Raw genomic sequence first — 57,671 nt, forward strand, 5'->3', positions numbered from 1 at the left:
TTATTACTACAAAATATGTTATCATGTATAAATAATTGATTAACAATGTTTTATTGGGTTTAACTGTATAGAAATATAAATTACCATAGTACACTTTTATTTAGGTAGCTTTGAATTGTTATGCGGTAATATTATTCCGGGAGTAGCTGTCCCTCATTACCTTAGTTTCAAAACAACAAAATCACACAAATAATATAAGATCAGGAGATAGTGTTCCCCGGTTCTTAAAGATCCTTTAAAGCCCCTGTAAACGAATACCTACAGGGGCTTTTATTTTTTATATAGATAAGAATATCATGGAAGAAAGAAAGTATTTAACTACCTGGAAAAGGTACATGCCCGTTATCCGTTTGCATTTGAAGAAAAGCCTAAATGAAGATCAGCAATTTAAACTGAACATCACAGATTTTGAATCTGCGGGAGATCGCGGAAAATCAGGTTACACCTTCAATATCAATATGGAGAATGGCAAAGTTACCAATAACATCAGCGGTTCGGCAGTAGCGCGTGATCTTTTTGAAGCCATTAAAGGTGATGACGCGGTTAAAGCCATGTTACTGGATAAAAATGTTAAAATAAGCGTAGGAAAATCATTTGTATTGAGCATTAAAACCACCCACCTTTCAACTTACAGGTAGGCAGATAATACTTTATCTAAAAAGGAAATAACCCACAGGCTATTTCCTTTTTTTATGCGCTTTACTTTTTGTTGCCTTTGACGAAGTTTTATGAGTTTTAGTTGAACTTGTATGTTTCTTAGCAGCTTTTGAATGCAATTTTTTTGAACTGTGATTGTGACCACGCTTCCCGGTTAAATACGTTTTTTTGACGGTCGGTACAAAATCAACAGCTTCGGGGTGAGCTAAAGGATCAAATGGATTAAAGTAGTAAATATTGTCCTTGTCCCAGTTCTTTAAATCAGTTTTTAACCTTTCGTTAAATGCTGCTTCATTCTTAAGTTCAGGCGCTGTCCAGCCAGCCTCGGCTAAACCGGCAATTCTCGGGAAAAGCATGAAATCCAAACGTTTTTCTGATGCAATCTTTTCCGTCCAGATATTTGCCTGCACACCAATAATCTGGCTTGATGTAAGCTGATCTGCTGATAATTGCCTGTCGGGGAAATTATATACGTCTGTTACGCGGTTAAAAACACCGTTCCATTTTCTGCCGGCAATATGGTCGCCATCCTGCAAAAAATCAAAGTAAAGTGGTAAACGCGGACATAGTACAACCTGGTAGTTTTTTTGCATCGCCAGAGTTAATTGGCCCGGTAAATTTTGGCGCCACCAAAAAATGATGGTTTTGCCCGCCGGAAGATCGGTTTGGGTAGCTTCGTCCCATGCCAGTATTTTACTGCCCAGGTTGGTAACAGTATCCGTCATCCGCTTAAAAAAGTAGCGTTCCAGTTCGCCTACGTCTGCAAAGTTTTTTGTTTGCATCATCCTGGCTATAGCCGTATCCAGCGACCATGCTTTAATACCCAAAACAACCTCGTCGCCACCCAAATGCATCATTTTAGACGGGAAAAGCGCATTTGTTTCTTTTATAATGTTGGCTAAATACTGGTAAGTTTCTTCTTTTGCCGGGTTAAAAGTGAAGTTGGGGTAGCCCGAAACACTTCCACCAGAGTATTCTGGATAAGCCCTGTTTGCCGCGGTGGCATGACCCGGCATATCAATTTCAGGAATTACCGTTATAAAACGCTGTGCAGCGTAAGCAACAATCTCTTTGATGTCGTTTTGGGTGTAAAATTTGGCTTCGGCTGAGGTATCACTGTAGTTACCAATTGCACCCACAGCAGAGAGCTTTGGATATTTCTTAATCTCGATGCGCCAGCCTTGTACATCTGTAAGGTGCCAGTGAAATTTATTCAGTTTGTAATAAGCCATCCAATCCAATAGCTGCTTTACTTTTTCTTTACCAAAAAAATGTCTTGATTCATCCATCATCAAACCACGCCATTGGTATCGCGGCGCATCTGTAATTTCGGCAGACGCAAGGTTAATGGTTTGGAATCCGCTGGCGGCTTTTACATCCGTTGATGCCAAAGTAATATTCTCTCCCTCTTTTGGCTGGTTTTTGATGATCTGTAATAATGATACCAATCCGTAAAAAATGCCTTCCTTATTTGAGGCAGATATGGTTATACGATCAGGCGTGATTTTAAGCGAATATGCCCCAATAGTTTGATTAGTATTGGTTAAAATAAGCTTAATCACACTTCGGGAGTCCTCATTATTTATATCAAGCGATAAACCTTTTACTTTAAATAATTCCTTTTGAAAGTAAACAGCCAAAGTGGTTAACGAAGTATCACTTGCACCGATGGCAGAACGGTTGTTAATACTGATTTGCCCTGTGCTGTTTACTACCGACCGCGGCTGGGGGATTATATTTAAGTTTTGTGCTTTTAAATAACCAGAGAATAAAAGAAGCGCTGCTAAAAATTTAAATTTCATTAAAAAACAAGTTCAAACTATTGAGGATACGCTATGATAAGGATTTTATGATAGATCCGGGTAATTTATTTGTAATAAATCTTGAACCTTATCTTTCAAAGGCATCCATGATTGCCCCAACAATTGCTCCATAAGCCAACACTGGCGCAGCCATAAAGGAGATCTTCTTTTTCCAGTTTACATAACGATCATTGATAAAATTGTTCCAGTTATAGGTATTTAACTGGGCACGGCCGTAGGTAATACTTGGCTCGGTGATCCTGGTAGTATGCCACCAACCCGATGGGAAAAACAAGGTTTCACCCTGTAAAAGATGAACTACTATTGGCTCAACTTCTTTATATAAAGGGAACTTTTCATAATCGGGATTGAGGAAGTTGATTTGGGAAAACTTTGGATTATCCGGGTACGGATACATATTAGGCGTTTGCGACGGCGGATACATGAAAAATATTTTTGAACCAAACAACTGCGTTATCTGCGTATGCATAAATAGCGCGTCATAGTGCAGGTATGGGAAGCTTGACCCATTGCCTCCCAAAAAAAGCTCATGAACAGTGGTACCTGCAAGCATTTGCCGAAGCATTAGTTTGCTGTTGATCCTATCGCTTTTTCCATAAACAAGCTGTGGTGAAAAATCAGGCATCAGCTCAGGAAACACTTTTTTTATATCAAAATTGAAAGGGTATGGCGCCCTGTTTTCTGCAGTTGAAACCAGTATGCGGTCAATCGCCTCGGCCATGGTATAGGTGACACCATCAATTGTTTTGACGATATGGCTATAGTTTTGTTTATAAAATTCAGGCGTATGCTTGCCCATGGCAGGCCAGTTTTTGGCAGCATCGGTTAGTACAACGGGCAGAGATTTATCAACATACTCACGGATGAATTCAGCTCTTGAAAGATTTGTGCGCTTATCAATGGTGATGGTTTGTTTGCTACCTGCTTTTTCAAGCACCCCGTTCTGTTGCATACTGGATAGGTTAAAAATTCTGATCAAATAGTTTTTTTGATCTACCTGATAAATCTAAGCAATTTTCAAATAACCAATGCATCGGGTAATTTTAATTTTACTAAACGTTCATCATATACACTCCAGTAAAAAAGGCCAGCCGATTGTGATTGATCACAACCGGCTGGTCTTTTTTTATATTATTAAGATTTTACAGCAATTGGATGATTAAATTAATTCTTCACCTCACCAATTACTTGTCTTCTGCTTATTTCCAGCCTCCACCTAATGAACGGTAAAGATCGGCAGTAGCGGTCAATTCATCTCTTTTTATGGAGGCAAGCGCTAATTCGCCTTGTAACACATTGCCTTGCGCTGTAATTACCTCAAGGTAATTAGCTAAACCATTTTTAAACAGCATACTGGCATTACTGGTAGCTTGTTGCAGCGTTTTTACACGGTTTGCAGCTATAGCACGCTCCTGTTTTAATTTATCAATTTTAACCAGCGCATCTGACACCTCACCAACTGCATTCAATACCGACTGTCTGAACTGAAGAACTGTTTTTTCACGATCGATTTTGGCAACCTGGTATTGGGTGCTCAATTGCTTGTGCTCCAACAAAGGAGTGACAACGCTCCCTGCAACAATACCAAATAAGGCGGCAGGGATGTTAAACCAATTGGTGGCTTTAAAGGAGTTAACTCCTCCACTTGCAGTAATCCTTAATGCAGGATACATTTCTGATTTGGTAATACCCACCTTGGCATTGGCAATGGTAAGGGCCAGTTCCTGGCTCCTCACATCGGGTCTGCGGCTGATGATAGCTGTTGGTACACCTGCTGTTAAAGTTTCAGGGAACTTCACATCATTTAAAGTACCATTACGTTCGATGCTGTCTGGCAGTCTTCCTGCTAAAATACTCAAAGCGTTTTCCTGTACCGCTACGTTCCTTTCAAACTGTGGCACCAGTTGGGCCGCAGCTTGTTGTTGTGCCTCGGCCTGTTGTACTGCTAATAAAGTAACCTGTCCGGCATCATACTGTAAACGGATGATCCTTAAGGTACTATCATTAAGCTTTACATTCTTTTTGGCAATATCCAATTGAGCATCCAGCATCAGCAGGTTGTAATATCCCTGTGATACGCCGGCAACAATATTGGTTTGAATTGCCTTTTTAGCCTCAGTGGTTTGCAGGTATTGGGCCAGCGCCTGGCGGCTTTGATTACGGATCTTACCCCAGATATCAGCCTCCCATGAAAGTGCCAGATTTGCTGAGTAATCCTCAACGTGTTTGGTGCCGATATTATACTGGCTGATACTTAAACCGGTTAAACTGTTATCGCTTGGCCGGCTTGTACTTGCAGTAACATTTAAGGCAACTTCTGGCACATAGTTCCATTTTACCTGTTTAAACAACTGCTGTGCGGCATCGATGTTTTTAACGGCAATCTGCATATCATAGTTCTTAGCGATAGCGCTGTCTATCAGTTTTTGCAGGGTGACATCAGTAAAAAAACTCTTCCACTGTATATCGGCAATACTGCTGGTATCGGCAGTGGTTGTTGCTACACTATTTCTAAAATTTACAGGTAGCTCGGGTTTGGGTGTTTCCACATCTTTTGATACTTTACAGGCGCTTAAAAAGGCCATAAGTAATACAAAAGCTAATGGAGTTATATATCGTTTCATTTGTTTATTGCTTTGGAAGAGTCAAGAATCAAGAGTTAAGAATCAAGACAGAAGACAATCTTCAATCCTATTATTCTGTAACTTTTACTTTTCTTCCTGACTCTTGATTCTTAACTCTTGATTCTATTCTTAATTTTTTTGCAGTTCCAATTCTTCCGCTTCAATGGCATGGCCATTTTTATGGGCAGATGAACCTCCACTGTTTAATACTGCCAATGGCGCACCGCTAATTTTTTCCTGCAAGCCCTGGAATACCACGAACAATACCGGGATTATGAATAAACCTAACAGTACTCCTGATACCATCCCGCCGGCAGCACCTATACTAATAGAGTGGTTACCTTGCGCTGATGGGCCTGTAGCGATACTCATTGGGAACAAACCGAATACGAACGCTAGTGATGTCATAATGATCGGGCGTATCCTTAGTTTTGCTGCTTCAATTGCCGATTCAACCAAACCATGCCCGGCTTTGCGTCGCTGTACCGCAAACTCCACAATAAGGATGGCATTTTTGGCCAGCAAACCGATGAGCATGATCAAAGCCACCTGTACGTAAATGTTGTTTTCGATACCGGTTAAACCTAATACCACAAACACACCTAAAATACCTGTTGGGATTGAAAAGATTACCGCCAGTGGCAATATGTAACTTTCATACTGTGCTGATAATAAGAAATATACAAATATCAAACAAAGCATAAATATAACAGCCGACTGACCACCAGAAGAAATTTCTTCGCGGGTTTGGCCAGAGAACTCGTAGCCAAAACCCGATGGCAATTGCTCCTGCGCTGTTTCCTGGATGGCCTTGATGGCATCACCGGAACTATAACCCGGTTTAGGAATAGCATTGATCTCGATAGAGTTAAACAGGTTATAACGTGACGCCGTTTCTGAACCATACACACGGGTTAGTTTCACCAGTGTATTGATAGGTACGTTTTCACCTGTTTTATTTTTAACAAACACCCTGTCAATGGCAGATGGATCTGTCCTGTCAGCAATATCTGCCTGAACCACCACCCGGTAGTATTTACCAAAGCGGTTAAAATCTGATGCCTGGGCTGTACCAAAGTACGCCTGCATAGTTTGCAAAATGTCTTTAACATTTACACCCAACTGGCTGGCCTTTTCATCGTCAACCTCTAACTGTAACTGTGGATAATCTGCTTTATAAGAAGTAAAGGCATAAGCGATAGCCGGTTTCGCCATCAGCTTTCCTATAAAGTTATTGGCAACGCCGCTAAATTTATCCAGTTTGCCGTTGGTTTTATCCTGTAGCACCACATCAAGCGCTTCTACGTTACTAAATCCTGGAACGGTTGGAAAACTGAACACGAAGAAGGTACCACCCGGTATGCCACCTAATTTCCCTCTTACTATATTCTGTATATCATCAATGTTTTTAACTGCGCCCCTTTGCTCGTTAGGTTTTAACAACAGGAAAATTACCCCGGCTGATGGACTGCTGGATTGTGTTAAAAAGTTAAAACCAGATAATGCGGTAACAAACCTTGCTGATGGTAAAGTTTTCAACTGGTCTTCGGCCTGTTTAAAAACTTTATTAGTACCGCTTAATGAAGTTCCGGATGGTGTATTAACAGCTATGGCCACAAAACCCTGATCCTCGGTAGGAATAAATCCTGTTTTTGTTTTATTTACCAGGTAAAATGTAAATGCCACAACCAATACAAGGCCGCCTATACTAAACCATTTTTTACGGATCAGGAACTTTAAGCCTACAAGGTATTTGCTGGTCATATAATTAAAACCACCATTAAAACCTGCATAAAATTTTTCTACAAAACCCTTTTTAGGTTCATTATGCCCGTCAGCACTATGTTTGTTCTTTAAGAACAAAGCGGCAAGTGCAGGGCTTAATGTTAAAGCGTTAACAGCAGATATAATGATGGCTATAGCCATGGTTAAAGCAAACTGACGATAAAATATACCTGTTGAACCTACCATGAAGCTTACCGGTAAAAATACCGCTGCCATAACCAGCGTAATAGATATAATGGCGCCGGTAATTTCGCGCATAGCCTCGGTAGTTGCCGCTTTGGGGGTAAGGCTTGGGTCATGTTCCATTTTGGCATGCACCGCCTCTACTACCACAATGGCATCATCCACCACAATACCTATGGCCAACACCAATGCAAACAGGGTTAAAAGGTTAACAGAGAAGCCAAAGAGATTCATGAAAAAGAAAGTACCGATGATGGCGACAGGAACCGCTATGGCCGGGATCAAGGTAGACCTGAAATCCTGCAGGAATATAAATACTACTATAAACACCAGTATAAAGGCTTCTATCAATGTATGCTCAACCTGGTTAATTGACTCATCAAGGTCGGTTTTGGTGCGATAGAACTGGTTGTATTTAATGCCGGCAGGAAAATCCTTTGATAACTTCAGCATCAGCTTATCAATCCCGATCTGAATTTCGTTAGCATTTGAACCAGACAGCTGTATGATACCTATGATAATACCGTCGTGTCCGTTCAGGTTACTTACGCTGTTATAAGAATAGGCACCCAGTTCAACACGTGCTACATCTTTTAAATGCAATACAGAACCATCTGCATTGGCGCGGATAGCGATATTCTGATATTCTTCTGGTTTGGTAAGTTTACCTTTATATTTAATTACATATTCAAATGCCTCGTTACTGCGTTCGCCAAATTTACCGGGGGCGGCTTCCAGGTTCTTGTCCTGAATAGCTGCCATTACTTCGGCAGGCGTAACTTTGTAAGCTGCCATTTGACCGGGATTAAGCCAAACACGCATTGAGTAATCCTTAACACCACCAAATATACTGGCCGAACCTACACCCGGAATACGTTTCATTTCGGGCACAATATTGATCTGTGCATAGTTGGCCACAAAGGTCTGATCGTATTTTTTTGGATCCTCTGAGTAGATAGCCATAGCGCCTATGAAGCTGTTTTGTTGCTTGGTAGTAGTTATACCATATTGTACAACTTCGGCAGGTAACTGGCTTGTAGCTTGTGAAACACGATTTTGGACGTTTACAGCCGCCTGATCCGGGTCAGTACCTTGTTTAAAGTAAACTGTGATACCCAAAGTACCGTCGTTACTGGCAGTGGAGGTCATATAGGTCATATTTTCCACACCGTTAATCGCTTCTTCTAACGAAGGCGTAACAGAACGTAAAATAGTTTCGGCATTAGCGCCCGGGTAAACAGCAGATACCAATACCGCCGGAGGTGCTATATTCGGGAATCGCTCTAAGGGCAATTTTGTTAAACCAAGTACACCAACTATCACCAATAATATGGAGATCACTGTGGAAAGTACCGGTCTTTCTATGAATTTTTGAAACATGGCTTTTTCTTTTATAATTTGATATTGGAGTCAGGAATCAAGAGTCAAGAATCAAGACAGAAAACCTGTCTATCATCTATATTCCAGTCTTAACCCGTTTCTATCTTAATTTTGTTTCTTACAGAGCGCTAAACCAAAGGAGTAGTAAACTCACTGCGCGATTTTCGCAGCTTTCCTGACTTTTGATTCTTAACTCTTGACTCTTATTTTAAAGCGGCAACTTTATCGGTAGCTTTTTGAGGCGCTATTACCATGCCTTCAACTAAGTGGTCCATGCCGCTTAACACAATTTGATCGCCAACTTTAAGACCATCCTTAACCAGGTAGTTTTCGCCGCTTTTGCCAACAATGCCGATAGGTACTTTTTTCACCTTGTTGCTATCTGCAAGGGCAAAAACAAACACTTTATCCTGCATTTCAACCGTAGCCGATTCTGGTACGATCAGGGCATCAGTATGTTGCAAGCTCAGGCGTACTTTACCGGTGTTACCGGCACGTAATAAACCATCCGGATTGGCAAAATTTGCCCTGATGGTGATGGCACCTGTGTTTTTATCAAACTGTCCGTCGATCACATCTATTTTACCTTGTTTAGCGTATTCGCTGCCGTCGGCTAATAATAATGATACTGATGGTAAATGCTTAAGCTTGTCTTTCAAAGTTTCGCCGGGATATTGTTCTTTAAAGGCTACAAAATCTTTTTCGCCTAAAGAGAAGTAAACATGCACATCGTGTACATCTGATAACTGGGTTAGTGCTTCAACATCCTGCGGAGTAACTAAACTTCCTTGTTTTTTAAGCAAACGACCTATGTAGCCGCTTACAGGAGCTTTAATTAAGGTATAACCTAAGTTGATCTGCGCGGTTGATACATTTGCCTTAGCCGATTCGATGTTAGCTTTTGCAACCTGGAAAGCTGCCTTGGCTGTTTTTAACTGGTAATCAGAAACTACCTTGTTTTCAACCAATGGAGTTAGTTTATCTACTTCCAGTTGTGCATTGCCTTCAGCTGCCTGGGCGGCATGTAAGCTTGCAAGGGCGTTGTTTAATGCTGCGCGGTAAGGCTGATCATTTATTTTAAATATAGATTGACCGGCACTTACAAAAGCACCTTCGTCAACAAATACTTTATCCAATGCGCCGCTTACCTGCGGCCTAACTTCTACGTTTACAGTACCCTCAATTGACGCAGGATATTCCTGGAAAGTAGTTTGTGTGCCTGATGCTATACTTGCTACAGGTAATGATGGTGGAGGCGGTGCCTGCTGCGTTTGCGGCTTGGGAGAGCAACCATATAATGTAAGTGCTAAAAGCGCTAAAGTGATACTTTTCATGATGATTAATTTAAAGTGATGGATAGAGTGTTGATTTGTGGCCTCGCGGCCGGTAGATATATGTAGAGTTGATTGTTTTAATTGTTATTATGTGTGTAATTCATTGAAATAATAACCACATAAGTAAAATTAACAGCGCTAACGGCGGTTAGCAGCGGTGTTTGATATGGTTATGTCAGGTGATTTAACGCTGTTGATTAATTGTATGTAGAAGTTGAAATCCATGGTATTACTATTATTAATTTGTTTTTAATTTAAAGTTACTTAACACTGTTAAATAACTTAACACTGTTATTTTTATGTTAAAAAATTACTCAGGTTTTATTGATCTGATGATACCTGTAATAGCATCCATTAATACCTGGCGATTGATAGCGTCTGATGACCCGCGGCTCAATAAGTTGATAGAAACCAAACCATGTACAACAGACCAGAAAGTATAATACTTAGTACAGATCACATCAGACGCGGGATCTTCGATGTGCATTACTTTTCCTATGACATCTGTAAACAGGTCCCATGGCATCACCGATTCTTCGAGTTTATTTACTTCCTCGCATGAGCAATTGGTAGTTATACCAAACATAATCTGGTAAAGCTCTTTGTTTGCAAAGGCAAAATTCCAATAGGCCAACCACATAGCTTCCAGTTGTTTTTCTGGCAAGTTGTGTTGTTCGTGGGCAGTTCTAAGATCTTTAGCCAAAATAAGATAACCCTTACGTGCAAGCTCTAACAGGATAGCCTCCTTGTTGGCAAAGTACTCATATATGATGGGTGCTGTATATTCAATCACATCAGCAATTTTGCGCATACTTAAAGCCTGCCATCCCTCCTCTTTTACAATGTGGAGAGCGGCATCCAGAATATTGATCCTGGTTTCGTCTTTTAAGCGTTGAATACGTTCTTTACTGGCCATTTTGTTTACGTGATAAATTATTTAACAGCGTTAAGCAAATATATGACTGTTTATTGATCCATAGTACCATCGCTTTGTAAAATTGAGATCATCTAAATGTCAGGATGGGGAAGAATTTATGGAATTAGCAGGGAGAATTGAGATAAACTATGTTAATTCTAATAAAAACCCGTATTGTAGGCTATAAAAGCAACGGATTTAGAGGGGGAAGCTGAGAGATAGCGAAAGATTTACGAAGTTTTCAAAACTTCGTAAATCTGACATTCTACAACTTTTGATAGGTGGTTGTAAAATATGGTGATGTTTAAAAAAAGGCTGTCCTGCTGAGCTTGTCGAAGCATGTGGGCAAAGGCCTCTGCGCTCGACCTTTCGACAAGCTCAAGGTGACAGGCCTTTTTAGAATGCGCATACCTTTTAGTCTTTCTTCACCAAATAAGTTAGTTGACCCATATGATATCCCTGATGAATAGTTCTGTTGATCAAAATATTTAATTTATTCCTATGTGGTTCCTTTGCAAAATCTTCGGCAGATACAGCGCTGTGTTTTGTAAACCATTCCTCGGGTTGCATCGCATCAAATTTTTGCTTGAGCGTAGTATTTACATGGTTCCAGTATTCTTTAATATCGGCAATTGACGGTTTTTCAAGCCCCGATGTATCTGAATTTTTTAGGAAGATTTCATCCAATTGCGGGTAAAGCCGGTCGCCAAGTTCCAGAAAGGTAAATAAACCATCGCTTACTGCAGCCAGATGCCCCAGTAGATATATACCACTGTTGCGGCCGGGAGCGGTTTGGGCAGAAAGTTGATCATCCGTCAGTTTATTTAACAGCGCATTTAAACGTGTATTTTGTAATTCCCAGTTTGATATCGCCATTTTTATTAATAGCGCTGTTGTTGTTTCCTGTTGAGTTTCCATTGATGGTGTATATGTTTTTTAATTTATTGGTGATGTTGAGGTTATTTTCCAGCCGTCAAAAGGTTTAACCGTTGCACAATTTGGCGTTCCATCTTTTGCTGTTCCCGGAACTTTGGTTTCTAAAATTAAATTGGATTCTGTTTTAAGCTGATCAATAATTTCCCAGGTAATGCCGGTTAGTGGAATTTTAAGCCTTCTTTCCCAGGAGCCGATCTGCCCGGCTAATCTTCCTATATCTAAATAAATAAAGTTGTTAGGGTATGGGCCTTGTATAAATGGGCTGCTAAATTTGGGTAAACTATCTTTTTGCCTGTCGCCCTTAACCATAATTGTTAAATAAAAATGCAGGTCTGTTGAATTGGATCGCTGTGTTTGCACAGTTTCATATTTGCTACCCGATCCGTTTTGCAAACCAAAGTCAACATTGGCAGGCGGCTTTTGCAGAATAATATGAAGAGACAATTCCATAGCAGATAAATTAAAGGTTCTTAATGTGATATGAAATGCAAACGTGTGTCTCTACAAATAAATTGAAGAGACACACGTTTGTTTTTTTTATGCCGCCAAGGTATTACTTATAAAGTAAATCCGTAATTCTTTGCCCATTTATCTTTGATCTCGGCACGTGATTTTACAAATTCATGATCTGCGCCCTGTGCAATAGCATCCAATGGGTAACGTAAGGGGCGTTCGCCTTTATTAAGGTTAATCAAATCGAGTACGCCATCAGCAATGGTTTGCGGATCCATTTTGTAATCAGCCATTTTGCCAAATAAAGCACCACCCATCGCGTTGAATGTATTTACAGCATCTTGTCCATAGGCTGCAATGATATCTTCCTTATCCGCGTTCAAACCTGTTTTGCTGCCGTTGTTCATTTCGGTTGGGTAAACACCGCTTTGTATTGACACATTCTCTATTCCATAAGCCTTCAGTTCATGATTAAAACCTTCTGTTAATGATTCCATCGCGAATTTGGAGGCCATGTAGGGCACCATGAATGGCAATGTAAAGCCGCTGGCGCCAGTAGAAATATTAATGATAAGGCCATTTTTGTTTGCCCGCATGGAAGGAAGCACAGCATCGTAGGTACGCAAAACTCCGTAAAAATTAACCTCAAACATTTTCTTTACCTGGTCAATGGTATATGCTTCGGCTAAGCCATAACCTGTTATGCCTGCATTGTTCACTAATACATCAATCCTGCCATGTTTGGCCAGAGACTGAGCGAAGGCATTTATTACAGATTCATCACTGGTTACATCCAGCTCAACAACATCTACATTAGGTAATACGGCCAGTTCTTTAGCAGCGGCTTCATTTTTACCGGTTGTACCACGCATGGCAGCTATTACAGTATGCCCCTCTTTAGCTAAAGTTTGGGTCATTAATTTACCAAACCCTGTGCTTGTTCCTGTTATTAAAACTATCTTTTTCATTTTGTTGTGTATTATTTACATAACAAAGATGGGGTAACGCTAAATGCTGCCAAATGACAAAAGGCAAAAAAGAACGTTGATATTTATCAAGAATAATTGGAGTTTTTTTTCTGGAGAAGACCACTATATCAATATAGTTATGAAGCTTTTCGCACAAAGATGCGAGGTGATTCGCTTATTTTAGGCGTTTTCTTTAAGTTGAGATACCATCACAATAATCAATGCCCCGAAACCTGCAACCATTCCAAATGCCCAGCGCAGGCCGGCTGCCTGTGCTATAATGCCTACTGCGGGTGGTATGATCAGGAAACCCAGGTAGCCCACAGTTGAAACAGCTGCGAGTGCCTGGCTGGTATTCATGCTTTGTGATTTACCGGCCATACTGAATACCAATGGCACAATACATGATACCCCCAGCCCTACCATGCCATAACCCATATAGGTGGTGTAGGTATAGGGTAAAATAATGCAAAATAATAGCCCTGCGGTTACCAGGATACCATTGAATGTAAGTACTTTTTTTATTCCTACTGAGGCCACCAGTCTATCGCCGGTGAACCTGCCAATGGTCATGGATACCATATAAACAACAAATGCCGCTGTTGCCGCTGATTTAGACGGATGAACCACCTTTTGAAAATAAATGCCGCTCCAATCATACATCGTGTTTTCGCAAGCCATGGAGGCAAAGCATATCAATGCAAATTTTATAAGATGCTTATCAGGTAATTTAAAGCCAGATGTGGCCGATGTAACAACTGGTTTTTCATAATAAATGTGCGGGTAAAAAATAGCTGTTGTGATAAGCATTGCTATTCCAACTAATAATAGGTGCCAGGATGCACCCACATTATAAGATACCATGACGTATCCAACAGCGGCACCGGCAAAACCGGCAATACTCCAAATGCCATGAAAGTTTACCATGATAGATTTATCGTAAAATGCCTGTACACTCACCGCCTGGGAGTTTGTTGACAGGTTATATATATTGCGTGCCGAGCCAAAGAAAAAAAGTAGTATAACCAATTGCCATACGTAAGTGGTAAAGCCGGGTACACATAATAATAAATTGAAAGCGATAGCGCCAATAAGCATAATACTTTTGCTACTAAAGTGCTTGAGCATTTTCGCGGTTATGGGTATAGTAAGCATCAAGCCTATTGGCAAGGCAAGCAAAACCGCCCCTAACTGCGCCTCGTTTAAATGAAGCTGTTGTTGTATAGATGGTATGCGTGATGCCCAGGACGAATATCCAAAGCCCGAAATAAAGAAGAAAACTCCGCAGGCAAATCTTAATTTCGATCTGTTTGGGACGGTAGCATTATCCATGGCCTAAAAGTAAAAATAAATTACTTACCCGCCATCTGCTTCCGTATCCTGCTCAAGGTTTCTGGCGATATGCCCAGGTACGATGCGATCATATTTTGAGGGAAGCGCTGCAAAAAATCGGGATAGGTATTCAGGAGGTCTATATAACGGTCCTCGGCGGTATTGCTAATAGAGGAATGAATTCTTCTTTGTTGTGAAACGTAACTACGCTGGTCTATCTTTTTTACCATGGCTTCAATAGCAGGGACTTTCTTTTTCAGATCCTCTAGCTGCTCATACGATATTTGCAACAGTTCCGAATCATCAATAGCATCAATATTATAGCGGCTGGGAGTTTTCATAGTGAAGCCTTCATAATCGCCCATCCACCAGCGCTCTATACCAAAACGCACAATATGCTCATGACCCTTATCGTCAACCGTATATTGCCTTAAAGCTCCTTTAGTTACAAATGAGATATATTTACTCATATCGCCTTCCTGCAAAAGGTATTGTCTTTTACGCAGCTTTTTGAGCTTGAAGGATTTTTTTATCACTTCAATTTCTTCATCAGATAATTTTAATGATGAGTAATCTGCTACGTATTGTAAAAAAGTATCAAACATTTATGCGGGATCAGGATTTAAAATAATTTCAAAAATAAACATATAATTTAATCAGCATGTTGCCCAATTATCGGCTAATTGCAATTTTGAGGCATTTGTTTGTGATGGCGATAAAGAACCGCTATTTTTGGGTAGTACAATCTATTTAACCGGCCGCACCAGTCGGAAATCATCTTATAATCAATATGGAATCAAGGAGTATTACCTCTGAACCAACTTATAAAGCTGCCCGCGTTGTAGCTCCGTCATTAGAGCGGCATTTTAAACATTTCCATTCAATGGTAAATGTAGAAAGCGTCGACCTGGCCGCGCCAACACCTGATATTGCAACTATTGAGGCTATTATCGATATATCCTTCTGGGCGAGCCTACGTCGCGAAGAAGGTTATTCGCCAAAATTTACTTTGGCTTTTTTACCGCCTGAAAGCGCCGGACAACCACTGTTGTTTGGACATAAAATAAAACTTGCGCCCAATATTCTTACAAAATTTGCTTCGGCTGTGCAGCAACCGGGGATACACTTAGGCGTTTGGATAGAAGATGGGGAACTTTACGTATGGGGAACAACGCTTGCCATACCTGCCTATTGTTTTGTACTGGAGGTAATAGAGCCTGGATTGCTGGTTGTAAAACACCGGCGTGTTGATGGTTTTGGTAAGTTTGTGAATATAGCCATTTTAAAAGGTGACGATATTAAGGTAGTTGATGAACAAGGCTCTACCCTATCTGACTGCCCCACCATTCTTACCTCTATGCTTGATTTTACCTTGCCATCTTCCTGGAACGATCCGGTGAATGTGCTGGTACAGTTAGCGGCGTCTATGCAAGCTCATAAACGTGGCGGTATACTGCTGGTTGTACCATCCGGGAGCGATGACTGGACAGAATCCATTATTTCTCCTATATCCTACCCGGTTTCGCCGGCTTTCTCTGGTCTTACCGACCTGATGATTCATGAAGGTATTGAAAAATATCATACTTCCTGGCAGGAAAAACTACGCCGTGCAGTTGATACCATTGGTGGGTTAACCTCTATAGATGGTGCCACGGTAATTAATGATAAGCATGAGCTGCTTGCCTTTGGTGCCAAAATAGGCCGTTCATCAAAAAGCACGCGTGTAGAAGAGATTATTGTTACCGAGCCAGTTGTTGGCTGCTCAACAAAAATAATCCACCCGGCACAAAACGGCGGTACGCGGCATTTATCTGCAGCGCAATTTGTGTTTGATCAAAAAGATGCAATTGCTTTGGTGGCCTCCCAAGATGGCCGGTTTACTGTTTTTGCATGGTCGCCAATTGTAAATATGGTACATGCACACCAGATAGATATACTTCTTCTTTAATTAAAAATGTTTATCCTCTGAAGGGAGAATGACAGGGCATCGCCGGGATCAAACTTACGAAGTTTCGAAAACTTCGTAAGTTTTGCGCGATTAGACAAACACGTCATGGACAGGTGAAGCTTAAAACCTCAATCCAATAGTAATGTAAGGTAATGATCCTTCTTTTGAGAAGCCCATCACTGCTTCAATTAAAACCAGTTGCGCAGGGATGATGTAAATACCGCCGCCGTAGCCATCATGCCATTGGCTGGATTTTTCGCCGGGTACCCAAACACGGCCTACATCATTAAAGCCGATAACACCTATTGAACCGGGCAGCAGATAAGATGCAAAATCAAGCACTTTAAGGCGAAGTTCCAGGTTGTTGTAGGCGATAGACTTACCGGTGAACCTGTTGGTATGAAAACCCCTGAAGTTTTGGGTTCCGCCTAATTTCATTAGCTGAAAATAGGTGGCATCTCCAACGGTAGTACCCAAACCAGTTCTGTTGGCTATAACCAGTACCGAGTCCCTGTCGGGATTCAAGTAAAAGCTGAATTCTGATAGTATTTGCCCGTAAGTGTTATGACTACCAGAACTTAATCCTGTAAACCCGCTAAGGGTAGTACTCCAATAGATTCCTTTGGTAGGTATTGTTGCTTTATTGCGGGTATCTAGTTTAGCTGTTACCAGTGCCCCGGTATAAAACCTGGTTCCGAATACATTTTCGGACGGATTTAACTGATCGTAATTGTTTAAAAAACGGTTGCTGTTATTAGATATGCTACTGTTATAATATTGCCCCGCAATACCTTCACTTAGATGCCAGTTACCCTGCGTCTGTCGCAACGAAACATCGGCCACTACAAAATCATAACGATTGCGGTAGTACGAGATTTTTTTATCACCCTTGTTTTCGAAAACAGTGTTGTTACCTATCCCAAAGAAATTACTAAGATTATGGGGTCCGAGTGAAACAAAATTAATGGACAGGTCATTATTCCCTATCAGCTTCCTCCAATTGGCATAATACGTTAACAGGAACGATTGCCTGGACAAGTTATAATTTACTAAAAACTCATTCCTGAAAGCATATGGCTCTTTACGGAAACCATGTTTTTCGTAAGAAAAACCGCCGATAAGAGATATACCAAGATCTGTGCTGTAATTAGCCAGTACAATTGGCTCAAACCTGTTGAATTTAAAACTTTGTTTATCGTATTGATTAACCGCGGTATCTGTTGATGTGCGAATTTTTACCTCTGTTGGGGATGGTAATTTATTCGACTGATCTGATCGATCATATAAATAAAGCTTGCTTTTATTATGCAGATTTTTATCTACATAAAAGCTATCCACCCCATCGCCACCAACCATGCGTACCCTTATAGGCGAGGGCTCAGTACCTGTTACTAAAAATTGGTCATCACCGGCAAAACCATACAATCTTACTTCCTGTGTTACATCCGGTTTAAAAGTGCGTTGATAGGTAACTTTGTCAATACCGCCGTCTTTTTTGATTTTATTTACAGTTACCGAAAGATTACCGCCAGGCAGGTTATTGATGTTGAATTTATCCGTTTTATCGCTCGCTGGAATCTCTACCTCTTTGGATATGAAGCGGTAATATTCCATTGCCTGTTTATCAAGTATATTCCGTCGGGCTATCATTTTTTTGATAATTCCCGGGCCCGAAAGCTTGTATATGGTATCAGGCATCAGTTTAACTGCCCTTTTGATCAAATCGTCGGTCAGCTTACTTTGCACAAAAGCTATCTGCTGTTTCCAGTCATCTTCGCTCAGGGCATTTAAAAAGTAGCGGTCAAAGTAACGGGCATTAAAATTCCATCCGTTAATGTCCCTTATTTCTTCACTATATCCCTGGAATTTTGATTTTAACCACTGATGCGCAACTATCCAGGGGAACAGCCCGGAGGTTTTATAATAAACCTGGTCGCGGTCGCGGGGTACTGGCTCATAGATGGTTTCATGTTTACCTTCCTGTTTTTCCCAGCGCCATTGATCTTCGTGGCGATCCCAGTCGCCCAATAGCATATCCAGAAGGCGGGCCCGTAACACTATCTTTTCATCAACGCGATTATCGTTATCGTCCTGAAGCTTTTGTTGTACTTTTTCGGTGTTCTCAGTTTTTTCAGCATCCAGTGGTTCACGTTCCTCGAACAGGAAAACCTGGTTGGCAAAATCCTTACGGTACTCGCCTAATGCGGGATCATCGGGCACATATACAATTTTAGGATTAGAATGCGGAATTCCTAATGCTGATGCCAATGGTGGCACAGTTAATGCCGAAAACGGATGCGCGGCAGATACCTGGTCCTGTAAAATATCCTTCGCTACTGTGGGCCTCAGGTCGGGCGGTAAGCCATTCTCCGGGTATTTTTGGATGGTCCGTAATACCCATTGCTGCCCTGTGGGGTCTTGCAGGCGTAAAGATTTTGTTTGTTTCCCTCCGCCCCTCTGCAAGATCTTTAAGCCGCCCTTTTCTGTTGATATATGAAAAACGCTGAACTTTACCGGAGCTGCCCATAGTTTACGGTAATTCTCTCCAAGAAAAAAAGGGTGAGTACCGCTTACATCATTGTATTGAGGTTCGATGGCCAATTTTACACTATCGCCTAATGATTGCGCACTTATATTATTAGTGATAAACAAGGCAATTCCCAATAAAAACAGTAATGGAGGTTTCATAGGTTATATGTTGAGTTATCTACGTTTTTAAAACTAACCGGCTATGTATTGATTATTACAACACATAACTTTATTTTATGATTTAAAATCATAATTAACACCTACTCTTAGTGCTTTTAGGCCTGTAACGCCCTGTAATTCTTCCAGGTCGAGATATTCCAAATCATTATTGAGGATATGACGATCTTGCAAGTATTTAATATATTCCTGGTACTCAGTGGCCTCCATCTGATTAAAATATACCATCGCAATTTTACCTGGTTGGGTGAGGCGTTCAACCGTGCCTGCAATTAACACCTTATCTATTCGTTTCTTCACCACCTCATAACGTATGTTATAAGCTCCCTCTACATCAAAACGCCTTTCGTCGTTCCTGAAACTGATATCAATAGCGTTTGAATGTATAAATATCAGCTGTGTAGTTTGTAACGGGCGGGATATCTGGTCGGTTAAGCTGTTGGTTAACTTGGCTATCTCGGCCATAGACCGTAATTGCCAAAGGCGAATATTTTTCAGATACAGCAGATCAAATGCTTTGTGAGGCGCGATAGATTGACCAATATAAATATCATATTCAACCCCGTCGGTTCTGAATTTTTCAAAATAACACGGGAACGATCCTTGTACCTCATCCTGAGCCATCTCCAGGTAATTGTTAATACTGGTGTTGATGAGCTGCATAGAGTTTTCCAGGTTGCGGCGGTTGGCAAATGAAAGGCCGGTTTCTTCGGGCAGGGCATCAAAGTACTTATCAATCACCGGCTTTTCCTCTGGATAGTTTTGCCTGAAATGATTTAAAAACGGATTCAATTCATCCTGCAAAAAGCTATCCAGTGTAAGCTCATCATTGGTAGTTATAAAACCACTAACTTTTTGCAGCCACTCTTCACACTTAAATACCAGGTTATCAATAAGACTGAGGTGAATTTGTGTTTTTACCTTCTTTAAAGTATCTATGGTGAGGACTAACAACGCTTCAAGGTCATCCTGTAAGGCGGTGTTACGCTCTATAGTGGAGTTACGAATATCTATTGCGCCAAACAACGGGTAAACGTTATTAAAAACCACGGTTTCTATTTCCTGGTTCTTATGCTTTTTGTTTCCTTGTGTAAGATAAGTCCAGGCTACTTCATTAAATTTCCATTGTACAGATGGCTGTAGCGAAGTGAATTTATTTTTAATTACTTTCTCTAACTTTTCATCGAATTGGTCGATACTATTTTGCAGTAATTGGGCAATTAACGGAATAGCGGTTTGCAATTTGGACAGCAGCTTTTCGTAAAAGGCTATTTCCTTATACGAGTATACTTCCATTATGCCTACGTTCTTTTTATTATAATAAACCGGGAAAATTCCATACGACTTAATTCCGGATTGTTTTAATACTTTAAGAAAAGGAAATTTCGCTACCTTTTCATCACTGATGATATTAAAAAATAAAGGTTTAGGATTTTTACTGTAATCTTCAGCAACTGACAGAAAAGCCTCTTCGGCCATGCTATATTGCTTTGCTGATGATATTAAAATACTTTGCGAGCATTCATTCTTGTCAAATATCGGCTTGTTATTAACGGTTAAAAACGGCATTAAGCCAAATTCGATAGAGGGATCTTCAGACAAAGTTTTTAATGACTTGATAATATGATCATACTGCTCAGATTCATTTGCGGAGTGATTAACCAACTCATTCCTGATGCTTTCCATCGCATGCGGAAGAGTAATATCCGTTAATGTGATCACCGTAAAACCACGGAACATAAAATTTGATAGCGGTAAGATGTTTTCTAATACCTCTATTCCTTCAAAGCCATTTAGGTAAGGCTCTATCGTTTCAAACTTTAATTTGGGTAATTCGCCTTTTGCAATGATAGTTACAAACTGTGGGTTGGTGAAGATACTGTAATACCTGGTGAGGTTTGTTTCCGGGTCAACATAGCTGTACAAAAGTTCGTTTTTAAGCACTGTGCTAAAACCATACATGCGCTCCAATATCAGGTTGTAAACAAACCTTCTCTGGCGTTGGGTAAACAGCTCACTACCGGGCATATCTACCACGTACAAACCAGAGTGATGACTGGAATGGAAATTAAAGAATGCTTCTGTGCTAAAAAAAATTTTATCAGGTACCGGAGTGCTTAATGCCCAATAAAATTCCTTTTCGTTGAGTATGGGCGGGGTGAGTATGCTAAAAACAAGTTCCAGCATTCCACGGTATTTTTCTGCATGTTCCGGGTTCAATTCCAGGTCTATACAGGTATCCGTTTCAAACTTGTTAAGTACATATTTATAGAATTCACTTTTAAGGGTTTTCTCGGTAATTACACGTTCCTTTAAATGTTCCACAAATGGATTGAATGACAGGCACATATCAACCTGGCAAACAGTACATTCGTTCTTGCTTATATTTAATACTTCGGTGTGCATTTTATTATAAAAATTATCCCTTGTTAAAATCGGAATGCTGTTGAAAGATAAGGATACCATCCTTCTTCAGAGTGCCCGGCAACTATTTTTATTACTACCAGTTTAGCGGGTGCAATATATAAACCGGCACCCGTGCCATTATGCCATTTATCTGAATGCTCTCCCTTTTCCCAAACTCTGCCAATATCATAAAAGCCCAAAAGCCCGGCCTGTCCCGGTACAATATAACTGGCAAAATCAAATAGTTTAACACGCAATTCCAGGTTGTTATAAAAGCTGTATTGTCCGGCAAAACGGTATAATCTATATCCTAATAAGTTATCCTGCCCACCCAAAAACAGGGATTGATAAAAAGCTGTTTTACCAATGGTGATACCGCCACCAATCCTTTCGGCCAGTACAACGGTACCCTTAGTATTTAAACTTTTATACAATGCTGCTTGTGGTATAAGCTGTGTAAAGGTATTTGAATAGCTATTTAAACCCGCATAACCTTGCAGTTTAATATTTACATAGCTTCCCCAGGCAGGTAGGATCTGGTTGTTACGCTTATCGCTGGTAAAATTAACTATTACGCCGGCAAAAAGCTTTTGTTTATCAAAGTTATAACGATCTGTACTTTTTGTAAGTAATGGATTTGTAATTAAACGACCTGTGTTATCGGCATCGTTTAAATTATAGTATTGAAAAGATGGACCGACGTTTATCGTGGTGCCCGATTTACTATGCCAGCTTAAAGCGGGATCAAACTGAACGGTAGTGAACCTGGTACGGTAAAATCTTTTATAGTCGCCTGTTTTGTCAAATACTGTTTCATTGCCACGCCCAAAAAAGTTAAGGCTTTGGGGCGAATTGGCCTGAAATTGCAATAAAAGGTTTGCATTTCCCACCGCTTTTATCCACTCACCATTATAATTAACCCTAAATGCTTTAGTTGAAAATGAATGGCTTACAAACACCTGCTGCACATCATTGTAAGGGAATTTACGAAAACTATCCTGGTGGGTATATTTAAAACCAAGGCCCAGCAAAAAGCCTTCATCGGGGTTTATTTCGATATTGGCAAGCGGCATGGTAACATTAGATAAATTGGTTGCCATGTAGGAGATATTAGCACTATCTGCCGAAAGATATCTACGCACCTTTGAAGTATCACCCGTAAGCTTAAACGTGCCGGGGTCATAAATCTGCACCTTGTTTTTTGATTTGATGATATTATAGTTTTTAACATCCACGCTATCAACAAACCTAAGTTTTATAGGGGATGTGGCGTTATTCAATATCACCCTATCAGCGCCCGCACCAACATAGATCCTAATCTCTTTGGTAATATCCGGCATGAAATTGATATCCATTAATGTATCTCTTACTTTGCCATTATTGTTAATTTTATTGATAACAATGTTGAGGCCATTACCCGGGATATCTTTAATATTCAACAATTCATTTTTGCGGGAGGTGTGGATCTCAACAATTTTATTAGTGATCTTGTAAAACTCTTCCATCGCCGCCGGGATATTTGCACGGCGTTCTTTTAATTGTTTAAATAGTTGATCATGCCTTAATTTATAGGATGATGCCGGAAGCCTTTTTAAGCCTGCTTCTAAAACCTCGTCGGTTTCGGCAGCAACAAAATCATTAACTATTTTTGTCCAGTGCTCGTGATTATATTTTACATCAGGAAGCAGATCTGCAAACATACTGCTCCAGGCAGAGTAGTATATATTACGAATTTTACCATCAAAGCCCTGTAAGTCGGGTTCCAACCATTCTCTTGAAGCAAGATAAGGTAATATACCCTGGTTGGTATAAAGCGCCTGGTCGCGATCTCGGGGAACGCCTGTATAAACAATACCCTTATCGGTTTTGGTGCCTTGCCAGCGCCACTGGTCGCCCCTCCTGTCCCAGTCACCAATTAATAAATCAAGCAAACGGCCGCGTAAAAACGCATCTCCATCTAACCTGTTATCGTTGTCCTTCAACATAACCGCCAGCATTTTTGCGGTAGCATCAGATTTTCCTGTGGGCTCTCTTTCTTCAATCAGTACTACTTTGTTATCAAATACCTTATTGTATTTGCCCAGCTTTTCATCTGGCGACATCACCCCTATCTGGGGATTGGTATGAGGCACGCGTGCGGCATCTGCCAATGGCGGAACGATGAGTGCTGAAAAGGGGTGTTGTGCACTCATGGCATCATTTACCCAATCTTTGGCAAAAGTTTCCTGGAATTCTTCGGGCAGTACTTTTTCCGGACTTTTCTCGACGCTGCGGATCACCCATTCCTTGCCTGTATTATCTATTAAACGTAAGGAATGGGTTTGAAAACCGCCACCCAATTTTTCGGGAGTTAAGCCTCCCTTAAATTCAGAGATTCTGATAACAGGTAATTTAGTATCTGCCGCCCATTCCTTACGGTAGTTTTCGCCAAATATGGTGCGGTGAAATTTGCTTACTTTATTGTAGGAAGGATGCACTTTAACTACCACGCTATCGGCGGTAATTGGTTTAACGGCAGCATCAAGTTCCTCTTTTACACGGGTGTAAGGTTGGGTGTAGGTAAATGCCTGCTTTACACCTGTTGTACTATCAATATAGTAAGTAAAACGGATGCTGTTATCGATCAGCATATCGGCTATAACATACCCTTGAGTAGCATCGGCGAAAAGAGTGTGTGGCCCTTTTGTAGCGTAAGTGCGTTTGGCACCTGCTCCACTTACTACCTGTACCTGGTCGCTCTTAATAAATTGCAGGCCATGCTCATGTCCTGCTACGTGGATCATATTTGGGAAGCCTTTAAAAACACCATCTATTCGCGTTATCATATCCTTATATAAGGGATGATTCAAGTCCTCGGGATTAGGAAAGGATGAACGTAAAAAAGGATACAATGAACCAATTACCGGCAAGGGCACCATTAAATTGCTGTTGAGGGCAGTTAACGGAAAAATATGATCCTTCAAAGAAAACTTGCCGCCATGTGTACCATAGCTTTGAAATGGATGATGTGATGCCAGCAGAATAACCTTGTTGCGGTTCCTGTTCAATATCTCCTCAAATTTATCTATTATATCATCTTTGGTTTTACAATCGCATTCCGCATCATTATTAATCTTGCTATAAGGATATAACCACCATTCACTATCAAAGGCTATAACTGTTAAATTTTCATTCAGATCAATCTCTACCGGATCGGGGCATCCGTTTGCGGGAATCATTTTTAATAAGCTATCCTGTTGCTCATTCAAATATTGCCACTGGCGTTTAATTTTAGCCAGTCCTTGCGGTCCCATTTTATCCCAGTCATGATTGCCGGGCACAAAATAAACAGGTGCGCCGTTAGCACGCATGGGTTGATATTGCGATTGAAGGATCTTTTTTGTTCGTTCTTCATCAGGGCTGCCCGGTAAGCCCATACCTGTTGGGTATATATTATCGCCCAGGTACATTACAATGGTTTTGTTTTTAACGATGTTAGCCGCTGCATGTTTTAAAACATCGCTTTGATGCACCCCCATTTCGCCTGCATCACCTATTAGTATTACCCGGTAACGTACCGAATCCTGGGCCTTTGCGGCAAGCCTGCCCAGGAATAAAATGAATAAGAAAAGTATTTTTTTATTCATGATCAGTTACGGTTGGGTTGTGCTTTTTAAATAACTTTTGATTAAGCCAATGGCCTGCATATGATGTACCTATGCCTACAGCAGCACCTGCTAATACATCCGTTGGGTAATGTTTACCCAGATACATCCTGGAGTAACCTACCGATGATGCCCATAAATAAGCCGGTACGGTTACATACCATTTATGATACTGTATAGATAAAGTGGCTGCTGTTGCAAATGCCAGGCTGGTATGCCCCGAAGGAAAAGACTGATTGTGCGTTGGCGAATTAACAAACACATCGTTAGGGTATCTATCAGCCGGCCTGGTACGATTTACGGTTACCTTAAGAAGATCTGTAACTAAAACAGATGCTCCTAAATTGATAATGGTTTCGATACCATTACGTTTAGCTGTTTCATTGTTGCTGACTAAACCATATATCAGCGTGCCGAAGGAGGCAGCTCCTGCTCCATAATAGGCCGAATTACTGGTATTGCGCCAATATAAGGACGTTGGATAGCGAGGGTTGATACTCTTTAAAATATTAATATCTGGGTTTTGGGCTAAGCAATTATGATAACCTGTAAATGCAATGATTATAAAAAAAATCCAGATCAGTTTCGCGTCTCTTATCATTTTGCTATTATTTAGTGTATTTAAATTTTAAAACATTCCCCTCGCTGGTTTTGCTTCCTTCGTTGGAAATATAAAGGTTATAGTTTGCATCAAATGCCATACCCTCGGGTTGGCCAAACAATGAAGTATTTAGTGGGTAAACCGCTGTTACATTCCAATTAATATCCGTTATTACCAATATTTTGTTAACCGACGACAAAATGTACCACTCATTGGTATTAACGTTTTTCGCTAATGCCGATGGGTGGAAACCAATCCGCTTTTTACCCAGTATTTTCTCAATAGATTTAACGTTGATGCCGAAATCTCCGCTTTGCTTAAGTGAGCCATCGGCTTGTAAGGCAAATATGTAACCACTGCTGCTTTTTGTGGTGTGCTCATCCGTACAATGTTTGCATAAAATATAGAGCTGGCGCGATTTTTCGTCGGCATACATACCTTCATATTCTCCGGGCGGTAAAAGGCCTTCCAGTTTTTGTACGTCGGCTACTTCTTTGCTTCTTATCTGGCTAAGCGGAAAAGTAAACAGTACCCCATCGCTGCGCAACATAATTACCCGGTTATGGCAGATAGCAATATCCTCGTAATCGCCTTTTTTCCCAAACCTGCTGTGGCTAACCTGTTTATCGCCTAATTTAAAGTAAAATACTTTACCCTCCTCATCCTGCTCTGCATATAAGGAATCGCTTTTGCCATTATTGAAAGTGATTCCCGAGATTTCAAGCAATTCGTCGGGCATATTGTATTTTATTGGCTTATCTAGGTTATAGCCTTTAGGACTATCATTTCCATTTCTGTCGGCCCTTTCGGTGCATGATATAAATGAAATAGCACCTACCGAAACAAGTAAAATGGATATATAAATAATGGCTTTACGCATAATTATAACCTTTTAAACCCCACTTAAAAATTTATATATCTCACGCTGCGATTGCACCAGGGGTGGTTTGGCATCGATGTTTATATTCTGCAATTGCGCATTTAGAATTACAGCTTGTACATTATCTTTTAATTGTAGATCAATAATCTGTAAAATTTCGGCCTTTATCTTTTCATCATAAACAGGGAAGCAAACCTCAATACGGCGGTAAATGTTACGGTTCATCCAATCGGCTGAGCCAAGAAATACTTTTTTATCGCCATTGTTGTGAAAGATAAATATACGACCATGCTCCAGGTAACGGTCAACTATACGTCTAATGGTGATATTCTCGCTCATACCCGGTATTCCGGGGATTAAACAACAAACGCTCCGCACAATCATGCTTATTTTAACCCCAGCCTGCGATGCTTCGTACAATTTAGCAATTAGCTTACGCTCTTCCAAATTGTTTAGCTTTATAGTGATGGCGGCAGGTAAGTTTTGTTTCGCGTTTGCAATTTCTTTATCTATTAATTCCATAAAGCCCGATTGCAAATTAAACTGCGCAACCAGCAAATGCTTAAAATTGATAGGGTAACCCTCCGCAGATTTTTTTCCCTTAGATAAGAAAATAAATAGCAATTCCATTTCGCGCAGCAACAATGGATTTGCCGTCATTAAAATATGGTCAGTATAAAAAGCGGCGGTACTTTCATTAAAATTACCGGTAGCCAATAGTCCAGAATATTTATCACGACCATTCACCTGCCTTTTTACCAGCGCTACTTTAGCATGAACTTTAAGTGCTTTATCGCTATAGATGATATTTACTCCGGCGGCCTTCATCTTTTTAGCCCATTTTATATTATTGGCTTCATCAAAACGTGCTTTCAGCTCAACCATCACCCTTACCTTTTTGCCATTATTGGCTGCGCTAATCAGCGCGTTCACAATTCGCGAATCGCTGGCTACGCGATAAAGGGTTACAAATATCTCCTCTACGGTCACATCCGTTGCAGCTTCGTTAAAAAAGCGCAGTATCGTATTGTATGATTGATATGGCGCGTGAAAAATGCAGTCCTGTTTTTCAATATAATCAAACAAAGAACTCCAGCTACCAATAGTACTGTTTGTGACTGGTGCCCAACGGGAGTAGCGTAGTGAAGGATTATTAACCGGTAAGCCCATCAGATCCTTAAGATTATGGTACATCCCGCCCTCAACCACACTTGAACTTTGTAAGCTAAATTTTTCTGTTATAAAATGCAGTATACGCAAAGGAATACCTGGTTGATGCAAAAACCTGGTGGCTATGCCCAGATCACGTTTTAACAGTTGCTTTTCTATTTGCTCGGTTAGGTCGCCCTGGTATTCGTCTTTCAGGTCCAGTTCAGCATCGCGGGTTATTTTAAAGCTAAAGCATCCTTGTAATGTTTCATTCGCAAACAGTTTATCAAGGTTATGCCTGATGATATCATCCAGGAAAATAATGTATTGCCGATCATCAGCACTAACACTGTAAAAACGCGGTAACTGGTTTGAAGGGATATTGAGTATTACATTTCGCTCCTTATCGTCTCGGGTACGAAGATTTATAAAAAAATATAACCTGTTATTTTCAGGGAAAAAGTTCTTTTTGGTGTCAGCTAGATCTATCGGCTGCAAAAAAGACATTACCTGGCTGTAAAAGTAATCACTTACTTTATCGTTAATAGCAACGGGTATAGGCTCATTAAAAAGGAGATTAATCTTATTGTCTTTTAACAAGGGAATAAGCCTGCTGGTAAATACTTGCCCAAATTTTTGCTGCTGATGGCCTATCAGTATTTGTGCTTCCAATAAAACATCTTCCTTTTCGCTATTGCCATGCTTGGCCAGGTTGTGCAGGGCCAGTAAAACCGGCATTCTTACCCGGTAAAACTCATCTAAGTTTGACGAAAATATCGACAGGAAATTTATCCTTTCCATTACGGGAAGATCTTCCTTGTTGGCCTCCAACAAAATACGCTCGTTAAAAAGCAACCAGCTCAGGTCCCTATCAAAAAATGAATAATGATCCATAATCGCAGTATTTATCTATTTAGCTATAAAATTTACTGCTTAGAGCAATGTCGAAATAATGAACGCTGCTACCGAAATAATAAGTCCAAACATGAATATATTATAAGAAGCACGCAACAACCGGTATTTTTTACCTAATACAACACCCTGTGAATAATTGTCGCGGATAAGACTGCCATATAAAAAGTCGCTGTCATCCATCATTTTTATCATACCGTCGGCGTATTCATCCAGCGACATCCGGTAAAAGTTACCAAAGAACAACAGGTTAACAGTTTTCTTTTCAATATCAGCGCGCGTAAACAATCCACTCGGGATGGATGGCCGCGTTGCCAGTATAGAAAAAGTCATCGTTAATAAACTTACGCCAAGCAGCATAAAGGTAGGAATCAGCAGGTTTGAGTGCTCATCAAGCTTACGTAAAACCAAACTGATTATAGCTGATAGAATAATGGAGTTTACCGTAATCATAATATGGGCCTTATTATCGGCCATATCGCTCAGTCGCTGATGGTTGCTTGAGCTAATCCGGAACATGGTTTCTATGCCTCGCTCGGGCTTATCATTTTTATGCTTTTTACCATGTTTATCGTGATCATTTTTGCTGTCATCGAAAGCGTCGGTAATGTTTATTTCGGCAGACTCATCTGCTTCAACATATTCATCTGTTTTAGCAGGTTCTTTTGTTTCGGTTTTATCCTTCACCGTACTTTGCTTTTCTAAAAGTTTGTCGAGGTTTTTTTGTTGCTGATCACCAAGCAACAGGCGGCAATAATCTGTAAAATACCTGTGCGATTGCAATAATTCAATACTGCGGGCACGCCATTCATCTTTATCAATGGTGATACGCTTTACTGCTTCTATCTCTTTGCGAACCATTTTACTCCTTTCACTAAAATCATCGGTTCCTAAATGAAAAAGATCGGCATCGCATAAAATTTCCTGGAGTAAGCCAACTGGCTTCTGAGGCATTTCGGTAGCCAGGATACAGGCTTTAATTTTATCTATCACAGGCTGAGTTACCTTTAATTGTTTCAACTCATGCTCTGCAATACTTATACTTTTTGCTTCATGATCGGCCCTATCCGTAAAGTAGCCGGTGTCATGAAACCATGCAGATGATACTACCACAAAAAAATCCTCATCACTTAGCTGGTAATGGTTGGCTATTTTGGTTGCTGCAGTAACAACATCCTTAGTATGTTTAATATTATGGTATATCAGTTCCGGATCCTGGTAGGCGTCGAAATAGGAAGTGACATATTGTTTTACCTCTTCTAATAGTTGTTGAAATTTCATTTGGATTGGGTAATTGTTTATCAAATTTATTCTAAAATTTTTTATTAAACTGTTTAATAAAAATTATGGGCTTAATTATTGCGTAAGAGTTATTTGAAAATAAGGCAGAATACAAATGATGCAGTCTTATTTTCAAATCTTGTGCCAATTGATAAACAATTTGTTTATCAATTACTTAATGTAAATACCGGATTCTTGAATAATCGATATATCGCTGAAAAACGTAATATATTACGGCATATAGCGATTTCTCATCCGTTTTTAGATGCCGAATGATGTTCTTCGGGCCCTTCGTAACTGTAATTATATGGAGGATACGGCACAATAAAAGTATCCTCTACCCGCGACGACTTTTTAAAATATGGAATCCATATAGCTGCAACTATCATCGCGTAAACCAATATGTACGGATGTGGTTGAACAATTCTGTTGGATTTAATAGTAAGCGTCCAAACAAAATCAACCAGCACAAAAGCAACAGTGAACAGGAAATAACCTGTAATTACTTTTGGCAATATATCGCGCTTGTTCAAGAGTAATACAAGGCAATAAACAGAGTAAAATATTAGGGCTATAAAGCAGGTGACTTCCATAATCACAAATAATTTATAGCTCAGGTTCTGGATGCCAACGCCACCCAAATTCCAGGTTTTAAGGCTGAAGTAATCACCCGCAAGCAGAACAGATATTGAAAAAAATGCAGTTAAGGCCAATAACACAATCACCAATACAAGCCAGCCGCCAACAGGTGTAAATGTTGAACCATAGCTAAAAACAATGCCCGGGGTTTCGCGCTGATAGATCCAAACACCTAAAAATATAAGACCCACTGTAAGGAATCCTGCAAAAAGTATCATAAAATTGTTTGCGTTTGAAGGAGGCTCGTTTACAGTTCCATAAGTAAAGTTGTAACTTAAATCATCATAATTAAGTTTCTTTAAATCGCTTTTAAACTCGGCCAATTTGTTAACCGGCACATTGTCTTTAAGATAAGCCAGCTTATAATTGAGACGCAAGGTATCTCCGGATGAAGAATAATCTGACGAAAATTTGTAATAATCCCTGTTAATGGCGTTAGTACGGTTTGTAATATCCCAACCACCGGGTAATATTACATTAATGGTATAGTCGTAATTAAGAGGATAACTTAGCGATACCGGTGTTTTTATTTGACCATTTATTGTCGGCAACTGTTGCGTTATATAACTGGCATACAAATCAACAGATCGTTTATTGGTTTCAGAATCAGTTTTGAAAAAGTCCTTTATAATATAAGTTTCGGTTGTTGTAAGTACATTCTTTTCCAGGTTATCAACTACACTTACCGAATCCTTAGGCTCAATTCTTGCATATGTTTTTGCATAATATTCCAGGTAGTTCTTTTCCGTTTCGGCCATACCTGATGATGCCAGTCTGCTGCGTATGTCATCCGCTTCGTTGAGGGTATAGGTAGTTTTCACGGTAAATTCAACAGGAGCTTTATCGTTTTTAATTTTATAAATATCGTTATAAACTATACTTCCTGCTTGTGATTGTGGTATGGCGGTGAGCGATTTATTACCCGGTTTTAATACCAGCCCTTTGCCATAATTGGGGAAATAAATATTGGTACCGGTGCCTCCCTGGTAACCAATAGTAGCATCAACCCAAACCTGTTTTCCCTTCACGTTGGCAGTAACCACGGCATGGTCAAAAGCATAGTAAGTAGGTATGTAATCGGCAATGTGTTCCCGTACGCCCGAGTTAACCAATACCATAGATGCATCAATGCCATCCGCTTGCAGCATTGATACCAGCAGCAGCGATTTATCTTTGCAATCTCCGTAACGTTGTTTAAATACCTTGTCGGGATTGTTAGCCCGGTGTGAATATTGCCCTATCTCGATGCCCATGTACCTTACTTCGTCCTGCACGATTTTTACCGCTTCGCGAAAGTATTTTACCTGGTCGGAACCTGTTTTTGTTTTTATTTCGGCTATACGCGCGGCCAGATCACCTTTTATATTGATAGCAGCGGGGTTTATGCTGAGCGCCCAGTTGGTAACAGCGGCCCAATCATTAAACTCGCTGATCTGAACGCGTGCGCGACCCTCATACCAGACTGGCTGGCTATCGTCATAGTGGGCAGCCGGTACCTGGAAGCTTTCGTACTCATATCGTTTTAAGCCACCATTTTGAGTAATAGTTGCTTTAGGTATAGTATTAAAGGCCTTAAAATTTAAATTTCTTTGTAACGACGTGATCCAAACGGTGTATTGATGCGCTACCGGCTGATACCATTGAAAAGAGATATCATCGCAAAATTTTCCATTAAATATAGGGTTACGGCCGGTTAAGGTATATGAATATTCAATGCGATCCCCTTTGCGGATATCATCCAATATGCATAATGCAGAGTAGCTACCCTGGTAAATGAAGTTAGATAGATCCTGTTCATCGGCTATAACTTTAAATGCTGATATGTTTAGGCGGTTGATAGGTTTATTGTTACGCCATACAATGATCTCGTGAAAATCAAGGCGCTTAAAGCTGGGATCAAAACCAACGTTGATCTGCGATGCATTTTGGATCCCGGTTTCGGATACTATTTCTTTTATGATATGGTGATATTCAGCTTGCTTTTCAATATGTACCTGCTGCTCAATAAGGGCATAAAAAAAACCTTTTTCTATTGTACGTGCTGATGGTCTTTGGTTATAGGGTTTACAAATACTTAACCAGGTTGGTTTGGGAGTTACGTGTACTGCTGGTGTGTTTGCTTTAACAACCCGGTTGCCAATTAATAAGAACAGAAAACAAAACAGGAATGTGAGATATAATTTAAAGTGTTTTTGCATACCGGCTATGAAAATAAATAAAGAAGCCGACTTTATGATTATTTATTTAATATTTAGCTTAATCCATGCCCGCCCCAAAGGATATCGGTAAAACAAGCTGGTTTAAAACAACAAATGGAAGTTCTCCCTTAAAGAAAACTTCCATTTATTGTTTTTTGTGAATTTAAATTATCGTGGCTCTTGGTAATTGATTCCTGGATAGGGACTTTATCAAAGCATTTTATTGCTGGCCGCCTAATAGTGGCGAAAACTTTTTAACGTAATCTTTTAATTGGCCATCAAACTTTTTAAACAATCCTGTTTGGTTATTTTCCTTCATGAAATCAGTCATTCCATTTAGTACCTGTAAGCTAATCTGAACATCACGGGTATTTAAGCCACCGCTGTTGGATGTCAATAAATGATAGTTATAATCAAGTTGATCAACCACATAGTTATCAATATTTTGCACCATTTTAGTTCCCAGTACAACATCATTTAATTGGAAAGCCATTTGTGCTAAAAATATTTTACGTCCGGCAATATCAATATATGGGTTTATATCAGGCATTTCCTGGTCGTATTTATGAAGGGCTTTTAGCGCCAGGTCTTTACGGCCTTCTTTCATCAGGTTTTGGATCAGATCGCTAAATGTGGTTACCATTACCGGGTAAAACATTGATGTTGATTCATGATCAAGATATTTGGCAGTTTTAAAATTGCCAAACTTAAACTTGTTCATTACATTATCATACATCACCAAGGTGTTTGTTTTGCTCAACTGATCACGTATGGTGGTATCCTTTTGGAAAGGTATTAAATGATATGTGAAACCTTCTTTATATAGGTATGGCTGTAAACCTATCAAATTTTCGTTACCAATGGTGGTAGTAAAGCAAATTGGTCTTTTCCAGTTATTATGCGCCAGGATATCAAGCATGGCTAGATTTTCTTTGGTTACATAATTTGGCGGGAATTTCCAATCCATGATATTGGCTAATTTGCTTTTCTGCTCAGGTGTAACAACTCCCATTTTAACCACTTCATCAGGGTTAATAGTGATCTTTAAGTTTTTGGTAGGCATATAATTGCCATAATCACCACTTTGATATTCTACCTGGGCTGCCTTATCATCAGAGGTTATAAAGTCAAACACCTCTTTTACTTCCTGCGGACCGTCTAATTTACGATCGCTGTAATAAATTGCATCCCTTACCCCCTCTTTATACTTATCAAAAGGCATAGTAATAGGCAATGGGTCCGATTGGTTCATTTTTCCCTGCATCTGGCGTATATACCAATCGCCGGTGAATAAACTCAGGTTTACGATGCGTACATCAGGCCTTATTCCTTCAACCTCCTGGTCGTACCATAACGAGTAGGTATCATTATCGCCATAAGTAAACAAAATGGCATTTTTAGGGCACGATATCAGGTAGTTATAGGCCATATCATGCGGCGTCATTTTGGTAGACCTGTCATGAGCCCTCCACTCTTTACTGGCTAATAATACCGGAACAACCAGTATACAAATAGCTGTTGAACCAATTGCTGCGGTACGGCCATCCAAAAATTTGCGGGCGCCTTCGGCAATAGCAATCACACCCAAACCTATCCAAATGGCAAACGCATAAAAGGAACCCACGTAAGAGTAATCGCGTTCGCGGGGTTGTACGCTCGGTTGGTTTACGTATATAACAATGGCAAGGCCCGTAAAGAAGAATAGTAATAACACTACCAGCGCATCTTTCTTTTTGCGGGTAAAGTGGTAGGCAGCCCCAATAAAGCCTATTATTAGCGGCAGCGCATATAATGGCGTATAAGTTGGCGCATTAACAACAGATTTTGGCAGGTGACGACCGCCATCAAAAACACCGGTTGTCCAGTTACCGTCAATACTTTCGGTACTTTGCTGCCCGTCTGCGTCATTATAACGGCCAACAAAATTCCACATAAAGTAACGCCAGTACATCTGGTACATTTGCCAGCTCAGCATCCATTTCATATTATCAACCATGGTTGGCGCCTGTCCTTCAGGAATGCGTAACCAATCTTTATAAAACTGAATATCCTGCGCCTCGGTACTATACATACGTGGAAGAAAGGTAGTATGATCAAACACGGTTTCAACCTTTCGGCCGGCATTTTCATATTTGGTTTTTCCCTTACGATATATGATGCTTCCCTCGTTTTGCTCAACAGCTTTGGCATCATAGTACTGGCCAAATAACAATGGGTTTTCGCCGTATTGGATGCGGTTCAGATAGCCATAAAGCGTAAACGCATTATCTGGATGGGAGTTATTTAAATCGGGATTGGCCGTAGCCCTGATGGGAATATATGCAAATGAGCCATAACCAAAATATATAAAGGCCAGGCAAAGCAAAGCAAGGTTTAAAACAGGCTTTTTAGCACGGATACTGTAGATTATGCCGGCTACTAATGCGGCCACTATCAGCAATATAAAGAAAAAGGCACCAGTACCAAACCCCAGTCCCAGAGAGTTTACAAAGAAAAGATCAAAGTAGGCGGCAAATTTTATAGTATATCCCCTAACTCCATATTGTACCAATCCAAGTATAACAATGCCCGAAAGTATAGCCAGGATACCATTGCCAACAGTAATTTTTTTGCTCCTGCGGAAAAAATAAACTATGGCTAATGCCGGAATAGTTAATAAGTTAAGCAAGTGTATACCTATTGATAAACCAATAACATACGCTATAAAAACCAGCCATTTATCAGCACCTTTTTCATCGGCATGGGCATCCCATTTTAATATGGCCCAAAATACAATGGCAGTACACAATGATGACAGCGCAAATACAATGGTTTCAACGGCTGAGAACCAAAAAGTATCGGTGTAGGTAAAAGCCAATGCGCCAACAAGTCCTGCACCCATAATGAGGATAAGATTTGTTTGGTTAACAACATCATCGCGCTTATCCAATATCAATTTTTTAGCTAATGCGGTAATTGTCCAAAACAGGAACATAATGGTAGCACCACTGGCAATTGCCGAACCCATATTGGTAAAATAAGGAACCTTGGTATTATCGCCCAGTGAAAGAAGGGAAAACAATTTACCCAACATGGCAAATACAGGATATCCGGGTTGGTGGGCTACCTGTAAACGGTAGGCGCATGAAATAAATTCGCCGCAATCCCAAAAACTTACGGAAGGTTCTAAGGTTAGAATATAGGTCACTGAGGCTATAATAAAGCAAAGCCAGCCTAAAAGATTATTGATTTTTTTGTACTGCATTTAATATAAATAGTAATGGTTTCGTCGCGCGGGCAAATATCATGATTTTTACAGCTTATTTAAAAAAAACCGATCGACGATGTCAAATTTAACATTTATTAACTTTTAAAGGCCGCTATTACCTGCATCACAATTAAGGCGGCTATCAAGTTTAATTATAACGGAACCTGTAAAAGCTTCATTTAGAACAATTAATAAGGAAAACAAATTTGTACTATTTTGCATTTATTAGGTGACTTTCGTTTTTTATATTCTGTATCCTAAAATATGAGGGTTATAATAAGCCATATATAAGGATGAATAAATCATAAACAAAACGAAATTTTTATGTTACAATAAATAATACTTATTTTGTTGCGATGCAAAAACTCTACTCCGTAAGTTTCAGAAAAAAATTTTTGTTGGCCGGGATTATCCTTTTTTCGGTACAATTATGTAAAGGCCAATCTACTTATTTGCCTAACTCCTACCAGCTTTATCAAAAGTTCAACGCCGATATTTATTCGACAAAAAGCGCGTTTCATACTTCATTACGGCCATTTTTGATTGATAGTTTAATTCAACATTCTTATGATTCGGTAATGAATGTTGGTGTAAATAATAATCGTAAAAGCTGGCTGGACCGAAAAATATTTAATGAACATCTTTTTGAAGTTAATAAACCCGATTATACTTTTTACGGGGATATTATACTCGATCTACAAGCCGGGACTGATTTCACATCTAAAAAATCAACCTATTTAAATACCCGCGGCTACCAGGTAGGCGGTACCATTGGTACCAAATTTTCGTTTTATACTAGTGGTTTTGAAAATGCGGCTAAATTCCCTTTATACTACAGCAATTTGGTTGGTGTAGACCGCTTTATACCTGGACAGGCTTATTTGCGGAACTATAGCGGTATAGCAAAAAACTCTGCAGACTGGTCATACGTTACCGCGATTTTGTCATATAATTTTACCAAGAACTTAAATGTAACTTTAGGCGAGGATAAAATGTTTATAGGTGATGGCTACCGATCCTTATTGCTATCTGATTACGCTGCTAATATGCCTTTGTTAAGAGTTACAGCTAACTTAGGCAAGCATGTTCAATACATGGCTACATGGGCTTATATTGAAGATACTCGTGAAACCAAATTTGATACCTTTGGCAGTAACCGCCGTAAATGGGCATTTTTTCATTATATCGACTGGAATGTAAGTAACCGTGTTTCATTCGGGTTCTTCAATGCCCTTATATCTCCAGAAGCTGATGAGGCAGGCAACAGGCGCGGTTTTGACGTGAATTTTATAAATCCCCTTTTGTTTTCGAGCTCCTTAGGCCCATCTCAGCAACCAAAGGATAATACATTAATTGGTTTTACAGGCAAGTATAAAATATTTGATAAAACCGCCTTATATGCCCAGCTATTATTGGATAGGTTTAAAGCCAGTGATTTCTTTTCGGGTAATAACACCGATAATACAAATGGCGTACAGGTGGGTATACGCGGAGCCGATCTGTTACAGGTTAAGCGCTTTAATTACATTTTTGAATTTAATACAGTTAAACCATACACTTACCAAAATACAAACACCATCAGCAGTTATGCATTTTATGGCGATCCGCTGGCGCATCCTTATGGTGCAAATTTCAGGGAGATTTTGGGTATATTGAATTACTCTTTTGGCCGGATCGATCTGCAAGGACAGGTAAATTATGCCAAATATGGCCTTGATGCTACAACGGCTATAAACAATGGTAAAATTGTAACCAAGCCATTGGTACCTACCGCCAACACAACTACAACTATAGGCCAGGGAATAAATACCCAACTTTATTATGCCGAAGGTACTGTATCATTCCTCCTTAATCCAAAGTATAACCTGCGTTTTGAGCTAAGCGGCTTATATCGACAGGAAAAGAACAGTGCAGCAGACAACAAAACTACCATGGTGACTTTTGGACTAAGAAGCTCGTTCAGGAATTTGTACCACGATTTTTAGCAAGACCTAAAGTTCATAGTGCGATATAATTTTACGGATATTATTTTATATCAATAATGAAAGATGATCATTTAGCCTGCTTGCGTATGTTTAACCAACATATCAGCAATCCACAGTTTAAAGATCCTGCAGATGTTGTAAAATATATGGTAGCTATGCAGGCACAGGATTATGCCGGCGCTAAATGGGCTATTGGCTTACGGATGCAAAATGCACATGACACTGTTATTGAACAAGCCATAACCGAAGGGAAAATACTGCGAACCCACCTGCTTAGACCAACCTGGCACTTTGTATCGCCGGTTGATATTCGCTGGATACTTGCACTTACCGCTCCCCGCATTAATAGCATTAATGCGGGGATGTATAAAAAGTTTGAAATAGATAATGCTATTTTCAACAAAAGCAATGATGTGTTGGTAAAAGTAATGGAGGGGAACCAACAACTTACCCGCGCCGAAATTACCGAATCATTAAACCAGGCCAGCATAGCAACAGATGATCTGCGATTAACTATACTCCTGATGCATGCGGAACTCGACGCCGTTATTTGCAGCGGCGCCCGAAACGGCAAACAATTTACCTATACGTTGCTGGATGAAAGAGTATCCCAAACTCCACAGTTAACCCATGAAGAAGCGTTAATTAAATTAGCAACTGGCTATTTTAAAAGCCGTGGGCCTGCTGCCGTACATGACTTTGCCAATTGGTCTGGGCTTACCATTGCTGATGCGGCCATTGGACTGGAAAATATTAAAGAGCAATTGATCGGCATAAAATCTGACGGAAAAACCTATTGGATGGCAAATAATAATGATGCCATTATCGCCACAAAACATGAAGCCTATTTATTACCCGCTTTTGATGAATTTGCTATTGCTTATAAATATCGGGACGCTTTAGTTAATCCCAAATATCTGGCGCAAGCCCGTCATGTAATTTTTGATCCGGCTATTGTGATTGACAACCAGGTTGTGGGCAACTGGAAACGGGCCATTAAAAGTAACAGGGTCGACGTCAGCTTAAACTTATATGGTAACCTTAATAAAGCGCAAACAAAGGCAGTAGAAATAGCAGCCAATAGATTTAAAAAATTCCTTTTATAACTTCCCGGGAAAATTGTCCATGCATTGACGAAATTCATCCATGTTACAGCGTCGCTAACGTTTGCACATTTGTACTGTCAATAATGACAATTAAAACATAACAACAATGGCACGTTTAAAAGCATTAAGTCCTGATGAAGCAACAGGCAAAACAAAAGAATTATTTAACGCTATACAAGGCAAATTAGGTGTGGTACCAAATATGATGCGTACCATGGGTAATTCACCCGCCTTGCTGGAAGGTTACCTTAACTTTAGCGGAGCGTTGGCGCATGGCAAACTTGGTGCAAAAACCGGCGAACTATTGGCTCTTGCTGTATCTGAAACTAACAGCTGTGACTATTGTGTATCTGCCCATACATATATTGGCGAAAAATTAGTTCATATTGATGCTACAACTCTGCAAAGTGCACGAAGTGTCAGCAGCGACGATGCCAAAACCGAAGCCGCATTAAAATTTGCCAACATTTTGGTGGCTAAAAAAGGGTTAGTAAATGATACTGACGTTGATGCAGTTAAGGCAGCCGGTTTTACAGACGGTGAAGTTGGCGAGATTGTTGGTCATGTAGCTTTAAATATATTAACTAACTACTTTAATAATACTGCCGCAACTGAAATTGATTTTCCGGCAGTAAAAGCATTAAATGCTGTTGAAGCATAAGGAAAATATAATCAGGATGTAAGAATTGAGATGTAAGAGTTTTATCTTGATTCTTACATCCTGACTATTGGTTCTTATGTTTAATTTTAATCAATCAAAATATTTTGTCATGGAAAATAAACGATATCCCCTCCCTCCTTTTAACATGGAAACGGCGCTGCAAAAGGTGCAAGCAGCTGAAGATGCCTGGAATACCCGTGATCCCGAAAAGGTTAGCCTGGCCTATACTATTGATACCGAATGGCGCAATCGTACCGATTTTTTGAATGGACGCGAAGAAGTAAAACAGTTTTTAAAAAAGAAGTGGGAAAAGGAGCTGGATTATAAACTAAAAAAAGAGCTTTGGGGTTTTCGCGAAAATCGTATGGCCGTAAGGTTTGAGTATGAATGGCATGATCATAACGGGCAATGGTATCGCAGTTATGGTAATGAGCTTTGGGAATTTGATGAAAACGGTTACATGCAAAAAAGATTTGCCAGCATCAATGATATGCCCATAGCCGAAACCGATCGTAAGTTGTTTTAAACTAATTTTATTATGAATTACCCACAAATTGCTTTTACCGAAGCTGTGAAAGATTTCCAGGTGCGTTATGGCAGCCGGGCCAGTTATGGCCGGCAGGAGGAGTTTAGATATACTGATGGACTTACAGAAAGCGAGGAAGATTTCATAGCTCACCAGGATAACTTTTATATAGCAACCATAAGCGAAAGCGGATATCCTTACATCCAGTTTCGAGGCGGGCCAAAGGGATTTTTGAAAGTGCTTGATCATGAAACTTTAGGTTTTATTGATTTTGGCGGTAACAAACAATATATTTCAACAGGAAATTTAGCTACCAATAGTAAGGTGGCCTTATTTCTATTAGATCAGGCCGCAAAGGCCCGTTTAAAAATATTTGCTGAAGCAAGTGTTTTAGATATTGATGGCAATACAGAATTATATGATAAACTTAACCTGGATGATTATAAATTTAAACCAGAGCGCATTATTTTGTTAAAGGTTAAAGCGTATGACTGGAATTGCCCTCAGCACATCACCCCCAGGTATACACTAGAGGAAATACGGGATGAGTTTATGGCTCAGCATGAGTATATTAATAAACTGCGGACCGAGAACGCGGAACTTAAGGCGCAATTAGCATCAATTAAATGACCGATTCGCAAAATACATTTACACTGGTTGATCCGGTGAGCGGAAACCTTGCCTTTAAGTTGTTTTTATTTGAGGATAATAGTTATTTCGATCATTTACAACGAAATAACTATTTTTCAGTTATTTGGGTAAAAGAAGGATCGGGTAAGTTAAAGTCCGATTTTTCGGAATATGATTTTGAAGAGAATAACCTGCTGGCATTTACTCCATATCAACCTTTTATGTTATCCACAGAAAAGCCAATAAGCGGAGTAGCTATTCAATTTCACCCCGATTTCTTTTGTATTCATAAGCATCATAAGGAGGTCTCGTGCAGCGGTATTTTGTTCGATAATATTTATCATCCCCCCTTTGTGAGGATTGATGAGGTAAGCGCCGCTACATTTAATGTGGTTATTGACCAGGTAAGGGCCGAAATGCAAAATAAAGGTTTAGCCCAATTTGAGATCCTGGTTTCCTATCTCAAAATTTTTCTGATCACGGCATCGCGGTTAAAAGCAGAACAGCAGGAATTGAGCCGGCATCCGGATGATGTTAATAAAGAGCCATTTATATTGCAGAATTTGCAGGAAGCCATTGAAGCGCATTACAGAACTAAACACAGCGCAAGCAATTATGCCGATATGCTTAATATTTCGGCAAAAGCATTGGCCCGTATCACCAAAACCCATTTCAATAAAACCATTAGTAACCTCATAGCCGAGCGTATTATTATTGAAGCCAAGCGGGAACTTTATTTAACCAACAAGCCTGTAAAGGAAATTGCGTGGGAATTGGGTTACGATGATGAATATTATTTTAGTCGTTTTTTTAAAACCAACGCCGATGTTTCACCACAAATGTACAGAGATACGGTAGGTTTCGGTAGGGCAAGTGGAGATCAGCATATAAACTAAAACTTATACATTTATATTTGGTTAAAATTTCAACACTAAATATTATGGCCCGAATTACCAGACCTCCAGGCATTCAGCTATAATCTCAACAAAAAACTTGGCGGCAAAACCGTTAAGGAGATTATTATTGTTAATGCTAAAAAACTGAATGTTACCCATAAAGAACTTAAGGATACACTTGAGGGCCAAAAGCTGGATAAGGTATACCGCGAAGGCAAAGAACTTTACTTTAAATTCGACAAAGGTGATACATTGGCATTACACCTGATGCTTCATGGCAAGCTGTTTTTGTTTGAGGGAAAGAATGAAAATAAATACCCCATAATTGAACTACATTTTAGTGACGATACTGGCCTGGTACTCACAGATTTCCAGGGCATAGCCACCCCTACTTTAAATCCCGAAGAAAAGGAAGCGCCGGATGCGATGGAGATCGACAGTAATTTTTTAAAAACGCGACTGGCCAAAACAAAAACGAATATTAAAACTGTCCTGCTGGATCAAAAAATTATCAGAGGTATTGGTAATGCATATGCTGACGAGATTCTATGGGATGCGGGAATCTCCCCTTTTTCGGCAAGTAATAAAATTCCGGATGAGAAGTTAAAAGAGCTGACTAAATCTATTGAAAGCGTTTTAACCAATGCCGAAAAATCTATCCTTAAATCAAATCCGGATATCATCAGTGGTGAAATAAGGGATTTTATGCTCATTCACAACTCCAGGAAAACACATAGCCCAAAAGGTGCTGAGATCAGGATAAAAGAAGGCACCCGGAAAACTTATTATACTGATGAGCAGGAGTTGTTTGAGTAAATAATAATCGTTAGCTCAGTTATGCTAATTTCGGTATAATTGAGCTAAGGTTATTGTTTATTTCAGTTTTTTTACCAGTACATTAAAATCGGCACCAACCACCGGAATTTTCTTCCACTCGGAGCTGTTGGCATCCTTATGGAAAGTGCCGCCATTAAATAAACCACAGGCAAAACCAATATATGATCCGTTTTTGGTAGTCAAAAACTCTATCGACACTAAAATATCTCCACTAACATTAATTTTGTATGCAGACAGATCAACGCTAACTAACTGGTGCTCTTCCGTGTTGTTTTTTTTAATGATACCTTTTATCTCCTCTTTTACAAGGTTAGTATCTGATGGTAGTTTTCCATTCATTTGATAAATATTTACTTTAAATGCAATGCTATCACCTGCGCGATTATCTGCGTGGAAATTAAGCTTAAGCAGTTCTACATGTTTATGTCCCGCATTTATCATGACGCCGACTTGTGCGCCTTTTACAGCGGTAAAAGAAGTATTGGTTGATCCTTTTCGGGCCTTGTTCCCAATGGTTTTGGTTTTATCCTGCGCAAAACTACCTATCGCAATAAAGCAAAGTAAGCATGCAGTGATAATTTTTAAGGTTGAAGTTTTTGATAAATTGTGATATTTAAGTTTCATAAAGCTATATATAAGATATGTAATTAAATGGTAGACGATGGTATGCTTAAATTGGTTGCATATCACCATTTTAAATTCATTTCATTATTGTCTTAAATATAACTATCTATAAATAACTTAAATAAGATGTTATTTTTTAATCATTTTATAATGCCTGATACCTGCTTCTTCAAATTCGGGCCCGGTTTCTTCAAATCCAAATTTTTTATATAATGAAACTGCCTGTATCTGGGCATGCAGGTAAATATAAGCAGCATCAGCCGGGAGATCATCCAGTACGGCTTGTACAAGAGCTTGCCCTACACCAAATCCTCTGAATTTTTGTAATACAGCAAAACGCTCCAGCTTATAACCTTTGTCAGTTTTTCTCCACCGGCAGGCACCTGCAGCTTCACCATCAACAGTAGCTAAAAAATGATTTGATTCATCTTCAAATTCCCATTCCAATTCAGGGGGGCAATTTTGTTCAACTACAAAAACTTCTGTGCGTACGGCATATACTTTGTCAAGATTTTCCTGTGTGGTTGCTTTGCTTACTACGATTTTTGAGGGCATTGATGTAATGAGGTTTTAATTTATAGGAATTAATTTTATTGGTATGATTTTCTTCTGCAGCATCAATTGAATGTGTGCAGGTAATGTCGTCTTCCTCCTCTGCAAGTTCAGATAATTGCACATAAAATTTATGCAACAGATCAAGTTCCTGTTCGTTTAGGTCCTCAATATCAACCATACGGTTACTTGCTCCCTGGTGAGACGCCAGCAGTTCATTTAATTTTAAATGTATGGCTTTTGAATCTTTATTCTGTGATTTTTGAATCAAAAAAACCATTAAAAAGGTAACAATGGTGGTACCGGTATTAATGATAAGCTGCCAGGTGTTTGAGTATTGAAAAATTGGACCTGTAACTCCCCAAACAACAATTATGGCTACTGCGCCTATAAAAGCTGCCGAACTACCGGTGGCTATAGTTGCCCAGTTGGCAAACTTTTCAAATAAATTTTTTTTCTTTCTAGCGCTCTTTGCCATTGGTGTGTTTTTTATGTAAAGTAGATCGCCTTATTTAACAACAAAGCGCCAATACAACAAATGTACCGGCGCTTTGTTAGTTTTTAATGAATATTATAATTTACTGTTAACGTCAACGCAATTAAGGTCTTCGAAAGCAACAGCAAGTCTTTTTACAAAGGTTTCTTCACCTTTACGCAACCAAACACGTGGATCGTAATATTTTTTGTTTGGAGAATCTTCACCCTCTGGGTTTCCAATTTGGTCTTGAAGATAAGCTTCTTTTGATTTGTAGTAATCTTTTATACCTTCCCAGTAAGCCCATTGCATGTCTGTATCAATATTCATTTTTACAGCGCCATATGAAATAGCCTCACGAATTTCTGCCTGGCTTGAGCCGCTACCACCGTGAAATACAAAGTTGATAGGTTTATCGGCAGTTAAACCAAATTTTTGTTTTACATACTCTTGTGAGTTATGCAGGATAACCGGCTGTAATTTAACATTACCTGGTTTGTAAACACCGTGTACGTTACCAAAAGCAGCAGCTACTGTAAAACGCGGGCTAACTTTTGAAAGGTGCTCATATGAATAGGAAACCTCTTCTGGCTGAGTGTATAAACGTGAGCTGTCAACATCGGAGTTGTCAACGCCATCTTCCTCACCGCCGGTTACGCCTAATTCAATTTCAAGTGTCATACCCATTTTAGCCATACGCTCAAGGTATTTAGCACTGATCTCGATATTTTCTTCCAAAGGTTCTTCAGAAAGATCAAGCATGTGTGATGAAAAAAGAGGTTTTCCTGTTTCTGCAAAGAATTTTTCGCCGTGATCTAACAATCCATCAATCCACGGTAAAAACTTCATTGCTGCATGGTCTGTATGTAAAATAACAGCTACACCATAATGTTCTGCCAGTAAGTGAACGTGCTTTGCAGCAGATACACCACCTAATATACAGGCTTGTAATTTTGAATTATCTAATGATTTGCCGGCGTAAAATTGTGCACCGCCATTTGATAGCTGAATAATAACCGGGGAGTTTACCAGTTTAGCTGTTTCCATAACTGCGTTAATGGTATTTGTACCAATAACGTTTACTGCCGGTAAAGCAAACTGATGCTTTTTAGCTGCTTCAAATAGTTCCTGCACTTGATCTCCGTGCAGAACACCTTTATAATTTTTTAAATCCATGAGCTTTTATTTGGGCCTCGAAGTTATAAAATTTCTTTGTTTTAGGTAAGAAAACTTGTTATTATTGATTGAATATTAACATTTTGTTCAGCAAAATTGGCAAAGTATATTTAAAAGGTAGTAAAAATGGGGTTTATATATCAAAATAATGTTTTTTACTAAAAATAAAGCCCTTTTATTGCGGATTTGGCATAAAAACGGCCTTGCGTATTTTTGATAAATAATTTTTATGCCGACAAGTTTTTTATCCCTTAGTACTTGTTTAATATTTTTCGTTTCTTTGTAGTCAATTGAAAGAGCTAGATATAGATATGGCGTGGTTTAAACGAGAGTTGAAAGGGATAATTACGACTACTGAGGAAAAGAAGGAAACCCCTGATGGTATCTGGAATAAATGCCCTAATTGTAAGAAACCTTTACATTATTCTGAGCAGGTTGAAAATCAATATGTTTGTCACTACTGTGGCTATCACCTGCGCATTGGTTCAAAAGAATACTTTTCTGTTCTGTTTGATGATAACGAGTTTACAGAACTGTTTGAAAATCTTACATCGGGCGATCCGCTGCACTTTGAAGATACCAAAAAATACACCGACAGGCTTGCTGAAACTCAGTCAAAAACGGGTTTAAAGGATGCAATACGTTCTGGTGTAGGTAAAATAGACGGACAGGATATTGTTATTGCCTGTATGGATTTCAATTTTATTGGTGGTTCGATGGGTTCTGTAGTTGGGGAAAAAATAGCCCGCTCCATTGATTATAGCATCGCCAACAAGATTCCATTTCTAATGATCTCGAAATCGGGTGGTGCAAGAATGATGGAAGCCGCATTTTCATTAATGCAAATGGCAAAAACATCAGCTAAACTTGCTTTATTATCACAGGCTAAGATCCCGTATATATCTTTATTGACGGATCCAACAACTGGTGGAGTAACTGCATCTTACGCCATGCTGGGCGATATCAACATAGCCGAACCAGGTGCCCTGATAGGTTTTGCCGGCCCGAGAGTGATTAAAGAAACTATTAAAAAGGATTTGCCTAAAGGCTTCCAAACTGCAGAGTTTGTTCAGGAACATGGTTTTCTTGATTTTATCGTTGACCGCAGGGAAATGAAAGAGAAATTAGCGTCGTTTTTGAAAATGATGAAGAATTAGGTTTATTCGATACAAAATACAAATTAAAGGCTATCCGTTTTGGGTAGCCTTTATTCATTAAAAGCAGCGAGTTATTTTGTTATCGCAGCGCATTGTGCACCGGCTCCAGGTATTTCTCTGTCAGGAAGGTCAGCAAAGCTTCCATCCTCATGCAAAACTCTTAGATTTTTTCTGTTAGGCCCAGACCTTTCCAGGTTGAACTCATTTTGGTAGGTACTCATATCAAAGTTTCTGTGACTTCCTCCTACCCTGTTGTTGTAGCCCCGATTTCTATCGGGTTCTCCATAGCTGTTCATTATCATGTCCTCCTCTATATTTTATGGTTAAAATATTAGTTCTACTAAACATTTGTTTAGCACTGGTTCATGACAATATATTTATTCAGTATTAAGTAAGGCCGACCCTAACATGTGCCAGGTTTAATTTGTCGTCATAAACCCTATTGCTACTTTAACTCATTATTATCCAATTTATTATCCAAAATCATTTTCGAATTTTAGACTGGTATGGAATTATTTTAAATATTTACAATTTAGCGCCGTGTAGTGGGCGTTCTTATATTCCCTCTGTACCAGGTTCATGCCCTATCATCCTACCTGTTGTTCTTCCATGCGGGCGACTTTCGAAATCTGTTTTAGCTGGCCCTACGGATGGGAATTCTTTTTTGTTGGGCGGAGTGACGTCGTTTTGTTCGCTGTATGAAGTATCAGCGCCTTTTTGTGGCTGATCAACTTCTGATTGGGTATGGTAGCCTGTACCTTCGTTATCAGATTCATGTTCCTCTGGTATTTCATCAGGGTCGTCACCATTTTTATTCTTTTTCAAATTATCGTGCCTTTGACCTGGAAAAGAATTGCTTGTCTGTTTCAAATCGTTACGATTTTCATCCTGGTTATTCCGGGATTCTTCTTTATTAGTGTTCATAGGTTTTAAATTTTATATTAATTAATAAACCTATTGAATTATTATTTTGTTTTCTAAATAAGAAAATAATTTTCTAAAATTGAGTGGTTATGCTGAATTTTCGTCTTTTTTTGCAATGGCGTTTAAGACGGCCGCCCCGCGTTCGATAGGTGGATTAGTTTATGCAAAGATTGTGTAGTGCCTGTTCGGGATGTCTAAACCTAAAAAACTCGTCGAGGTAGTTTTGTCTTTGCAAGCTCCATTACTTTGTACGAGTTATGGTGAGAGCAAAAAAGAGCAGAGAAGAATTATAAATATTCAATGCTTGAGTCAGCGTTGAAGTAAGGCAAGATCAATTGACGCTTAATGAGCCTTACGAAGTCGTTAAAACTTCGTAAGGCTTATGAGCAAAGGATTATGCGTTAACCAAACAAAGTTCTTTTACTTTGGCAACGGTAAAATCAACTTCATCTTTTGTGTTATATTTTGAGAAAGAAAATCTAACCGAAGGCCGTGATGAGCTTGCCCCAATTGCTGTAAGTACATGTGAACCAATATCGGTACCAGAACTGCAGGCGCTGCCGCCAGAAGCCGAGATTCCAGAAATATCAAGATTGAATAACAGCATGTCAGCCATTTCCATTTCCGGAAAGGCAACGTTAAGCACTGTATACAAGCTCTTGTCCGCGTCAATTTCTCCATTAAAGTTTACACCAGGTATCTCGTTAGTCAATTTACCTATCATGTATGATTTTAAATTCTGGATGTGGGCCTGGTGTTGCTCCATTTCGGCATAAGCTATTTCAAGTGCTTTAGCCAGGCCTACTATACCATAAATGTTTTCGGTACCACCACGCATATTGCGTTCCTGGGCGCCACCATATATAAATGGCTTTATTTTAATGCGGTGGTTAATATGTAAAAAACCTACACCCTTTGGCCCATGCAATTTGTGACCGGCGCAAACTAAAAAATGAGTTTTAAGCTTGCCGAGGTCGTGGCGGTAATGTCCCATGGTTTGTACAGTATCGCAATGATAGATAGCGTTATAGGATTCGCATAGGTCGCCAATGCGATTCATATCCGATAGTGTACCTATCTCATTATTAGCATGCATAATAGATACAAAACTGCGTTCGTTATCCTTAAGCAAGGTTTCCAGATGATCATAATCAACATTGCCTTTGCTATCAATATTAACAAAACTCAATTTTATAATGCCCGATTTTTCCATCGCTTCCAGCGTATGGAGCACAGCATGATGTTCAATATGACTGGTTATGGCATGGGTAATGTTATGATCAACAATGCCACAGCGGATTGCGGTATTATCAGCTTCGGTACCACTTGATGTGAAAAATATCTCTGCAGGCGAAGTATGCAGCAAGTTGGCAATGGTTTTGCGTGATCTTTCAACCAGGGTTCTTGCCTCACGGCCATGTGAGTGGATAGATGATGGATTGCCAAAATGGCTTTCCATTACTTTATACATTTCTTTTAAAACTTCCGGATCAAGCGGCGTTGTAGCAGCATTATCAAAATAAACACGCATCTTATCTAATTAGTGAGTTGTTGAATTTGTGCGTTAGTGATTTTTTTGACCTTCAATCACTAATCGTTAATTCAATAGTTAATTCAAAATTTCTTTAATATCAGCAATTATCTTATTTGCTAATCCGTTTGCAACCGTTTCTGAGTTGCCTTCAGAGTAAATACGGATAATTGGTTCAGTGTTTGAACGGCGCAAATGTACCCATTCTTTATCAAATTCAATTTTTAGACCGTCAATGGTGGAGTGAGGTTGTTTATCGTATTTTTCTTCAACCTTGATTAAAAGGGCATCGATATCCATTTCGGGTGTTAAGGTTATCTTATTTTTAGATATAAAATAACCCGGATATGACCGGCGCAAGTTCGAAACCGACTTGCCAGATTTAGCCAAATGAGTTAAAAACAGAGCAATACCAACTAATGCATCACGGCCGTAATGCAGTTCGGGATAAATTACGCCGCCATTACCTTCACCGCCAATAACCGCGTTAACTTCTTTCATTTTGTTAACTACGTTTACCTCACCTACGGCCGAAGCGTGGTATTCGCCACCGGCTTTTTCCGTAACGTCACGCAGAGCCCGGGTTGATGACAGGTTGGATACTGTGTTCCCCAAATTATGCTGTAAAACATAATCTGCAACTGCCACCAGCGTGTATTCTTCGCCAAACATATTACCGTCTTCGCACACAAAGCAAAGGCGATCAACATCCGGATCAACAGCTATACCTAAATGAGCTCTTTTATTTAAAACCTCTTTTGATAAAGCGGTAAGATTCTCTGGAAGTGGTTCCGGGTTGTGAGGGAAATTGCCATCCGGTTCACAATACAATTCGTGAATAGTATTTACCCCCAGGGCTTTTAGTAAAGCCGGTACAAAAATACCGCCTGTGGAGTTAACACAGTCAATTACTACATTAAAATCAGCTTTTTTGATTGCGTCAACATCAACCAATGGCAGAGCCAGCACAAGGTCGATATGTTTTTGCAGCCAGCTGTCATCCTGGGTTATTTTACCCAGATCATTAACATCAGCATATGTAAAATCACTGCTTTCTGCAATCTCCAATACTTCTTTACCATCGGCATCACTTATAAATTCACCATCGGCATTAAGCAATTTCAAGGCGTTCCATTGTTTTGGATTATGGCTTGCAGTAAGGATAATTCCACCTGCAGCATGTTCGCCGGTTACAGCCAATTCTACAGTAGGCGTGGTTGACAGGCCAAGATCAATAACATCGATACCTAATCCCTGCAGTGTGCCAATAACCAGGTTGTTTACCATGATGCCGGATAAACGTGCATCGCGGCCAATAACAATTTTCTTAATGCCAGATTTTTTGACCGCCCAGGCACCATAGGCCGAAGTGAATTTTACAATATCCAGCGGTGTTAAACCATCGCCAACCGCACCACCGATGGTGCCGCGTATACCCGAAATTGATTTTATAAGTGTCAAGATGTTGTTGTTTTTTTGTACCACAAAAGTAAGGTATTTAACCAATAGCAGGGTACAAATTATATTTTTCTGCAAACGTTTGCTCAGTAAAAAATGCCCAGAATAACTCAGCAAACAGCCTTATGACATTATTATAGTTTAATGAGCATAGGGTATCCTGTAGCTAAAGCATATTTACCTGTAAACCAAAATGAGTTTAAAAGTTTATTAGCTCGCTATTATAAAACTTGTTTTAAAGTATTTAATAACTTTGAGCCGAAACTATAAAATTGACAATTACATCAATGCCAGATTATATCTTACAGCTCGACCGGCATTTATTTTACTTTATCAACCATGACCTAACGAACCCATTTTTCGATTTGGTGATGCCCTGGCTGCGTAATCCTAAATTCTGGATCCCGCTGTATATTTTCATTATTGTTTTTTGTTTGTGGCGATATAGAAAGGTAGGTGCGATTATTATTTTATTGCTGGCTACAACGGCTGGTTTTGCCGATTTTACAAGCGCCAGTATAATCAAGTACAATGTTAAGCGACTTCGCCCCTGCCGCGACCCTGTTGTAGGTATTACTGATATAAACCGCATCCCCTGCGGATCGGGTTATAGCTTCCCATCAACACACGCTACCGATCATTTTGCCATGGCTATATTTTTATGCCTCGTTTTTGGAAAAAAATGGCGCTGGGTGTGGTTTTTAGCAATTTTATGGGCCTCGCTGATTTGTTTTGCACAAGTATATGTTGGTGTGCATTTTCCGGTTGATGTGATCTGCGGAGCCATTTACGGATCTGTGGTTGGTATCTTGTTTGCTTACCTGTTTAAAAAAATACAACCTGCGTTTTAATGGAGATCTGGAAAGTTTTAATATTGTTTTTAAGTGCCTCATGCGGCGGATTAGCCGTTTTTCTTTTTAAAGGTGATAACCATAAAATGCTGAAACTGGTACTCTCGTTTAGCGGGGCATACCTGTTTGGTATAACTGTTTTACATTTAATTCCTGATGCCTATCATGGCAATGATAATTATGTAGGTGTATTTATATTGATCGGTTTCCTGTTCCAGATAGTACTGGAACAATTCTCAGATGGGATTGAGCATGGTCATATGCACAGGCATACCCATGATCTGGCTATGTTTCCTGTTGGTATTATGGTGAGCCTTTGCCTGCATGCTTTTCTTGAAGGTATGCCGTTGGCGCAGGGAAACCAAAATCAATTGGTTTATGGCATAGCATTACATCATATACCAGCCTCTTTTGCTTTAGGTACCGTGTTGTTAACTAATAAACAGGGAAAACAAAAGACTGTATTTTTTATCTTGCTATTTGCTGTAATGGCGCCCGCCGGATATTTTTTTAGCAATGCATTAAGTACCGGCGATATTGGTAACCTGCAGCATTACTTTAACCGGATAATGGGTATAGTTATTGGAATATTTCTGCATATTTCCACCACCATCCTATTTGAATCAAGTGCCGATCATAGATTTAACTTGCGGAAGATGATGGCAGTGTTGTTGGGTGTTGCTATTGCGCTGGTTGGATTTTTGGGAGAGTTATAATATAAGTTCAAGCCATCCTTAAAGGACGGTCGCTTGAACTTATTGTTTAATTTATGCTTTCTAACATCTTAATATACAATTCAATACCTTCCCTTATTTCATCTACATATACAAATTCATCCGCTGTATGTGAACGTGCTGAATCACCCGGACCCACTTTTATTGATGGGATATCCAACAGTGATTGATCAGATGTGGTTGGCGACCCATAAGTTGTTCGGCCTAAAGCAATACCAGCCTGCACAATAGCGTGTTCCATTGGTATGGATGATGGTTTTAAGCGAATGGATCTTGGTTTAACATCACAATTTACATGCTGGCGAATGATCTCCAATACTTCCTCGTTACGGTAAGCATCAGTAACCCGCACATCAACCGTAAATATGCAGCTGGCTGGTACAACATTATGTTGCGAGCCGGCATTGATAATGGTTACAGACATTTTTATAGGTCCAAACACTTCTGATTCCTTTGGGAATTTGAAACTGCGGAACCATTCAATATCTGCCAATGCCTTGTAAATAGCGTTTTCACCCTCCTCGCGGGCGGCATGCCCCGCCCTGCCATGTGCGGTGCAATCAAGTACCATTAAACCGCGTTCGGCTATGGCTAATTGCATTAAGGTAGGTTCTCCTACTATTCCAAAATCCAGTTTACCCAATTCAGGTATGATCAATTCCAGTCCGTTTACTCCGGAGATTTCTTCTTCGGCAGTAGTAGCTAAGCAAAAATTGTACTTTAAGTTTTCCTTGTCATGAAAATAAAGAAACACCGCGATAAGTGATACCAGGCAACCGCCTGCGTCGTTACTGCCAAGACCAAAAAGTTTGCCATCTTCAATTTTGGCATCATAAGGATCGCGGGTATAGCCCGAATTTGGTTTTACCGTATCATGATGTGAATTGAGCAGAATTGTAGGTTTTGCCGGGTCAAAATGTTTGTTCCAGGCCCATATATTGTTTAGTTTACGATGGGTTGTTACTTCATGCTGCTGCAAAAATTCATTAATAAGATCGGCAGTACGGTCCTCCTCTTTGCTAAAGGATGGTATAGATATAAGTTGCTGCAGTAAAGTAACTGCCAGTTGAAATAAATTGTTGCTATCGGTCATAGATGTTGGGCTAACTCCCATAATGTTAAGTGGGCAAAATTAATATTTTTTATGTAACGGCGGTGATAAACGGATGGTATAAAATAACCGGGGCAGCTTTAACATTATAGCATTGAGATGGCATACATCTACAATAAAAATAAAAAATACCATCTTCCTGGCCGGGTAAGCTGGTAAGCCACAAACCAATATTTATTGTGAAAATGGTTATAAACTACATTGTTAAATCGCCTGGAAACCCGAAACACATTAGCTCTCCGGAGTACCGTTAAAAAGCTACAATAAAAAACTGGCACATCTTAAAACTCAAATTAATCCTCTTCCATTTTGGAGTGCTTTCTTGTATCGTTCATGGAAATATAGAGTACAAGGGATAAGGCAATACAAACGGTTACATACCAATAAAACCATTGTGGATGATGATGATTTTTGAATAACAGGGCGATGTATTCCGCCGTTCCACCAAACATGGATACTGCTATGGCATAAGGGAAACCTACCCCGAGGGCACGCACATTTGCAGGAAATAGTTCGGCCTTAACAACAGCATTGATTGATGTATAGCCGCTCACTATGATCAACGCGCACAAAATGAGCGCAAAAGCCACCCAAACATCTTTGGTATGGCTTAACAGGGTAAGGATGGGTATAGTACTAACTGTTCCCAATACACCAAAGCCGATCAACAGCGGTTTGCGGCCTATCTTATCTGAAAGTAAACCAAAAACGGGCTGAACAAGCATAAAAACAACCAAGGTAAGTGTTGATATTAATGTAGCGCTGGCTTTGCTAAAACCCGAACTATTTACCAGGAACTTTTGCATATAGGTGGTAAACGTATAAAAAGCCAGGGTACCACCAATGGTTAAACCAATAACAGTAAGTACGGCCTTTGGGTGTTTGGCTAATGCGCTTATGGTACCATGCATGGAGTCACTTTGATCTTTTTCTTTGGTGAATGATGCCGATTCCTGCAAGTTGCGCCTGAGATACATGGTAATAACGGCTAAAAAAGCTCCTATGCCAAAAGGGATTCTCCACCCCCAGTCATGTAATTGTTGTTCGGTTAAAAATGCACGTTGCAATAAAATGAGTACGCCGAGGGCAAGCAACTGCCCCATTATGAGCGTTACGTATTGAAAACTGGAATAAAAACCCCGGCGCTTTTTGCCCGCAATTTCACTAAGGTAGGTGGCACTGGTGCCGTACTCTCCTCCTACGCTTAAACCCTGGATGATACGGGCTATCACCAATAAAACAGGAGCGGCAACACCAATAGATTTATAGCCAGGTGTAACAGCGATGATGAGCGAGCCTACACTCATTAGCAATACTGATGTTGTTAACGCTGTTTTGCGGCCGCGTTTATCAGCAAATGTACCCATCAACCAACCACCAATTGGGCGCATTAAAAAGCCGATAGCAAAAATACCGGCTGTGTTTAATAACTGTACAGTTTCATTTTCCTTAGGAAAAAAGGCATCCGAAAAATAGAGGGAAAATGCCGTGTAAACATACCAATCATACCACTCAACCAAATTACCCAACGAACCTGCAATAATTGATTTAATACGGCCACCCGTTGTTTTGGGAAGCGTTATGGTAGAATTAGTCATATTTTAGATGGGGTATGATCAAAGCATAAATGTAAGAGATAAATTTAATTCAAACCGCTTATGTAAATGATTCTGTTGTCAATTTATCCCCTTCTGCTAATGGTCACTACCGCCACCATAAATTGCCCCTTATGATCAGTGCTTGCTCATACCAATGGACGAGGAACTACTCCCCTCATAGTTGCCAAGGTTTTGCAGCATATCGGCAGTCATGCTTTTTAGGTCATAAGCCGGAGCCCAGCCCCAGTCATTCGCTGCCTGCTGGTCGTCAATAGATTCGGGCCAGCTATCCGCAATAGATTGTCTCATGTCCGGTTGGTACGTTATCGTCAAAGGCAGAAGAGTATTGATTTGCGCGGCTAGTTCTGCAGGCGTGAAGCTTATCCCGGCAAGGTTATAGGAAGATCGGATAGATAAATTTTCAGCGGGCGCATCCATTAGTTGCAAAGTGGCCCTAACAGCATCTGGCATATAAAGCATTGGCAGTCGCGTTTGCTCACCCAGGTAGCATTCGTAATAACCCTTGCCTACCGCCTGGTGGAATATATCAACAGCGTAATCAGTTGTACCTCCGCCGGCTTGTGCAGAATGACTAATCAACCCCGGATAGCGCAAGCTGCGTACATCCAGTCCGTATTGTTTATGATAATACCGGCACCAATGCTCTCCGGCTGCTTTGCTTACCCCGTAAACAGTAGTTGGTTCAATAAGAGCATACTGGCCGCAAAGCTGTTTAGGCGATTCCGGCCCAAAGACAGCTATACTGCTTGGCCAAAAAACTTGCTGTAGCTTCTCCATACGGGCAACTTCCAATACATTAAGCAAGCTTTGCATATTCAAATCCCATGCACCCAGCGGATTTTTTTCGCCATTAGCAGATAATACCGCTGCAAGATGATAGATATGGGTAACATTCAAACTGGTTACCAATTTTTGAAGTTCGTGCGTGTCCAACACATCAAGGCGGAAATACGGACCTTCTGCGGAAGAAGTTTCATCAATGCTACGGATATCTGTAGCTATCACCCGCTCGCGGCCATATTTATCCCGCAATACTTTTACCAGCTCCGTACCAATTTGCCCACAGGCTCCTGTAACCAGGATAATCTCTTGATGATTCATTTATATAGGATAATAGTTGCGTCAAAATTCACATTTACAATAATATATTGCTACTTAATTTTTTTATTTGGTTTATTTAATCTAAAAATAGGTTTTTTAGGGTTAAATAGTGCGTAATTAATTAAGTTTGATTGTTAATGTGGAAAATCTAATCATATGCTTCATCAACTCGATAACACAGATATCAGCATCCTGAAGATATTACAGGAGAACGCTCGACTCACTAATCAGGAAATAGCCGACAAATTGCACAAAACAGCCTCACCCATATATAGAAGAATTAAACGCCTGGAGGAAGAAGGTTTCATCAAAAAATATGTGGCTGTGCTGGATCCAAAAAAAATAGACCGCGGTTTGATGGCCTTTACCCATGTACAGCTTAAAGATCACTCCCAGGATAGTTTAAGAAATTTTGAACAGGCCATTATTCAGTTACCAGAAGTATTGGAATGTTATCACATGACAGGGGCTTTTGATTTTATATTGCGTGTAGCCGTAAAGGATCTGGATGCCTATCACCAATTTCTGATGCATGAATTGTTTGGCATCATGGCCATCGGGTCGGTTCAAAGTACGCTGGTGATGAAACAATCTAAACATGAAGCCGCGTTTCCTATAGATGTACCGTCGAATCCTTTTCCTTCTGCCGGTAAAAGTTAAACGGGTGTAATGAAAGTAATTGCTGAGGGTTACTGTTGCTCCTGTTTGAGGATTTATTAGAATTTGATGGGTTAATGATGTTCCAAGCACTGAAATTCGTAAAAGCGGATATTATTAGTGAAATTCGTGTTATGAATTATTTTGAGTTTTATGGCATACCCGAGTCTTTCCATATTGAACCGGCTACGCTAAAAAAAAAGTTTTATGAGCTAAGTAAACTTTATCACCCCGATTTTTATGCCGGAGAAGATGAAGCTAAACAACAGGAAATATTGGAACTATCCACCCTAAATAATAAAGCTTACCAAGTTTTAACCGACCCGGCGCGCAGAATGGAGTACATTTTAAAGCTGCATGACCTGGTTTCTGAGGGTGCAAAACCACAATTACCGGCAGATTTTTTAATAGAAATGATGGATATTAATGAACGCCTGATGGAAGTTGACGACTCGGGAGAGTTAGGATCTATAACAGCGGAAGTGCTTGCTATTGAGGGGGATATTAATGAAAAATTATCCGGATTAACTGCGGGTTATACCAAGCTTGACCATAGTGCGCAGGAAGAACGCCGCATAAAAATTGCAGATATTTATTATAGACAAAAATATTTGTTGCGAATTAAAGAGAGTTTAGATACATTTGCAGCCCGCCTGTAAGGGATCAACGATCACATTACAGCATAGTAGCCCAGCTGGCGGAATTGGTAGACGCGCTGGTCTCAAACACCTGTGGGAAACCGTGCCGGTTCGACTCCGGCGCTGGGTACTAACCAGAATCTGGTTAGAAAATTGAAGGGGTTGCTTGTAAAAAAGCAACCCCTTTTTTATTGACTTTCAGTACGTTATCATAGAACGCTGGATGGATAAAAGCGGTTCTAAACATACCATTACCATAAGTTTGATTGCCAAGCAGGGTTATTACGTTTAACTTGGATTATATCCGCGATGTATCGGATAATGACCTGTAAAAATCATAAGCTATTGCCTCCTCTTTACTAATTTGTTTTTTTGTATTCTGTAATTGGCGCAACGGTTCAATCAGATTAGTTTATCCAC

Annotated in this window: 44 protein-coding genes and 1 tRNA gene; 15 read left to right on the forward strand and 30 right to left on the reverse strand. The window is 39.9% G+C overall.

Going from position 1 to position 57,671, the window contains the following annotated elements:
• Positions 1-296: 296 nt before the first annotated feature.
• Positions 297-638 carry a hypothetical protein gene (locus Q0R88_RS17745; protein ID WP_295718674.1) on the forward strand — a complete coding sequence of 114 codons (342 nt, stop codon included), beginning with the start codon at positions 297-299 and terminating at the stop codon, positions 636-638.
• A 39-nt stretch (positions 639-677) separates the two neighbouring features.
• Here Q0R88_RS17745 and Q0R88_RS17750 read toward each other — a convergent pair whose 3' ends face one another.
• The 11 genes from Q0R88_RS17750 to Q0R88_RS17800 form a co-directional block, all read right to left on the reverse strand.
• Positions 678-2,459, reverse strand: a complete 1,782-nt coding sequence (locus tag Q0R88_RS17750; RefSeq protein WP_295718676.1) for a beta-N-acetylhexosaminidase — start codon at positions 2,457-2,459, stop codon at positions 678-680.
• Positions 2,460-2,547: 88 nt separating this feature from the next.
• Positions 2,548-3,432, reverse strand: coding sequence for a cupin-like domain-containing protein (locus tag Q0R88_RS17755; RefSeq protein ID WP_295718679.1), 885 nt, complete (start codon positions 3,430-3,432; stop codon positions 2,548-2,550).
• Positions 3,433-3,679: 247 nt separating this feature from the next.
• Positions 3,680-5,104: an efflux transporter outer membrane subunit gene (locus Q0R88_RS17760; RefSeq protein ID WP_295718681.1), complete on the reverse strand. Its 1,425-nt coding sequence runs from the start codon at positions 5,102-5,104 to the stop codon at positions 3,680-3,682.
• Positions 5,105-5,233: 129 nt separating this feature from the next.
• Entirely contained in the window at positions 5,234-8,452 is a 3,219-nt protein-coding gene (locus Q0R88_RS17765) for an efflux RND transporter permease subunit (protein WP_295718684.1), read from the reverse strand.
• 203 nt (positions 8,453-8,655) lie between these two features.
• On the reverse strand, positions 8,656-9,786 hold the full coding sequence (locus Q0R88_RS17770; protein ID WP_295718685.1) for an efflux RND transporter periplasmic adaptor subunit: 1,131 nt from the start codon (positions 9,784-9,786) through the stop codon (positions 8,656-8,658).
• 310 nt (positions 9,787-10,096) lie between these two features.
• Positions 10,097-10,702, reverse strand: coding sequence for a TetR/AcrR family transcriptional regulator (locus Q0R88_RS17775; RefSeq protein WP_295718687.1), 606 nt, complete (start codon positions 10,700-10,702; stop codon positions 10,097-10,099).
• 414 nt (positions 10,703-11,116) lie between these two features.
• Entirely contained in the window at positions 11,117-11,620 is a 504-nt protein-coding gene (locus Q0R88_RS17780) for a DinB family protein (protein WP_295718689.1), read from the reverse strand.
• An 18-nt stretch (positions 11,621-11,638) separates the two neighbouring features.
• Positions 11,639-12,088: a DUF5990 family protein gene (locus Q0R88_RS17785; RefSeq protein ID WP_295718690.1), complete on the reverse strand. Its 450-nt coding sequence runs from the start codon at positions 12,086-12,088 to the stop codon at positions 11,639-11,641.
• A gap of 107 nt (positions 12,089-12,195) precedes the next feature.
• Entirely contained in the window at positions 12,196-13,059 is an 864-nt protein-coding gene (locus Q0R88_RS17790; protein WP_295718691.1) for an SDR family oxidoreductase, read from the reverse strand.
• A gap of 180 nt (positions 13,060-13,239) precedes the next feature.
• Positions 13,240-14,391 carry an MFS transporter gene (locus Q0R88_RS17795; RefSeq protein WP_295718692.1) on the reverse strand — a complete coding sequence of 384 codons (1,152 nt, stop codon included), beginning with the start codon at positions 14,389-14,391 and terminating at the stop codon, positions 13,240-13,242.
• A 20-nt stretch (positions 14,392-14,411) separates the two neighbouring features.
• Positions 14,412-14,996 carry a Crp/Fnr family transcriptional regulator gene (locus tag Q0R88_RS17800; RefSeq protein ID WP_295718694.1) on the reverse strand — a complete coding sequence of 195 codons (585 nt, stop codon included), beginning with the start codon at positions 14,994-14,996 and terminating at the stop codon, positions 14,412-14,414.
• A gap of 185 nt (positions 14,997-15,181) precedes the next feature.
• On the opposite strand from Q0R88_RS17800, the gene Q0R88_RS17805 reads away from it, so the two are divergent.
• On the forward strand, positions 15,182-16,339 hold the full coding sequence (locus tag Q0R88_RS17805) for a putative sensor domain DACNV-containing protein (RefSeq protein WP_295718695.1): 1,158 nt from the start codon (positions 15,182-15,184) through the stop codon (positions 16,337-16,339).
• A gap of 120 nt (positions 16,340-16,459) precedes the next feature.
• Here Q0R88_RS17805 and Q0R88_RS17810 read toward each other — a convergent pair whose 3' ends face one another.
• From Q0R88_RS17810 to Q0R88_RS17850, 9 genes are all read right to left on the reverse strand, one after another.
• Positions 16,460-19,027 carry a hypothetical protein gene (locus tag Q0R88_RS17810; RefSeq protein WP_295718698.1) on the reverse strand — a complete coding sequence of 856 codons (2,568 nt, stop codon included), beginning with the start codon at positions 19,025-19,027 and terminating at the stop codon, positions 16,460-16,462.
• 75 nt (positions 19,028-19,102) lie between these two features.
• Positions 19,103-21,451, reverse strand: coding sequence for a GAF domain-containing protein (locus tag Q0R88_RS17815; RefSeq protein WP_295718699.1), 2,349 nt, complete (start codon positions 21,449-21,451; stop codon positions 19,103-19,105).
• A 23-nt stretch (positions 21,452-21,474) separates the two neighbouring features.
• A complete protein-coding gene (locus Q0R88_RS17820) occupies positions 21,475-25,077 on the reverse strand; it encodes a metallophosphoesterase (protein ID WP_295718701.1) in 3,603 nt (1,200 codons plus the stop codon).
• A complete protein-coding gene (locus Q0R88_RS17825; protein WP_295718704.1) occupies positions 25,070-25,696 on the reverse strand; it encodes a phosphatase PAP2 family protein in 627 nt (208 codons plus the stop codon). Before Q0R88_RS17825 ends, Q0R88_RS17820 begins: the two co-directional genes overlap by 8 nt.
• Positions 25,697-25,703: 7 nt before the next feature.
• Positions 25,704-26,576: an SdiA-regulated domain-containing protein gene (locus tag Q0R88_RS17830; protein ID WP_295718706.1), complete on the reverse strand. Its 873-nt coding sequence runs from the start codon at positions 26,574-26,576 to the stop codon at positions 25,704-25,706.
• A gap of 12 nt (positions 26,577-26,588) precedes the next feature.
• A complete protein-coding gene (ppk1, locus tag Q0R88_RS17835) occupies positions 26,589-28,619 on the reverse strand; it encodes a polyphosphate kinase 1 (RefSeq protein ID WP_295718708.1) in 2,031 nt (676 codons plus the stop codon).
• A 39-nt stretch (positions 28,620-28,658) separates the two neighbouring features.
• Positions 28,659-29,918, reverse strand: coding sequence for a Pycsar system effector family protein (locus Q0R88_RS17840; RefSeq protein WP_295718709.1), 1,260 nt, complete (start codon positions 29,916-29,918; stop codon positions 28,659-28,661).
• Positions 29,919-30,169: 251 nt separating this feature from the next.
• Complete coding sequence (locus tag Q0R88_RS17845) at positions 30,170-32,755, reverse strand: DUF3857 domain-containing protein (RefSeq protein ID WP_295718712.1); 2,586 nt, start codon at positions 32,753-32,755, stop codon at positions 30,170-30,172.
• A gap of 220 nt (positions 32,756-32,975) precedes the next feature.
• Positions 32,976-35,999 (reverse strand): DUF2723 domain-containing protein, encoded by a 3,024-nt coding sequence (locus tag Q0R88_RS17850; RefSeq protein WP_295718713.1) that lies wholly within the window; start codon positions 35,997-35,999, stop codon positions 32,976-32,978.
• A 359-nt stretch (positions 36,000-36,358) separates the two neighbouring features.
• On the opposite strand from Q0R88_RS17850, the gene Q0R88_RS17855 reads away from it, so the two are divergent.
• The 7 genes from Q0R88_RS17855 (at position 36,359) to Q0R88_RS17885 (ending at position 42,622) form a co-directional block, all read left to right on the forward strand.
• Positions 36,359-37,987 (forward strand): gliding motility protein RemB, encoded by a 1,629-nt coding sequence (locus tag Q0R88_RS17855; RefSeq protein WP_295718715.1) that lies wholly within the window; start codon positions 36,359-36,361, stop codon positions 37,985-37,987.
• A 56-nt stretch (positions 37,988-38,043) separates the two neighbouring features.
• On the forward strand, positions 38,044-39,093 hold the full coding sequence (locus Q0R88_RS17860; protein WP_295718717.1) for a winged helix DNA-binding domain-containing protein: 1,050 nt from the start codon (positions 38,044-38,046) through the stop codon (positions 39,091-39,093).
• 106 nt (positions 39,094-39,199) lie between these two features.
• Positions 39,200-39,754 (forward strand): carboxymuconolactone decarboxylase family protein, encoded by a 555-nt coding sequence (locus Q0R88_RS17865; RefSeq protein WP_295718719.1) that lies wholly within the window; start codon positions 39,200-39,202, stop codon positions 39,752-39,754.
• A gap of 109 nt (positions 39,755-39,863) precedes the next feature.
• Positions 39,864-40,280, forward strand: a complete 417-nt coding sequence (locus Q0R88_RS17870) for a nuclear transport factor 2 family protein (RefSeq protein WP_295718721.1) — start codon at positions 39,864-39,866, stop codon at positions 40,278-40,280.
• A 12-nt stretch (positions 40,281-40,292) separates the two neighbouring features.
• Positions 40,293-40,910, forward strand: coding sequence for a pyridoxamine 5'-phosphate oxidase family protein (locus Q0R88_RS17875; RefSeq protein ID WP_295718724.1), 618 nt, complete (start codon positions 40,293-40,295; stop codon positions 40,908-40,910).
• Positions 40,907-41,806, forward strand: a complete 900-nt coding sequence (locus Q0R88_RS17880) for a helix-turn-helix domain-containing protein (RefSeq protein WP_295718725.1) — start codon at positions 40,907-40,909, stop codon at positions 41,804-41,806. Before Q0R88_RS17875 ends, Q0R88_RS17880 begins: the two co-directional genes overlap by 4 nt.
• Positions 41,807-41,845: 39 nt before the next feature.
• A complete protein-coding gene (locus Q0R88_RS17885; RefSeq protein ID WP_295719065.1) occupies positions 41,846-42,622 on the forward strand; it encodes a DNA-formamidopyrimidine glycosylase family protein in 777 nt (258 codons plus the stop codon).
• A gap of 57 nt (positions 42,623-42,679) precedes the next feature.
• Here Q0R88_RS17885 and Q0R88_RS17890 read toward each other — a convergent pair whose 3' ends face one another.
• The 4 genes from Q0R88_RS17890 to fbaA all read right to left on the reverse strand — a co-directional run bounded on the left by Q0R88_RS17890 (position 42,680) and on the right by fbaA (position 45,470).
• Positions 42,680-43,267, reverse strand: a complete 588-nt coding sequence (locus Q0R88_RS17890) for a hypothetical protein (RefSeq protein ID WP_295718726.1) — start codon at positions 43,265-43,267, stop codon at positions 42,680-42,682.
• Positions 43,268-43,396: 129 nt separating this feature from the next.
• Positions 43,397-43,822, reverse strand: coding sequence for a GNAT family N-acetyltransferase (locus Q0R88_RS17895; protein ID WP_295718727.1), 426 nt, complete (start codon positions 43,820-43,822; stop codon positions 43,397-43,399).
• Positions 43,773-44,297 carry a low affinity iron permease family protein gene (locus Q0R88_RS17900; protein ID WP_295718728.1) on the reverse strand — a complete coding sequence of 175 codons (525 nt, stop codon included), beginning with the start codon at positions 44,295-44,297 and terminating at the stop codon, positions 43,773-43,775. The genes Q0R88_RS17895 and Q0R88_RS17900 overlap by 50 nt, the downstream gene beginning before the upstream one ends.
• A gap of 93 nt (positions 44,298-44,390) precedes the next feature.
• The gene (gene fbaA, locus Q0R88_RS17905; protein WP_295718729.1) at positions 44,391-45,470 is read right to left on the reverse strand and encodes a class II fructose-bisphosphate aldolase; all 1,080 of its coding nucleotides are present in this window, start codon (positions 45,468-45,470) and stop codon (positions 44,391-44,393) included.
• Positions 45,471-45,781: 311 nt separating this feature from the next.
• Here fbaA and accD point away from each other — a divergent pair, with 311 nt between their 5' ends.
• On the forward strand, positions 45,782-46,627 hold the full coding sequence (accD, locus tag Q0R88_RS17910; protein WP_295718731.1) for an acetyl-CoA carboxylase, carboxyltransferase subunit beta: 846 nt from the start codon (positions 45,782-45,784) through the stop codon (positions 46,625-46,627).
• Positions 46,628-47,182: 555 nt separating this feature from the next.
• Here accD and Q0R88_RS17915 read toward each other — a convergent pair.
• The 3 genes from Q0R88_RS17915 to glmM form a co-directional block, all read right to left on the reverse strand.
• On the reverse strand, positions 47,183-47,551 hold the full coding sequence (locus Q0R88_RS17915) for a hypothetical protein (protein WP_295718733.1): 369 nt from the start codon (positions 47,549-47,551) through the stop codon (positions 47,183-47,185).
• A gap of 394 nt (positions 47,552-47,945) precedes the next feature.
• Entirely contained in the window at positions 47,946-49,082 is a 1,137-nt protein-coding gene (locus Q0R88_RS17920) for a cysteine desulfurase family protein (RefSeq protein ID WP_295718735.1), read from the reverse strand.
• Between the two features lie 78 nt (positions 49,083-49,160).
• Entirely contained in the window at positions 49,161-50,543 is a 1,383-nt protein-coding gene (glmM, locus tag Q0R88_RS17925; protein WP_295718737.1) for a phosphoglucosamine mutase, read from the reverse strand.
• 284 nt (positions 50,544-50,827) lie between these two features.
• On the opposite strand from glmM, the gene Q0R88_RS17930 reads away from it, so the two are divergent.
• Together Q0R88_RS17930 and Q0R88_RS17935 are read left to right on the forward strand one after the other, a co-directional pair.
• A complete protein-coding gene (locus tag Q0R88_RS17930) occupies positions 50,828-51,391 on the forward strand; it encodes a phosphatase PAP2 family protein (protein WP_295718740.1) in 564 nt (187 codons plus the stop codon).
• Entirely contained in the window at positions 51,391-52,107 is a 717-nt protein-coding gene (locus tag Q0R88_RS17935) for a ZIP family metal transporter (protein WP_295718742.1), read from the forward strand. The genes Q0R88_RS17930 and Q0R88_RS17935 overlap by 1 nt, the downstream gene beginning before the upstream one ends.
• A 46-nt stretch (positions 52,108-52,153) precedes the next feature.
• On the opposite strand, the gene Q0R88_RS17940 is transcribed toward Q0R88_RS17935, so the two are convergent.
• From Q0R88_RS17940 to Q0R88_RS17950, 3 genes are all read right to left on the reverse strand, one after another.
• A complete protein-coding gene (locus tag Q0R88_RS17940; protein ID WP_295719067.1) occupies positions 52,154-53,218 on the reverse strand; it encodes a M20 family metallo-hydrolase in 1,065 nt (354 codons plus the stop codon).
• A gap of 311 nt (positions 53,219-53,529) precedes the next feature.
• The gene (locus Q0R88_RS17945; protein ID WP_295718744.1) at positions 53,530-54,834 is read right to left on the reverse strand and encodes an MFS transporter; all 1,305 of its coding nucleotides are present in this window, start codon (positions 54,832-54,834) and stop codon (positions 53,530-53,532) included.
• Positions 54,835-54,969: 135 nt separating this feature from the next.
• Positions 54,970-55,956 (reverse strand): NAD-dependent epimerase/dehydratase family protein, encoded by a 987-nt coding sequence (locus Q0R88_RS17950; protein WP_295718746.1) that lies wholly within the window; start codon positions 55,954-55,956, stop codon positions 54,970-54,972.
• A gap of 156 nt (positions 55,957-56,112) precedes the next feature.
• Here Q0R88_RS17950 and Q0R88_RS17955 point away from each other — a divergent pair, with 156 nt between their 5' ends.
• From Q0R88_RS17955 to Q0R88_RS17965, 3 genes are all read left to right on the forward strand, one after another.
• The gene (locus Q0R88_RS17955; protein ID WP_295718751.1) at positions 56,113-56,616 is read left to right on the forward strand and encodes an Lrp/AsnC family transcriptional regulator; all 504 of its coding nucleotides are present in this window, start codon (positions 56,113-56,115) and stop codon (positions 56,614-56,616) included.
• A gap of 131 nt (positions 56,617-56,747) precedes the next feature.
• Positions 56,748-57,272 (forward strand): Fe-S protein assembly co-chaperone HscB, encoded by a 525-nt coding sequence (gene hscB / locus Q0R88_RS17960; protein WP_295718753.1) that lies wholly within the window; start codon positions 56,748-56,750, stop codon positions 57,270-57,272.
• A 29-nt stretch (positions 57,273-57,301) separates the two neighbouring features.
• Positions 57,302-57,381, forward strand: a tRNA-Leu gene (locus Q0R88_RS17965).
• Positions 57,382-57,671 lie beyond the last annotated feature (290 nt).

This window comes from Mucilaginibacter sp. (assembly GCF_025362475.1).
GTDB lineage: Bacteria > Bacteroidota > Bacteroidia > Sphingobacteriales > Sphingobacteriaceae > Mucilaginibacter.

Coding starts and splice junctions, on each gene's coding strand:
- Q0R88_RS17745 (WP_295718674.1), top strand. CDS start 297: ATGGAAGAAAGAAAGTATTTAACTACCTGGAAAAGGTACATGCCCGTT.
- Q0R88_RS17750 (WP_295718676.1), bottom strand. CDS start 2,459: ATGAAATTTAAATTTTTAGCAGCGCTTCTTTTATTCTCTGGTTATTTA.
- Q0R88_RS17755 (WP_295718679.1), bottom strand. CDS start 3,432: ATGCAACAGAACGGGGTGCTTGAAAAAGCAGGTAGCAAACAAACCATC.
- Q0R88_RS17760 (WP_295718681.1), bottom strand. CDS start 5,104: ATGAAACGATATATAACTCCATTAGCTTTTGTATTACTTATGGCCTTT.
- Q0R88_RS17765 (WP_295718684.1), bottom strand. CDS start 8,452: ATGTTTCAAAAATTCATAGAAAGACCGGTACTTTCCACAGTGATCTCC.
- Q0R88_RS17770 (WP_295718685.1), bottom strand. CDS start 9,786: ATGAAAAGTATCACTTTAGCGCTTTTAGCACTTACATTATATGGTTGC.
- Q0R88_RS17775 (WP_295718687.1), bottom strand. CDS start 10,702: ATGGCCAGTAAAGAACGTATTCAACGCTTAAAAGACGAAACCAGGATC.
- Q0R88_RS17780 (WP_295718689.1), bottom strand. CDS start 11,620: ATGGAAACTCAACAGGAAACAACAACAGCGCTATTAATAAAAATGGCG.
- Q0R88_RS17785 (WP_295718690.1), bottom strand. CDS start 12,088: ATGGAATTGTCTCTTCATATTATTCTGCAAAAGCCGCCTGCCAATGTT.
- Q0R88_RS17790 (WP_295718691.1), bottom strand. CDS start 13,059: ATGAAAAAGATAGTTTTAATAACAGGAACAAGCACAGGGTTTGGTAAA.
- Q0R88_RS17795 (WP_295718692.1), bottom strand. CDS start 14,391: ATGGATAATGCTACCGTCCCAAACAGATCGAAATTAAGATTTGCCTGC.
- Q0R88_RS17800 (WP_295718694.1), bottom strand. CDS start 14,996: ATGTTTGATACTTTTTTACAATACGTAGCAGATTACTCATCATTAAAA.
- Q0R88_RS17805 (WP_295718695.1), top strand. CDS start 15,182: ATGGAATCAAGGAGTATTACCTCTGAACCAACTTATAAAGCTGCCCGC.
- Q0R88_RS17810 (WP_295718698.1), bottom strand. CDS start 19,027: ATGAAACCTCCATTACTGTTTTTATTGGGAATTGCCTTGTTTATCACT.
- Q0R88_RS17815 (WP_295718699.1), bottom strand. CDS start 21,451: ATGCACACCGAAGTATTAAATATAAGCAAGAACGAATGTACTGTTTGC.
- Q0R88_RS17820 (WP_295718701.1), bottom strand. CDS start 25,077: ATGAATAAAAAAATACTTTTCTTATTCATTTTATTCCTGGGCAGGCTT.
- Q0R88_RS17825 (WP_295718704.1), bottom strand. CDS start 25,696: ATGATAAGAGACGCGAAACTGATCTGGATTTTTTTTATAATCATTGCA.
- Q0R88_RS17830 (WP_295718706.1), bottom strand. CDS start 26,576: ATGCGTAAAGCCATTATTTATATATCCATTTTACTTGTTTCGGTAGGT.
- ppk1 (WP_295718708.1), bottom strand. CDS start 28,619: ATGGATCATTATTCATTTTTTGATAGGGACCTGAGCTGGTTGCTTTTT.
- Q0R88_RS17840 (WP_295718709.1), bottom strand. CDS start 29,918: ATGAAATTTCAACAACTATTAGAAGAGGTAAAACAATATGTCACTTCC.
- Q0R88_RS17845 (WP_295718712.1), bottom strand. CDS start 32,755: ATGCAAAAACACTTTAAATTATATCTCACATTCCTGTTTTGTTTTCTG.
- Q0R88_RS17850 (WP_295718713.1), bottom strand. CDS start 35,999: ATGCAGTACAAAAAAATCAATAATCTTTTAGGCTGGCTTTGCTTTATT.
- Q0R88_RS17855 (WP_295718715.1), top strand. CDS start 36,359: ATGCAAAAACTCTACTCCGTAAGTTTCAGAAAAAAATTTTTGTTGGCC.
- Q0R88_RS17860 (WP_295718717.1), top strand. CDS start 38,044: ATGAAAGATGATCATTTAGCCTGCTTGCGTATGTTTAACCAACATATC.
- Q0R88_RS17865 (WP_295718719.1), top strand. CDS start 39,200: ATGGCACGTTTAAAAGCATTAAGTCCTGATGAAGCAACAGGCAAAACA.
- Q0R88_RS17870 (WP_295718721.1), top strand. CDS start 39,864: ATGGAAAATAAACGATATCCCCTCCCTCCTTTTAACATGGAAACGGCG.
- Q0R88_RS17875 (WP_295718724.1), top strand. CDS start 40,293: ATGAATTACCCACAAATTGCTTTTACCGAAGCTGTGAAAGATTTCCAG.
- Q0R88_RS17880 (WP_295718725.1), top strand. CDS start 40,907: ATGACCGATTCGCAAAATACATTTACACTGGTTGATCCGGTGAGCGGA.
- Q0R88_RS17890 (WP_295718726.1), bottom strand. CDS start 43,267: ATGAAACTTAAATATCACAATTTATCAAAAACTTCAACCTTAAAAATT.
- Q0R88_RS17895 (WP_295718727.1), bottom strand. CDS start 43,822: ATGCCCTCAAAAATCGTAGTAAGCAAAGCAACCACACAGGAAAATCTT.
- Q0R88_RS17900 (WP_295718728.1), bottom strand. CDS start 44,297: ATGGCAAAGAGCGCTAGAAAGAAAAAAAATTTATTTGAAAAGTTTGCC.
- fbaA (WP_295718729.1), bottom strand. CDS start 45,470: ATGGATTTAAAAAATTATAAAGGTGTTCTGCACGGAGATCAAGTGCAG.
- accD (WP_295718731.1), top strand. CDS start 45,782: ATGGCGTGGTTTAAACGAGAGTTGAAAGGGATAATTACGACTACTGAG.
- Q0R88_RS17915 (WP_295718733.1), bottom strand. CDS start 47,551: ATGAACACTAATAAAGAAGAATCCCGGAATAACCAGGATGAAAATCGT.
- Q0R88_RS17920 (WP_295718735.1), bottom strand. CDS start 49,082: ATGCGTGTTTATTTTGATAATGCTGCTACAACGCCGCTTGATCCGGAA.
- Q0R88_RS17930 (WP_295718740.1), top strand. CDS start 50,828: ATGCCAGATTATATCTTACAGCTCGACCGGCATTTATTTTACTTTATC.
- Q0R88_RS17935 (WP_295718742.1), top strand. CDS start 51,391: ATGGAGATCTGGAAAGTTTTAATATTGTTTTTAAGTGCCTCATGCGGC.
- Q0R88_RS17940 (WP_295719067.1), bottom strand. CDS start 53,218: ATGACCGATAGCAACAATTTATTTCAACTGGCAGTTACTTTACTGCAG.
- Q0R88_RS17945 (WP_295718744.1), bottom strand. CDS start 54,834: ATGACTAATTCTACCATAACGCTTCCCAAAACAACGGGTGGCCGTATT.
- Q0R88_RS17950 (WP_295718746.1), bottom strand. CDS start 55,956: ATGAATCATCAAGAGATTATCCTGGTTACAGGAGCCTGTGGGCAAATT.
- Q0R88_RS17955 (WP_295718751.1), top strand. CDS start 56,113: ATGCTTCATCAACTCGATAACACAGATATCAGCATCCTGAAGATATTA.
- hscB (WP_295718753.1), top strand. CDS start 56,748: ATGAATTATTTTGAGTTTTATGGCATACCCGAGTCTTTCCATATTGAA.